This window comes from Streptomyces sp. NPDC020807 (assembly GCF_040641575.1).
Taxonomy (GTDB): Bacteria; Actinomycetota; Actinomycetes; order Streptomycetales; family Streptomycetaceae; genus Streptomyces.
Genome location: NZ_JBFADU010000013.1, coordinates 111055 through 168725, shown reverse-complemented (window position 1 = coordinate 168725; position 57671 = coordinate 111055). Strand labels below are relative to the sequence as shown.

Here is a 57671-nt window from a genome sequence, read left to right as displayed (position 1 = left end):
GTTCGCGCTCCAGGAGCGTGTGCAGCTCGGTGGTGCCGGTGACGAGCCGGGAGCCGGTGGCGCCGGCGCCCCAGCGCCGCGCCGCCTCGGCCGCCGCCCCGGTGACCTCCGGGCGGCGGGTGAGGCCGAGGTAGTCGTTGCTCGCCAGGTCGAGGAGGTCCGAGTCGGCGGGCCGGGGCCGCAGCACCCGGACGAGTCCGGCCTCCGCCCGGCGGCGCGCCTCCGCGTCGGTCCAGTCGAAAGCGGTCCGGCGCGGGCCCTCGGCCCGGGCGTCGTCGGCCTGTGACATGCGGCGATCCTTTTGTAGGCAGCGCACAGACCCTAACCGGAGGACGCCGGGGCCGGGATGTGGTCATCCACACACCTCGTTCCGGACCGTTTGTTCGGTTCCTCCTTGGCCAGGGGGCGGGCGGTAGGCAAGGATCAGCCCTTATGGACCTGCTGAACACGCTGGTGGAGAAGGGGCTTCGGCGCGAGCTGCCGACCCGTGAAGAAGCGCTCGCCGTCCTGGCGACCTCCGACGACGAACTGCTCGATGTGGTGGCGGCCGCCGGGAAGGTGCGCCGCCAGTGGTTCGGGCGGCGCGTGAAGCTGAACTACCTGGTGAACCTGAAGTCGGGGCTGTGCCCCGAGGACTGCTCGTACTGCTCGCAGCGGCTCGGTTCCAAGGCCGAGATCCTGAAGTACACGTGGCTGAAGCCGGACGAGGCCTCCCAGGCCGCCGCGGCGGGCGTCGCCGGCGGCGCCAAGCGGGTCTGCCTGGTCGCGAGCGGTCGCGGTCCGACGGACCGGGACGTCGAGCGCGTCGGCAGGACCATCGAGGCGATCAAGGAGCAGAACGAGGGCGTCGAGGTGTGTGCCTGCCTCGGTCTGCTCTCGGACGGCCAGGCGGAGCGGCTCAAGGAGGCCGGCGCCGACGCGTACAACCACAACCTCAACACGTCCGAGGCGACGTACGGGGGCATCACCAAGACCCACACCTACGCGGACCGCGTCGACACCGTGCAGAAGGCGCACGCCGCCGGCCTGTCGGCCTGCTCCGGTCTGATCGCGGGCATGGGCGAGAGCGACGAGGACCTCGTCGACGTCGTGTACGCGCTCCGCGAGCTCGACTCGGACTCGGTGCCGGTCAACTTCCTCATCCCGTTCGAGGGCACGCCGCTCGCCAAGGAGTGGAACCTCACCCCGCAGCGCTGCCTGCGGATCCTCGCGATGGTGCGGTTCGTCTGCCCCGACGTCGAGGTCCGGATCGCGGGCGGGCGCGAGGTGCACCTGCGCTCGATGCAGCCGCTGGCCCTGCACATCGCCAACTCGATCTTCCTCGGCGACTACCTGACGAGCGAGGGCCAGGCCGGTCAGGCCGACCTGGACATGATCGCGGACGCCGGCTTCGAGGTGGAGGGCGCGGGCACGACGACGCTCCCGAAGCACCGGGCGGACGCGCTCGCGGCGGCGGGCGGCGGCTGCGGCTCCTCCGCGTCGGCGGGCGGCTGCGGCTCGGAGGCCTCGGCGGGCTGCGGCTCGCACGCGGAGGAGGGCGGCGGCGGCTGCGGCCCGTGCGGCGGTCACGCGGAGACGGCCCCCACGGCGGCCGCCACGGCTCCGGGCCGGAGCGCCGACGAGGCCCGTACGGACCTGGTGGCGGTACGCCGCCGGGGCGCGGGCACGGACCTGGCGCCGAATGCGTAACGACGAACTCCTCGCCCTGGACCGGGCACACGTCTGGCACCCGTACGGCCCCATGCCGGGCCGTACGGACCCGCTGGTCGTCGCGTCCGCGTCCGGGGTGCGCCTCCGGCTGGCCGAACCGGCCGAGGGGCGGGACGAGTTGATCGACGGCATGTCCTCCTGGTGGTCGGCCGTCCACGGCTACAACCACCCCGTCCTCAACGAGGCCGTGCGCGGGCAGCTCGACCGGATGAGCCACGTCATGTTCGGCGGGCTCACCCACGAGCCGGCCGTCCGGCTGGCGGCGCGGCTCGTCGAGATCACCCCGGAGCCGCTGCGGCACGTCTTCCTCAGCGACTCCGGGTCGGTCTCCGTCGAGGTCGCGGCCAAGATGTGCCTCCAGTACTGGCGCTCGGTGGGCCGCCCCGGCAAGCAGCGGCTGCTGACCTGGCGCGGCGGCTACCACGGCGACACCTGGCAGCCGATGTCCGTGTGCGACCCCGATGGCGGGATGCACGAGCTGTGGCAGGGCGTGCTCCAGGCGCAGGTGTTCGTGGACACGCCGCCGGTCGCGTACGAGGAGTCGTACGCGGAGCTCCTGCGCGCCGAGATCGGGCGTCACGCGCACGAGCTGGCCGCGGTGGTCGTGGAGCCGGTGGTGCAGGGCGCGGGCGGGATGCGGTTCCACGACCCGGGGTACCTGCGGGTGCTGCGGGAGGCGTGCGACGCGCACGACGTGCTGCTCGTCTTCGACGAGATCGCGACCGGCTTCGGCCGTACGGGCACGCTCTTCGCCGCCGACCAGGCGGGGGTCTCGCCCGACGTGATGTGCCTGGGCAAGGCGCTGACCGGCGGTTACCTGTCGATGGCGGCGACGCTCTGCACGAGCCGGGTGGCCGACGGGATCTCGCGGGGCGAGGTGCCGGTCCTGGCGCACGGCCCGACGTTCATGGGCAACCCGCTGGCCTCGGCGGTGGCGTGCGCCTCGATCGACCTGCTGCTGTCCCAGGACTGGCAGGTCGAGGTCAAGCGCATCGAGGCGGGGCTGCGGAGCGGGCTCGCCCCGGCCGCGGACCTCCCCGGCGTGCGCGAGGTGCGGGTGCGGGGAGCGATCGGCGTCGTCCAGCTCGACCACGACGTCGACATGGCGGCGGCGACGCGGGCGGCGGTCCGGGAGGGCGTGTGGCTGCGCCCGTTCCGCGACCTGATCTACACGATGCCGCCGTACGTCACGGACAACGAGGACCTCGCCCGGATCTCCGCCGCCGTGTGCGCGGCGGCGGCCGCGGGCTGACCCGCGAACGGGAACGAAGGACCGAGGGAAGGACCGAGGGAACAGTGGGAATCGTCGTCGTCAGCGGTACGGGGACCGAGATCGGCAAGACGGTCGTGACCGCGGCGGTGGCCGCCGTCGCCACGGCCGCCGGGCGGAGGGTCGCGGTCCTGAAGCCCGCGCAGACGGGCGTCGGCCCGGACGACACGGGCGACGCCGACGAGGTCGTCCGCCTCTCGGGCGCGGTGTCCGCCGTCGAACTGGGCCGGTTCCCGGAGCCGCTGGCCCCGGGCACGGCCGCCCGCCGCGCGGGCCTCGCGCCCGTCGGCCCGCGGCAGGTCGCCGAGGCGGCCCGCGAGCTGGCGGGCACGCACGACCTGGTCCTCGTGGAGGGCGCGGGCGGGCTGCTCGTCCGTTTCGACGAGGAGGGCGGGACCCTCGCCGACGCGGCGGCCCTGCTCGGCGCCCCGGTCCTGGTCGTCGCCACGGCCGGCCTCGGCACGCTCAACTCGGCCACCCTGACGGCCGAGGCCCTGCGCTCGCGCGGGATCGAGCAGCTGGGCGTGGTCGTCGGCAGCTGGCCGGACGACCCTGACCTGGCCTCCCGCTGCAACCTGACGGACCTCCCGGAGTCGGCGGACGCCCCGCTCCTGGGCGCGGTCCCGGAGGGCTCGGGCTCCCTCGCCCCGACGGCCTTCCGCGCGGCGGCGGCCGGGTGGCTGGCCCCGGCGCTGGGCGGCACGTGGGACGCGGGGGAGTTCGTCGAGCGGTTCGGCGAGCCGTCCGGGAAGACCCCGACCCCACGGGTCCTGTCCGGCGGATCAGGGTCGGACACCCCCTGGGCTGCGGGCATGCGCGCGCGTGTTCAGGAGATCGTCTTCGACTGTGCCGATCCCTCCGGCCTCGTCCGGTTCTGGGCGGGGCTGCTCGGGGGTGATCCCGTGGACCGCTCCGCCGACTGGTCGTACGTCGACCCCCCGGAGTTCGTGCGGCTCGCCTTCCAGCGCGTGCCGGAGGGCAAGGCCGTGAAGAACCGGCTGCACCTCGACGTGGAGGTGGCCGACCCCGGGCTCGCCGCCGACGCGGTGCTCGGGTCGGGGGCGGTACGGGTCGGGGGCCTCGTCACGGACGAGCAGGGCTCCTTCCAGGTCATGCGGGATCCCGAGGGCAACGAGTTCTGCTTCGTGACCGGGTGACGCGCCGGGGCCGACGCCTCGGGCCGCCGACGCCCCGGGCCGCGGGCGTCACCGGTCGCAGGCGTCACCGGTCGCAGGCGTCACCGGTCGCAGGCGTCACCGGTCACGGGCGTCACCGGTCACGGGCGTCTCGGGATGCGAAACTCCGTCGCCGCCGCCCCTCCCCCGTGGTGGGATCCCGACCATGATCGACCTACAGATTCGTCCCGCCCGGACCGACGAGGCCGAGGCCGTCCTGGCCTTCTGGAAGGAGTCCGCCGAGGGCACCTCCATCTCCGACGACGTGCACGGGGTGACCCGGCTCGTCGAGCGCGACCCGGAGGCCCTCATCCTCGCCGTGGCCGACGGGCTGATCGTCGGCTCCGTGATCGCCGGATGGGACGGCTGGCGCGCCTCCCTCTACCGGCTCGCCGTCCTCCCCTCCCACCGTCGCCAGGGCATCTCCACGGCCCTCCTCCGCGCCGCGGAGGAACGGTTCGTCGCGCTCGGCGGCCGACGCGCGGACGCGATGGTCCTCGAACGGAACGAGACCGGTCGGCGCCTGTGGACGGCGGCCGGGTACGGGCGCGAGGACCACTGGCGCCGGTGGACGAAGCCGCTCGGCGCCTGATCGGCGGCGGGGCGACCCGTCCCGCGTTTTGCCTGTCCTTTACTATGGTCGTCGTACAAGAACCCGACGACCGAAAGGTGTGAGCGTCCGCCCATGGGCGAGCCTCCCAGTAGCACTGCCTCCGATCACCGTCATCGAGCGTGCCGACATCGAGCGATCCTTCCCCCGCTGGCTGATCATGGGACGGAGGTGAACCGATGACCGAAGTGCTCCTGCTCCTGATCGCCCTGCTGCTGTCGCTCGCGTGCGGCGCCTTCGTCGCGGCCGAGTTCTCGCTCACCACCGTCGAGCGCGGCGAGCTCGAGGCCGCCGCCGCGCGCGGCGAGCGCGGAGCGGCCGGCGCGCTCAAGGCCGTCCGGTCGCTGACCTTCCAGCTCTCCGGCGCCCAGCTCGGCATCACCGTCACCAACCTGGTGGTCGGCATGCTCGCCGAGCCCTCGATCGCCAAGCTGATCCAGGGCCCCATGGAGGCCCTCGGCCTCTCCCCCTCCGTGGCCTCCTCGGTCGCCCTCGTCCTCGGCACCGCCCTGTCGACCGTCGTCCTGATGGTCGTCGGCGAGCTGGTCCCGAAGAACTGGGCGATCTCCTCGCCCCTCGCGGTCGCGAAGGTCGTGGCGAACCCGCAGCGGGTGTTCACGGCCGCCTTCAAGCCCCTGATCAGCCACCTCAACAACACCGCGAACCGGATCCTGCGCCGTCTCGGCATGGAGCCGGCGGAGGAGCTCGCCTCCGCGCGCTCCCCGCAGGAGCTCGTGGCGCTCGCCCGGCACTCCGCCAAGGAGGGCGCGCTCGAAGCCGACACGGCCGAGCTGTTCGTCCGTACGCTCAACCTGGCCGAGCTCACCGCGGAGAACGTGATGACGCCCCGCGTCCAGGTCACCGCGCTCGACGTGCAGGCGACCGCCGAGGACGTGGCGAACGCGACCCGCGCGACCGGTCTCTCCCGCTTCCCCGTCTACCGGGGCAGCCTCGACGCGGTCGTCGGCATCGCCCACATCAAGGACGTCCTCGCCATACCGGCCGAGGAGCGGACGCGCCGCCGCATCGGCGACATGGTCCGCGAGCCTCTGCTCGTCCCCGAGACCCTCACCGTGGACCGGCTCCTCGACCGGCTGTCCGGGAAGCAGACCATGGCGGTCGTCATCGACGAGTACGGCGGTACGGCCGGCGTCGTGACCCTGGAGGACATCGTCGAGGAGGTCGTCGGCGAGGTCCGCGACGAGCACGACCCGCACGAGACGCCGGACCTGGCGCGGGCCGGCGAGGACGCGGACGGGCGCGAGCTCTGGTCCGCCGACGGCGCCGCCCGTACGGACCAGGTCGGGGCGATCGGCCTGCGCGTGCCGGACGGCCCGTACGAGACGCTCGCGGGCGTCGTCGCCACCGAGCTCGGCCGGATCCCGGCCGTCGGTGACAGCGTGGAGCTCGCCGGCTGGCGCCTCGACGTCGTCGACGCCTCGGGCCGCCGCGCGGCGCGCGTCCTGATGCACGCCCCGATCCGGGACGCGGAGGACGAGGACGCGGAGGAGCACGGTCACGGACACCGCCACGGACGCGGTCACCGGGACGACAAGTCCCTCAGGAGCGGGAACGACAAGTCCCCCGGGACGGGGAACGAGAAGACGCGCGAAGCGGCGCACGAGAACGGGGAGGCCGGCCGATGATCGCCATCCAGCTGCTGATCGGTTTCCTGACCCTCGTCGTCAACGCCTTCTTCGTCGGCGCCGAGTTCGCCCTGATCTCCGTCCGCCGCAGTCAGGTCGAGCCCCTGGCAGAGGCCGGTGACCGCAAGGCGCGCAGCGTCATCTGGGGTCTCGAGCACGTCTCCGCGCTGCTCGCCGCCGCCCAGCTCGGCATCACGCTCTGCACCCTGATCCTCGGCATCGTCGCCGAGCCGGCCATCGCGCACCTCCTGGAGCCGGTCTTCGACGCCCTGGGCGTGCCGCACGGCCTGGTGCACCCGATCTCGTTCGTGATCGCGCTCTCCGTGGCGACGTACCTGCACATGCTGCTCGGCGAGATGGTCCCGAAGAACATCGCGCTCGCGGAGCCGACCCGTACGGCGCTGCTCCTCGGCCCGCCGCTGGTGACGCTCGCGCGGGCGCTGCGGCCGGTGATCTTCGCGATCAACGCCTTCGCCAACGCCCTGCTGCGGCTGCTGCGGGTGGAGGTCAAGGACGAGGTCGCGGCCACGTTCTCGGACGACGAGCTGGCCCGTATGGTCACCGACGCGGGCGACGCCGGCCTCCTGGACGACCGCGCCGCCGAGCGGCTGCACGACGCGCTCGAACTGGGCCGCCGCCCGGTCCGTGACGTCGTGATGCCGGCGGAGAAGGTGGTGTACGCGCAGGTCGAGACGACTCCTGAGGAGCTGGAGGCGCTGTCGGCGTCGACGGGCTTCTCGCGCTTCCCGGTCCTCGACGCGGAGCGCCGGATCCTGGGCTACCTGCACGTCAAGGACGCCCTGGACGTCACCCCGCGCGACCTGCCGTTCCCGGTGTCGGCGATGCGGCCGATCGCCCGGGTGCGGGCGGCGACGCCGCTCGACGACGTGCTGACGGCGATGCGCCGCAGCCGTACGCACCTGGCGGCGGTCCTCGACGAGGACGGCAAGCCGGCCGGTCTCGTGACGATGGAGGACGTGCTCCGCGAGCTGGTGGGGCGCCCGGCGGCACCGTAACCGGACGGGAAGTACGCGGGGCCGAGGGCCCGGGGACCGCTCCCCGGGCCCTCGTGGCGTTCAGCGCGCCCGCCACCACGTGGTGCTGTCGGCCGGGAGGAGTACGGCTCCGGTGGCGTCGGTGGCGGGGGGTTCGGCGGACCACAGGACGGGGTCGCCGAGGCCGGTGGCGTCGAGCGGGACCGGGCGGTCCGAGGTGTTGACCGCGCAGACCAGGCCGCCGGCGTCGCTGTCGCGGCGGAAGGCCAGGACGCCGGGGACGGGCTCCAGCCACTCCACGGCCCGGCCCGCGCCGAGGGCGGGGTGGTCCCGGCGCAAGCGCAGGGCGCTGCGGTAGAGCTCCAGGACGGAGCGCGGGTCGCCGGACTGGGCCTCGACGCTGAGCTCGGCCCACCGGTCCGGCTGGGGCAGCCAGGTGGGGGCGGAGTCCGCGGGCCCGAAGCCGTACGGGGCCTCGGTGCCGGACCACGGGATCGGCACCCGGCAGCCGTCCCGCAGGCCGTTGCCGCCGTCGGGGCGCCGGAACGAGGGGTCCTGGCGGACCTCGTCGGGGAGGTCGTCGACCTCGGGGAGGCCGAGCTCCTCGCCCTGGTAGAGGTAGGCGGAGCCGGGCAGGGCGAGCATGAGGAGCGCGGCGGCCCTGGCGCGGCGCGTGCCGCGGGCCGGGTCCCCCTCGGCGTACCGGCTGGCGTGCCGGACGACGTCGTGGTTGGAGAGGGTCCAGGTGGTGGGGGCGTCGACGGCCAGCATGGAGTCGAGCGAGAGGGTGATCAGCTCGCGGAGCTCCGCCGCCTCCCAGGCGGCGTTCAGGAACTTGAAGTTGAAGGCCTGGTGGAGCTCGCCGGGCCGGACGTACCGGGCGGTGCGCTCCAGGGTGTCGGTCCAGGCCTCCGCGACGGCGATGCGCTGGTCGGAGTACTCCTCCAGGACCGTGCGCCAGTCGCGGTAGATCTCGTGGACGCCGTCCTGGTCGAAGTACGGGACCCGCTTCTCGGCGAGCAGGGCGAGCTGCTCGTGGTGGCCGACGTCGGGGAGCCCGGCGGCCTTCACCAGGCCGTGGGCGACGTCGACCCGGAAGCCGTCGACGCCGAGGTCGAGCCAGAAGCGGAGGATGGTGCGGAACTCGTCCCGTACCGCCGGGGAGTCCCAGTCGAAGTCGGGCTGCTGCGGGGCGAACAGGTGCAGGTACCACTCGCCGGGCGTGCCGTCGGGTTCGGTGGTCCGCGTCCAGGCGGGGCCGCCGAAGAGCGAGATCCAGTCGTTGGGCGGCAGTTCGCCGTTCGGGCCCCGTCCGGGGCGGAAGTGGAAGCGGTCGCGCAGCGGCGATCCGGCGCCCTCGCGGAGAGCCTGACGGAACCAGGGGTGGTCGTCCGAGCAGTGGTTGGGGACGAGGTCGACGACGACCCGGAGCCCGTGGGCGTGGGCGTCGACGATGAGCGCCTCCGCGTCCGCGACGCTGCCGTACACCGGGTCGACGGCCCGGTAGTCGCTCACGTCGTAACCCCCGTCGGCCTGCGGCGAGGTGTAGAACGGCGAGATCCAGAGCGCGTCGACGCCCAACTCCCGCAGGTAGCCGAGGCGGCTGCGGATGCCCGGGAGGTCGCCGCGGCCGTCGCCGTCGCTGTCGGCGAAGCTGCGTGGATAGACCTGGTAGATGACGGCGTCGTGCCACCAGCCCTGGTACGTCCTGCTCCGGGCCGGAGCCGGTGCGGCGGGTGCGGTCATGGGGAGCTCCTCGGCAGGGTCTGGTCGGTGGGGACGGCGGGTCCCGATGGTCGCAGCGCGCGTGACCGGCATGCAAGAGGTTGCTGAAATTTTCAGAGATCTCTTGTGGCCGGTATCGATCAGCTGTTTCACTGGCGCCTCCCAGGGAGTTGACGATCACTCCGGCATGCAGCCGGCCGATCCGAGGAGTGCCGTGACGACGCAGACAGCAGTCACCGAACCCGGAGTCAGAGCCGACGAGAGAGGCTTCGCCCTTCTGTCGCCGGACGGCGTCGCGTACCGCGTCGACATCGTCGGCTCGCTGCTCGACCCCGAGAACCCGGCCCTGGCCGACCACTGCGAGGGCCGCCGGACCGTGGCCTTCCTCGGCCCCACCGTCGACCGGCTCTACGGCGAGCGCATACGCCGCTACCTCGACGCCCGCCTCGCTCCCGGCAGTTGGTCGGTGGTGCGGATCGGCGGCGGCGAGCACCACAAGACGATGGACGCGGTCGAGACGATCTGCGCCGAGGCCAAGGCGGCCGGGCTCGACCGGCGCGGGGTGATGCTCGCCTTCGGCGGCGGGGTCACCTGCGACCTGGTGGGCTTCGCCGCGGCGATCTACAGCCGGGGCGTCCGCTACATCAAGGTCAACACCACGCTCGTCGGCCAGGTCGACGTCGGCGTCGGCGTGAAGACCGGCGTGAACGCCCTCGGCACCAAGAACATGCTCGGCGCCTACCACCCGGCCCACGCCTCGCTCAACGACCCGGCCTTCCTGACTACCCTGCCGGACCGTCAGATCCGCTGCGGCATGGGCGAGATCGCCAAGATGGCGGTCATCCGGGACGAGCGGCTCTTCCGCGTCCTGGAGGCGTGCCCCGAGGTGTTCCGCCGGCCGGTGGACGAGCCCGCCTGGCTGGCCGGCGCCTCCGGCGGGCGCGGGGTGGAGGACTACGTGCTCCGCACCTCCATGGCGCTGATGATGGAGGAGCTCTGCCCCAACCTCCGCGAGCACGACCTGGCCCGGCTCGTCGACTTCGGGCACACCTTCGGGCCCGTGATCGAGACCGCGAGCGAGTACCGGGTCGCGCACGGCGAGTCCGTCGCCATCGACATGGCGATCTCCAGCGAACTCGCCCGTGTCATGGGCCTGATCAGCGCGGAGGACTGCGAGCGGATCGTCCGTCTGATCGCCGCGCTCGACCTGCCCGTGTACGACCCCGGCACCTGCACGCCCGAGCTGATGGAACGGGCGCTGCGGGCCTCCTGGGAGCGGCGCGGCAGGCGACTGCACCTCGTGGTGCCGGACGGGATCGGCACGGCGGTCTTCGTCGACGACCTGGAGGACGTCCCGGCCGCCGCCCTGGAGGAGGCGCTCGACGCCCTGGCCGTCCGCCCCGCGCCCGCCGAGCCCGTCGCCCGCTGAGCCCGTCGACCGCCGAGCCCGTCGACCGCCGCGAGCGCGCGCCCCGCCGAGCACGCGCGCCCCGTACGCCGAGGGCAGCCGCCCGTACGCCGAGGGCGCCCGCCCGTACGCCCCCACCCACTTCTGGAGCCACATCGATGATCCCGTCCGAACCGACCCGCGGAGTCACCCGCGCCCGGGTCTCCAACCTGCACGAAGGGCTGCTCCGCGCGGTCACCTCGGACCACGACGGGATCGGCACCATCCACGTCCACCGCGCCTTCGACCGGATGCGCGCCCCGGCCGGAGTCGCCTTCATCGACCTGGTCGTGCTGCCGCCGGGCACCTCCATAGGCACGCACCGCCACGGCAACGACGAGGAGACCTACGTCGTCCTGGCCGGCCGCGGCCGGATGACCGTGGACGACGAGGAGTTCGCGGTCGGCCCCGGCGACGTCGTGGTCAACCGCCCCTTCGGCCGCCACGGCCTCGCCAACGACTCGGAGGCCGACCTCCACCTCCTCGTCTTCGAGCTGGCCCCGATCGGCGGCGCCCGATGACCGGCCCCCGCCAGCTCGACCTGCTGGCCCGCGAGTCGGCCCACCTCGCCCCCGGCGCCTCGGAGGAGTCCGCGCTCGGCCGCCGGGTCTTCGTCGAGGGCCGGGGCGCCGTCCTCACCGACCTCGACGGCGACCAGTACATCGACTTCGCCGCCGGCACCCTCACGCAGTCGCTCGGCCACTGCCACCCCGAGGTCGTCGCCGCCCTCACCGAGCAGGCCTCGAAGCTGTGGAACGTCCACGACTTCGCGACCGAGGGCCGGGCGGAACTCTGCGAGCTGCTCGCCCGGCTGCTGCCGGAGGAGCTCGACACGTACGCCTTCTTCTCCACCGGCGCCGAGGTCGTCGAGGCGGCCCTGCGCGCCGTCCAGGCCGTCGCCGAACCCGGCCGCAACCGGGTCGGCGCCCTCCGCCACGGCTTCCACGGCAAGACCCAGGGCGCCCGGATGCTCGTCCACTGGGACATCGGCAACCAGGCCTTCGCGGGCAACAGCGTCCTCGGCTACTCCCCGTACTGCTACCGCTGCCCGCTCGACCTGGAGTACCCCTCCTGCGGGGTGCGCTGCGCGACGCTCGTCCGCCGGCACATCGCGGAGAAGCCGAACGTCTCGGCGCTGGTCTTCGAGCCGGTGCTCGGCGCCGCCGGCGTCATCGTGCCGCCGCCCGGCTACTGGGAGCAGATCTCCGACGCCTGCCGCGAGAACGGCGTCCTCCTCGTCGCCGACGAGGTCCTCACCGGCGGAGGGCGCACCGGCTCCTTCCTCGCGAGCGAGCAGCTCGGCATCGAACCGGACCTCGTCACCCTCTCCAAGGGCACGGCCTCCGGCTTCCCGTTCGCCGCGCTCGCGGGCCGCTCCTCGGTGCTGCGCCACCCGGCGGCGGGCAACGCCGGGTCGACGGCGTCCACGTACGCGAACAACCCGCTCGGCATCGCCGCCGCACGGGCCACCCTGGAGGTCGTCGCCCGCGACAAGCTCGTCGACCAGGTCCGCGAACTCGGCGCCGTCATGGACGAGCGCCTGGCCGAACTCAAGGCCCGGTTCGACGTCCTCGGGGACGTACGGGGTCTCGGGCTCCTGCACGGCCTGGAGTTCGTCCGCGACCGGGAGAGTCGCGCGCCCGCGCCCGACATCGCCCGCGAGGTGTACCTCGCGGCCCTCGACCTCGGCCTGCGGACCGCGATCGGCGGGCACGTCATCCGGCTCGCGCCGCCGTTCACCATCGACCGGGCCCTCCTCGACGAGGGCGTCACCCTCCTCGGCAAGGCCCTCGAGCGCGTGACGGAGGCGAGCCGGTGATCGTCGCCGAGAACCTCGTCAAGGAGTTCAAGGTCCACGAGCGCAAGCCCGGCCTGCTCGGCAGCCTCGGCACGCTCCTCAGCCGCGAGCACCGCATCGTCCGCGCGGTCTCCGGCGTCTCCTTCGAGATCCCGAAGGGCGTGAAGGCCGCCTACATCGGTGCCAACGGCGCCGGGAAGTCCACCACGGTCAAGATGCTCACCGGTGTCATGCACCCGACCTCGGGCCGCGCCCTGGTCGACGGCGTGGAGCCGTACAAGGAGCGCCGCCGCACCGCCGCCGCCATGGGCGTCGTCTTCGGCCAGCGCAGCCAGCTCTGGTGGGACCTGCCGGTGATCGACTCGTTCCGGATCCTGCGCCGGATCTACGAGATCCCGGACGCGGTCTACGAACGGAACCTGGCGCTCTACCGCGACCGGCTCGACATCGACGCCCTCGGCAACACCCCCGTGCGGCAGCTGAGCCTCGGCCAGCGCATGCGGGCCGAGGTCGCCGCGAGCCTCCTGCACGACCCCGCGGTGGTCTTCCTCGACGAACCGACCGTCGGCCTGGACCTGGTCCTCAAGGAGGCCGTGCGCGAGCTGGTCAACCACGTGAACGCGGAGCTGGGCACCACCGTCATGCTCACCAGCCACGACATCGGCGACATCACCGCCATCTGCGACCAGGTCCTGGTCGTCAGCCACGGCGAGGTCGTCCACCAGGGCGGCATGCACGAGCTGCTGCGGACCGCCGACACCCGGGCGGTCGTCTTCGAGTACCACGGCGGGCCGTCCGCCGAGCGGGCGGTCGAGCTCGTCGAGCGCGAGCTGCCCGGGGTGTCCGCCCGGCCGGCGGACGGCGGGCGGATCCGCGTCGACTACCCGTCCGACCGCTGGTCGGCCCGGCAGGTGATGGGCTTCCTGCTCGACCACTTCGACCTGGCCGACTGCGTCGCCCCGGAACCCGACCTGGAGACCGTCCTGCGCCGGATCTACACCGCGCGGGTCGGCTCCCAGGGGTCGCCGCAGGCGCAGGAGACGCAGGAGACGCAGAGGACGCAGGAGACGCAGGAGACGCAGCCGGTCCCGGACGTCACCGAGGAGGTCCGCGCGTGAGCGCCGTCTCCCTCCGGCGCTACGGCCCCTTCGCCACGAGCAGCCTGCAGAGCCTCCTCCAGTACCGCTCGACCTTCGTCGTCAGCGCCGTCACCGCGACGACCGCCGTCGGCGTGCAGGTCTTCCTGTGGCGCGCGGTGTACGCCGGCCGGACGGGCTCCCCGCCCGGCGGGTACGACCTCGCCCAGCTCACCACGTACGTGCTCCTCGCCCAGGTGATGGGGCTGCTCCAGGCCAACCGGGTCGACGAGGCGGTCTCCGAGGAGGTGCGACGCGGCGACATCGCCGTCTCGCTGCTGCGTCCCGTCAGCTACCCGCTGACCCGGTTCGCGGCGGCGCTGCCGGTCTCCGCGACCAACACCGCCCTCGTCGCGGTCCCGGTGGTGCTGCTGTACGCGCCGTTCGTCCCGCTCACCACGCCGACCTGGCCGGACGCCCTGATGTTCGTCGTTGCCACCGCGTTCTCGCTGGTCATCGGCTTCGGGGTGAACCTGCTCGTCGGTCTCGCCGCCTTCGTCACCACGAACATCTGGGGCATCCGGGTCGTCAAGGACGGCGTCGTCGCCTTCCTCGGCGGCCAGGTCGTGCCGCTGGCCCTCATGCCCGCCCCACTGGCCGCCGTCGCGCACGCCCTGCCGTTCCAGGGCATGGTCGACGGACCGCTGCGGCTGCTGCTCGGCGACTACGACGGGTACGGCGAGGCCGCGGGCATCCTCGCCGGGCAGGCCGTCTGGGCGGCCGTGACGACCGTCCTCGCCGCGCTCGCCTGGCGGTCCGCCGTCCGCAGGGTGGAGGTGCTCGGCGGATGAGCGCCCTCACCACCCTCGCCCGCTACTCCCGGCTGACCTGGCAGCTCAGCGGCGTCAGCCTGCGCCGCCTCACCGAGTACCGGATGGACTTCCTGATCGGCGCCGGCGGGCTGCTCCTCCGGGTCGGCTGCCAGCTCGCGGTGATCGGCATGGTCTTCGCGCAGGTCCCCGTGATCGCGGGCTGGAACTACCACCAGGTGCTGTTCCTGGTCGGCTTCTCGCAGCTGCCGCGCGGCCTGGACCGGATGTTCACCGACCAGCTGTGGCTGGTGGCCCAACGGCTCATCCAGTCAGGCGAGTTCTACCGGTACATGATCCGGCCGGTCCACCCGCTGTACGCCGTGCTCTCCGAGCGCTTCCTCTACCCGGACGGGTTCGGCGAGGTCGTCACGGGCATCGGCATCATCGCGTACGCCGTGTACGCCATGGACGACGGGCCGGGCCTCGCCGGACTGCTGCTCCTGCCGGTCCTGGCGCTCTGCGGGGCGCTGATCCTCGCCTCGATCAAGACGGCGTTCGCCGCCCTCGCCTTCTGGACCACCAACAGCTTCCCGGCCCTCTGCTCGGCCTACCAGCTCGGCGACTTCTCCGGCTACCCCGTCGGCCTGTACCACCCGTCCCTCCGGTGGCTGCTGACCTGGCTGCTGCCCTACGCCTTCACCGCGTACGTCCCGGTGTCCTACCTGCTGTTCGGGGAGACGGAGCTGCTGCTCTGGCTCCCGGTGGTGACCGTCGCCGTCGCGACGCTCGCCCTGCTGGTCTGGAACCGGGGCGTCGACCGCTACGAGATGACCGGGAGCTGAACCTTGGACACCCTGCTGCTCGGCGGCCTTCCGCCGGCCACGGTCGAACTCCTGCGCACCGCGCCCTGGATGGAGGAGAGCGCCCGCCGCGCGGGACGCTTCGACCTCGTCGACGAGGCCGTCCTCGGATCCGTCCGCCTGCTGGTCGTCGCCCCGGCCGGGGACGGCACCGGGGACGGCACCGGAGACGTCGCCGCGCCCGGTGCCGCCGGCCGGTGGTTCGTCCCCGTCGTGGACGACGAGGACACGGCGGCCGACCGCACCGAGACCTACGACCGTCTCGTCGTCCAGGCCATGCGCGACGGCCTGCGGCTTCCCACCCGGCGCGGCAACGTCGTCGAGTTCCGCGGCGAGCCCGCCGAGTACCGGGGGCAGCTGCCCTTCGAGCCCGGCTGGTCCTCCAACGCCCTCTCCCTGGTCGACCTCGCGGGCGCCCCGCACGCCCACAAGAGCTACCGGCGGATCGGCGTCGGCACCCGCGAGCCCGAGCTCCTGCGGCTGATGGCCGACAGCGGCCGGACCCAGCGGCCCGTGGGCACGTACACCTACGTCGACACGGCCACCGGCACCCGCGAACCCCTCGGCGTGCTCTACCGCTACGCCGAGGGCGACGGCCTGAACGTCCCGCTGCGCGACGGCATCCGCGCGATGTGGCCGCTCCTCGCCGCCGGGGCCGACCCGCGCGAGGCCGTCGCCGCCTCGCAGCGCGCGCTCGTCGCGCCGCTGCGCGAGGCCGGCGCGTTCCTCCGCGGCTTCCACCACGACCTCGCCGAACGGCTCGGCCCGCACCCCGAGTTCCCGGCCGGACGCTTCCGCGACTGGACCGCGGAGAAGCTCGCGGCGCTGCGCCCGCAGCTCCTCGCCGACGCCCGCTTCCCCGTGGCCGTCCGCGAGGCGGCCGTCGCCGGACTCGAACGCGAGCTGGAGCGGGCCGCGTCCCTCCCGGCGCGGCCGTGGCCCGCCGGCCCCTGCCACGGCGACCTGCACCTCTCCCACCTGCTGCGGAGCATCCGGCCGGACGGCGGCTGGGAGCTGTGCGTCATCGACCTGTCGACCCCGCACCCGGACCCGGAGGACCCCGCCACGGCCCAGTCGCCCTGGCAGGACCTCGCCGCCATGCAGCGCGGCCTGGAGATCTTCACCGCCGACGAGTTCTCCGACCACGCCGCCGACGTCCTCGGCAAGGACTCCGAGGACACCTGCCGCACGGCCCTGCTCACGGCCGCGGGCGGTCGTCCCGACACCCCCGGCTGGACGGAGCGCGACCTCGCCGAGCTCGCCAGGCTCCAGGCCGCGGCCAACCTCTGGGCCGCGCGGACGGGCGAACTCCTCATCACCGAGGGCCGGGACCTGACCGGCCACCCGGCCTGGCGCGTCTTCCGGCTGCGCCGCCTGATCCACGAACTCGACTACGCGTACGCCCACGACCGCGGCTACCACGCGGCGATCAACCTGCGGCACGCCGTCGAGGCCTCCGGCCCGCGCGGCGCCGGGGCGGAGGACTGACACCCGTGCACATCATCGAGACCTACTTCGAGTGCGGCGGCTTCGACCACCGCTACCTCCAGGGCGGCATATCCGTCTACCTCTGGAACCTCTCCACGGCCCTCGCCGAGCAGGGCCACCGCGTCTCCGTCGTCACCCCCGCCCACGGCCGTCTCGACGACCTGCGCCGCCACTACCCGCTGGAGGAGGTCGCGTACCGGGACACGTACGAGCTGCCGCTCGTCCTCGACCCGCGGGTCTGGGGCGACCGCCACCCCGCCGAGGTACGGATCCCGCTGACCACCACCGCGCACCTGCTGCGCCTGGACGGCGTGGACCTCTACTTCCTCTCCAACGAGCTGCTCGACCAGCTGCCGGACCGGTTCTACCCGCCGTACTCCAGCAAGGGCCAGGACCTCGTCTTCTTCAAGCCGCTCGCCTTCCAGGTCGACAGCGTCCGCTTCGTACGCCACCGCTTCGCCGACGAGAAGGCCGTGGTCCACGCCCACGAGCCGTACTACCACTACCTGCTGCCCGCGGCCTTCCGGGACGACCCGACGAAGGCGGTCGTCGGCACCGTGCAGAGCAACATGCCGATCACCAAGAAGGTCTACCGGCCCAAGGTGGAGCGGCTCCTCGACTTCCTCGGAGCCGGGCACGTCCTCCCGCCGGCCCCGCCGGCCGGGGACACCGACGGCGCGCCCGCCCCGCACGAGGCGGTGATGAGCGGATACCAGCAACTCACCCACCTCCACTACGAGTACGGCCCCGACCACATCGGCGTCTACGACCTGGTCGCCGACCACGCCGACCTGGTCGACTTCCTCTCCCCCGGGCACCGGGACTTCTACACCGCCTTCGCCGACACGCCCTTCGAGCAGCTCTTCGCGACCCTGCCCGTCCACGACACGGTCCGCCGCAACGCCCACAAGAGCTTCGTCGGCGGCTGCGCCGTCGGCGACGCGTGGACCACCGGCGGACCGCCGGACGTCGACCGGGCCGCCGTCCTCGGCGGCCTCGGCCTCGACCCCGCCCTCCCCACGTTCTTCCACAACGCGCGGTACGCGGTGAACCACAAGGGCCAGGTCGAGCTGTTCCGGGCCGTCGACCGGGTCCTCGGCGAGGGCCTCGACGCCAACTTCGTCCTCCGCTGCATCAGCGACGAGGGCATCCCCGACCCGTACGTCCACGACGTCGTCGCCCGCCACAAGGACCGGGTCCACCTGGAGTGGCGGCGCGTCGACGAGCGGCGGCTGCTCGCGTACGCGGCCTCGTCGGACTTCTGCGTCTTCCCGTCCAAGTTCGAGATGGACACCTTCCTCATCGCCCAGGGCGAGGCCATGGCCGCCGGCGCGGTGCCGATCGCCACCGCCCAGCTCGGCATGGCGCACTTCGGCCACGTCGCCGACCCCGTGGACGGCCCCGAGGCCGACCGGGCCACCGGCTTCGCCGTCAACCGGTCCTTCGCCGAGGACGACCCGCTGCTCGTCGACGCGCTCGCCCGCCGCTTCCACCAGGCCACCGCCCTGCTCCGCGACCGGCCGGAGGAGTACCGCCGGCTGCGCGCCAACGCCGTCGCGAACGCCCGCCAGTTCACCTGGGAGCGCGTCGCGCGACTCCACGTCGAGGCGTTCACCCCGCTCTGGGAGGGGCGGCAGGCCGCTCCGCTCGGCACGGAACTCGCCCTCAGGTACGGCTGGTTCGACCTGCTGACCGAGGAGGCGTACGAGAACGAGCGCGAGGCCGTCGCCGAGGCGGCGCTCCGCCTGGGCGACGCCGAGGCCTACGCCCGCTGCCACCCGCTCTCCCCGCGGGCGGCCCGCGCGCTCTTCGAAGCGGCCTGGAACCGGGCCGACTTCGCCCGCTGCGAGCGGACCGCGGACAGCGATCCCGCCCTGCGCGCCCGCCTGGACGGCCGCTGCGCGGTCCGGGACGGGCGTGTCGTCTACCGGCTGCCGCACGCGGAACGCGTGGAGCTCGTCCACCTCGCGCCGGGCGCCGCGACAGGCCGGCGCGAGGTCCTCGTACACCAACTCACCAAGAACGGAGACGAGTTCACCGGCGAAGTGCCCGATGGCGGCGAAGGCCGGCTGCACCTGCTCGTCACCCTGGACAACGGCCGCTCGACCTGGGACCTGGTGAACCATGGCTGACGGGGTACGCGCGGTCCTGCTCGCCGGCGGCGAGGGCCGCCGCATGGGCAGGCTCGGCCACGGGCGGCTCAAGCCGCTGGTCCCGTTCGGCGGCGCCTGCCGCCTGGTGGACTTCTCGCTCGCCAACGCCGCCGACTCCGGCCTCGACGAGGTGCTGCTGCTCTCCCAGTACGAGGAGCGGCGGCTGATGGACGACCTCCACCGCACCTGGTGGCGACCCGGGTTCCGGGTCCACTTCGGGCCCCACGACCGGGCCTACCGCGAGGGCGGCGCCCGCGCGCTTCCCGAGCCCACCGGTGTGCCGGAGCGCGGCACGGCCGACGCCCTCATCCGCAAGGCCCCGTACGTCTTCGGCGGCGGCGCCTCCGAGGTCCTGGTCCTGCACGCCGACCACGTCTACCGGTTCGACTACGGGCCGCTGATCGAGCGGCACCGCCGTTCGGGGGCGGCGCTGACCGTCGCGTACCAGCGGATCGAGCGCCGGTACGTGCACCTCTTCGGCATGGTCGAGTTCGACGGCGCGGGGCAGCTCACCCGGTTCGTCGAGAAGCCCGCCGAGCCGACGAGCGACCTGGTGTTCGCCGCGTTCTGCGTCTTCGACGCGGCCGTGCTCCACCGCTACCTGGAACTCCTCGACGGCACCGACTGGCAGCACGACATCAGCCGGGACGTCATCCCCGCGATGCTCGCGGGCGGCGAGCGGATCCTCGGTCACGAGGTCGCGGGCCACTGGGAGGACATCGGCACCGTCGACCGCTACCACCGGGCCCACCTCGCCATGCTCGACGACCGCGCGACCCTGCCGCTGGGCCGGCTGCCCCGCACGCTCGCGCCGGGCACGGAACGCCGCCTGGTGGTGGCGGCGCCCGGCGTCGAGCGGAGCGTCGTCCCCGCCGACCTGGACCTGGAGGGCCGGATCGAGCGGTGCGTCGCCTTCCCCGGCGTACGGATCGGGCGCGGCGCGCGGGTCAGCCGGAGCGTGCTGCTGCCCGGCGCGGTCGTCCCGCCGGGGGCGGAGATCGACTCGGCGATCGTCCTGGAGGACGGCTTCGTCCAGCAGGTGGACGCCCCGTCCGCGTACGGCGGCGTCCCCGTCCACATCCCAGAGCCCGCGCACGGCGCGGCCACCGCACACGCCCGGGGAGAGGCCCGTGTCTGAGTCCTCCGAGTACGGCGAATCCTCCGGATTCTCCGGCTCCGCCTTCACCGTCGCCGACCTCGGCGGCACCACGCTGCGGATCGCCCGCTACGGGGCCGGCACCGGCGCCCTCACCGACGTCCGGCGCACCCCCACGGACGGCATGGCCCGCCACCCCGGCGCCTCCGTCCCCGAGCTCCAGGACAGGATCGTCCGGCAGTTCTCGGACCTCGCGGCCGAGGCGGTCGAGCGGCACGGCAGCAGCGCGCTCGCCGTCGCCTTCGCGGGCCCCGTCACCGCCGACGGCAGGGTCGTCACCGCCCCCACCGTGTGGGGCGGCCGGGGCGAGCAACTGCCGCTGCGCCTGCTCCTGGAGGAGCGGCTCGGCCTGCCGGTGGTCGTGGTCAACGACATCACCGCAGCCGTCTGGCGGTACGTCGGTGCCGGGCCCGGGGGCGACGGGGACCAGCCGTTCTGTCTGATCACCGTCAGCTCCGGGATCGGCAGCAAGGTCTACCGGGGCGGCGAGGTGCTGCTCGACCCGGAGGGCCACGGCGGCGAACTCGGCCACTGGACCTGCGACCCGGGTCCCCGGGCCCCGCTGTGCGACTGCGGCGGACGGGGTCACCTCGGGGGGATCGCCTCGGGGCGTGGCGCCCTGGCCGCCGCCCGCCGCGCGGCCCTCGCCGAGCCGGACCGGTACGCCCGCTCGTACCTCGGCCTCACCGCCCCCGACCCCGAGCGGCTCGACAACCGGATGCTGGCCGCCGCCGTGCGGGCGGGCGACGCGTTCGCGACCGAGGTCCTGCGCGGCGGCCTGGCCCACCTCGCCTCCGCGATCACCTCCGTGTTCACGTCGATCGGCGTGCGCCGGTACGTCCTGATGGGCGGGTTCGCGCTGGCCGTCGGCGCCCGCTACGCCGAACTGCTCACCGAGGAACTCGTGCGCCTCGGCTGCTTCGGCCTCACCGCCGACGAGATCCGGGCGATGGTCGTCCTCGGCGAACCCGACGACGACCACGGCCTGATCGGCGCGGGACGGCTGCTCGCCCTGCGCGGCGCCGTCCCGAAGGCGGTGTCGGCCCGATGACCCGCACGCTCGTCGTCGGCAGCGGCTTCGTCGGCCGCGCGGTCGCCGCGCACCTGGCGGCGGAAGGCGGTGAGCCCGTCCTCGCCTCCCGCCGGCCGCCCGGGACCGCGACCGGAGGGGTGCCGTGGGTACGGCTCGACGCGGCCGACGCCGGGTCCTGCGCGTCGGTCGTCGCGGACGTCCGCCCCGACCGGCTGGTCCTGGTGCACGGCCCCTCCGACGTGACCTGGTGCGAGGCGGACCCCGCGCGGGCCGCCGCCCTGCACACGGCCGCGGCGGCCCGCCTCACGGCCGCCGCTCCCGGGCGGCGCACGGTGCTGATCTCCACCGACAACGTCTTCGACGGGAGCTCGCCGGTCAACGGCGAGTCCGCGCCCACGGCCCCGGCCAACGCCTACGGCCGGGCCAAGCTCGCCGCCGAGCGGATCGTCCGGGAGTCGGCGGACGGGACGGTGCTCCGGGTCAGCCTGATCTACGGCTGGGAGCCGCCGGAGACCACCAAGTGGCTCAACTTCTTCTCCGCCTGCGCCCATCGGCTGCGCGCGGGCGAGCCGGTGGAGGTCCCCGGCGACCAGTGGACGACCCCGGTCCTCGTCGAGGACGTCGCGGCCGTCACGGCGGCCGTGCTCGCTCCCGGGGCACCCCCGCTGCTGCACCTCGGCGGCCCCGACCGGATCTCTCGCGCGGACTGGGCCGAGGCCCTCGCCGACGCGCTCGGCGCGCCCCGGTCGCTGGTCGTCCGGGTCCCGAAGGCCGCCGGCCGCTACGCCAGCCGCCCCACCAACACCTGCCTCACGAGCGAGCTCCTCGACGACTTCCTCGCCGCCCGCGGCCTGCGGGTGCGCGGGGTCGCGGAGGGCCTGCGCGTGCTGCTGAAGGAGGCGGAGTGATCCGTACCGTCCGGTCCCGAGAGGTCTACCGCAACCCCTGGATGACCGTCCGCGAGGACGACATCGTGCACGCCGACGGCACCCCGGGCCTCTATGGCGTCGTCGACAAGCCCGACTACGCCCTGGCGATCCCCCGCCAGGACGGCCGGGTGCACCTCGTGGAGCAGTACCGCTACCCCGTCGGCGGCCGGTACTGGGAGTTCCCGCAGGGCTCCTGGCCCGAGGACCACGAGCCGGCGGACCCGCTCGGGCTCGCGCGCGCGGAGCTGCGCGAGGAGACCGGGCTGCGGGCCGGCCGGATGACCTATCTGGGCCGTGTCCACGTGGCGTACGGCTACGCCAGTCAGGGCTGTCACGTCTTCCTCGCCGAGGAGCTGGTCCAGGGGCGGCCCGAACGGGAGGCGACCGAGGCGGACATGCGCCAGCGGTGGGCCGACCCCGGGGAGTGGCGCGACCTCGTCAGGGCCGGGCGGATCACCGACGCGGCCACGCTCGCCGCCCACGCCCTGCTCGACCTGTACGACCGGTCAGACCGGTACGACCGGTCCGACGCGCACGGCCTGTCCGACCGGTCCGACGCGCACGACCTGTCCGTCCCGCACGACCTGTCCGTCCCGCATGACCGGCCCGACCCGCACGACCCGCACGACCCGCACGACCCGCACGACCCGCACGACTCCGAAGGAAAGACGCGCCTGTGACCAGCCAGCAGACCGCACAGAACCCGTCCGGGCGGACGTCCGCCCGGTTCTCCGTCGTCGCGACGGACCTCGACGGGACCCTCCTCCGCCGCGACCTGAGCGTCTCGGACCGGACGCGGGCGGCCCTGGCGCGGGTCCGGGACGCCGGTGCCCTGCACCTGGTGATCACCGGCCGGCCCGCGGCCGGCTGCCGCGCCCTGCTCCTGGAGCGGCTGGAGTACTCGGGCCTCGCGGTCTGCGGACAGGGCGCGCAGCTGTACGACGTGGGCGCCGACCGGCTGCTGACGTCCGCCACCCTGGACCGCCCCGCCGTCCGGGCCCTGGTCGACCGGATCGCCGAGCGGGTGGGTCCGCTGGAGCTCGCCGTGGTGACCTCGGGCCTGGACGGGGAGTTCCGGGTCACGCCGGGCTTCGACGACGACCCGTGGTGCGGCTGGCGGGTCGTCGGCCATCCGGACGAACTCTGGACGCATCCGGTGGACAAGGTGCTGCTCCGGCACCGGCATCTCGGCGACGACCTGCTCGCCGCGGCCGCCGAGGAGGTCTGCGGGGACGCGGTCGCGGTCACCCACTCGGGGGAGAACATGGTCGAGCTCCTCCCGGCCGGGGTCAGCAAGGCGACCGGTCTCGCGGCGGCGGCCCGGCTGCTCGGCTTCACCGCCGAACGGACCGTCGCGTTCGGCGACATGCCCAACGACATCCCGCTGCTCTCCTGGGCGGGCCACGGCGTCGCCATGGGCAACGCGCACGCCGAACTCCTGCGCAGGGCCGACGAGATCGCTCCGACGAACGAGGAGGACGGCGTGGCGGCGGTCCTGGAGCGCCTCTTCCCCGTCTGACGCCCCCTTGTTCCCGCCCGGCGGCGGGCCGTCCACCGTTGAAAAGATTTTCTGCAAAACCCTGCAAGATCTTGTGGCCTGCTCGTGCCGCCTGCTTGACTCACCTCCCGGCGGCGCGAGTTGACACCCCATCGCCCCGGCGCAACGACGGAGAGGAACCCCGATGACCACCGAGATTGACGTCCTCGTCCTGGGCGGAGCCGGCGTGGACACCATCGTCCACGTCCCGCAGCTGCCGCTCCCGTACGCCGACTGCTACATGGTCCCGGCCATCGAACGACGGGCCGCGCAGAGCGGTGACTTCGTGGCGCTCGCGGTGAGCGCCCTCGGCCTGCGCACCCACCACATCGACGTGCTCGGCGACGACCACGAGGGCGAACTCGTCCGGGCCCTGCACCGGGAGTGGGACATCCCGCTCACCGAGGTCCCGGCTCCGGCCGGCACCAAGCGGGCGGTCAACCTCGTCGACCCCCAGGGGCGGCGGCTCTCGCTGTACGACGACAGCCGCAAGCGCGACGAGGACCGGCTGCCCGACGAGCTCGTCCGGGCCCTCGCGGCGAAGAGCCGCCACGCCCACGTCTCGATCACCCACCCGTGCGCCGAGGCCATCCCCGCGCTGCGCGAGTCCGGCGTGACCATCTCGACCGACCTGCACAACTGGGACGGCGTCGGCTCCTTCCAGGAGCCCTTCGCCTACCAGGCCGACGTCGTCTTCGTGTCGACCACCGCCCTGGCGAAGCCCGAGGAGACCCTGCGGCAGATCGCCGAGCGGGGCCGCGCCCAGGTCGTCGTGGGCACGGCGGGCGCCGACGGCTGCTACCTGCTGGCCGACGGTACGGTCACCCACGTCCCCGCCGTGCCCCCGACCGCACCGGTGGTCGACTCCAACGGCGCGGGCGACGCCTTCGCCGCCGGGTTCCTGCTCGGCTGGCTGTCCGGCGAGACGCCGCTGCGCAGCGCCCTGTACGGCTCCATCGCCGGCGCCTTCGCCTGTACGGTCCCCGCGACCCGCACCGACTGCGTCGACCGCGCGGGACTCCTGGCGCGCGCGGCGGAGCTGGAGGCGGAGCTCGGGGCGGCGGCCGCGTCGGCCGGGCCCGCATGACGGTCGGGCGGGCCGGCGTGACGGCCGGACGGACCGCCGCCGGCCGCGACGCCGCGCGCCCCTCCGGCCACGACGTCGTCGTCCTCGGCGGAGGAGTGGCGGGCTGCGTCCTGGCCTCCCGCCTGAGCGAGGACCCGGGCCGGTCCGTCTGCCTGGTGGAGGCGGGCCCCGACTACGGGCCCGACCGGTCGGGCTGGCCGGTCGCGGTCCGCGACGCCCGCGCCCTGACCCGCGCGGACGTGTGGGAGCACGGCGTCCCGGTCCACCGCTACCGTGCCCGCGTCCTCGGCGGCTCCTCCTGCGTCAACGGCTGCTGGAACACCTGGCCCTCCGCCCCCGACCTGGCCGCCTGGCGGGCGGCGGGCGGCCCGGGCTGGCGGGAGGCGGAGCTGGACCGGCACCGGGAGGCGGCGGTCGCGCGCATGCGGCTCCGCCGGGTGCCGGACCACGAGGTCTCGGCCTGGGGCCGGGGCTTCGTCACCGCCGCCGCCGAACTCGGCTGGACGGAGGTCGACATGGGCCGCACCGGCGGCCCCGGCCACGGCACCCCGCTCGTCAACGCGCTCGACGGGCTCCGCTGGAACGCCGCCTTCGCCTACCTCGACCCGGAGACCCGGGCCCGCCCGAACCTCACGGTCCTCGCGGACGCCACCGTGGACCGGCTGGCCGTCGGCGACGACGGCCGGATCCGCTCGGCGGAGCTCGTACGGCACGGCCGCCGCCACTCCCTGGCGGCCGACACCTACGTGCTGGCCTCCGGCACGTTCGGTTCGCCCGCCGTCCTGCTCCGCAGCGGCATCGGCCCGGCGGCCCACCTCCGGCGGCTCGGGATCCGCCCGCGGATCGACCTGCCGGGCGTCGGCGAGAACCTCGTCGACCAGCCGGCCGTCTTCGTCCCGATGACGCCGCGGCCGGGCCTCGACGCGGCGCTCGCCGCGAGCGAGGCGGTCGGCGACCTGTACGTCAACAGGACGCTGGTCCGGGCCGCGAGCTCGTCCTGCGACGACGGCTCCTGGGACCTGCACCTCGTGCCCTCGGCGGGCCCGCCGCTCTTCGGCGAGCTGCCGCCGGGCCGGTACGAGGCCGGGTTCTCGGTCCTGGCCATGAAGCCGGCCTCGCGGGGACACGTACGCCTGCGGTCCGCCGACCCGACGGACGCCCCGGACATCGACCCCGGGTTCCTCACCGATCCCGGGGGCCGCGACGCGGCCGTGCTCCGCGACGGCCTCGGACTCGTCGGGCGGCTGGCCGCGTCGCCCGCCCTGAAGGCCCTGGCCGACCCCGTACCGGGCCGGTCCGCGCGGGACCTCGCGGCGCGCGGGACCCGGGAGCTGCGGGACGCACTGGGCACGTACTGGCATCCCGTGGGCACCTGCGCCATGGGCCCGCCGGACGCCCCGGACGCGGTGGTCGACGGGGAGGGCCGGGTGCGGGGCACCGCGAACCTCCGGGTCGCGGACGCCTCGATCCTGCCGACGGTCCCCGCCTCGAACTCCCAGCTGCCGGTCATCGCGGTCGCCGAACTCCTCGCGACCACCTTCCAGGACTGAGCCCCTCCCACACGGACGGAACGACACACAGCCATGAGATCCAGCACCGCACCGGGCACCCTGCAGTCGGCCCGCTTCTACATCACCTTCCGTTGCAACTCGCTCTGCGGGTACTGCAACGTCTGGCAGGACGACAAGTTCAAGGGGTACGACGAACTCACCCTGGAGCAGGGGCGGAAGATCCTCGACCAGCTGCACGCGCTCGGTGTGCGGTACGTCGACTTCACCGGCGGCGAACCGGTTCTGCACCCGCACATCAACGGGATCGTCCAGTACGCCAAGTCCCTCGGCATGGCCACGGAGATCACCAGCAACGGCATCCGCTTCGCGAAGCACATCGACGCGATCGTGCCCTACGTCGACACGATGAACGTCTCCCTCGACACCCTGAAGCCGGAGCGCTACCGCCAGATCCGCGGTGTCCCGACCCTGGACCGCGCCCTGGAGGTCATCCGGCGCATCGGCGCCACCGGCTCCGGCAACCTCAAGCTGATCTGCGTGGTCACCCGGGAGAACGTGGACGAGGTGCCCGACCTGCTGCGCTTCGCGCAGGAGAACCGGGTCTCCATCTACTTCTCGACGATGTTCGAGTACTTCGACGAGCAGGACACCGTCCGGGACATGAACCGGACGGCCCGCAAGCTGAAGATCGTCCAGACGAACGGCAAGCCGGCGGACGGCGGTCCGGGCTCCGGCTCCTCCTGCGGCACCGGCGCCCCCGCGGCTCCCGTCGCTCTCGCGGCACCCGCCCCGGCCGGCCCGACCTCGTCCGAGATAGCGGAGGACCTCCTCCGCCTCCTCTACCAGCCCTTCGCCGTGATCAACCTGCACTTCCGCAAGTACGTGGAGGAGCTGGACCCCACCTCCCCCACCGACTGCTACGCCAACAAGCGGATCCTCACCATCGGCCCCGACGGCCGCCTGGTCCTGCCCTGCTACCACGCCTTCGACAACTCGGTGCTGTGGGACCGGGACCTCGCCGAGCTCGTCCAGGACGAGGAGTTCGTCCGCGTCAGGGACGAGGAGGTCGGCCACCGCTCCGAGTGCCGGAGCTGCACGGTCTTCCCGTACATCGGGCTGTCCTTCAGCTACCGCTTCGACCGGTACTTCCTCTACCAGGCGCTGTCCGAGGAGATCATCAAGTTCAAGGACCGCTTCGCCAACCCGGTCCACCCCCGGCTCACCCCGGACCTGGACGCCCTCCACGCCCGCTACGCCGACCTGGAGCGCTTCCTCGACACCGCGCTCCCGGTCTCGCGCCCGCCCGTCTCCGAGGACCACCTCTACCGCTTCGACGTCACCCGGGACGGCGGCGTGACGACCGAGCTGGCGGCCGGCGAGATCGGCCTCGCCGAGCTGCTCTCCGACCACGCCCACGAGTACTGCTGGGACGTCCAGCGCTCCCCGCACCCGTGGATCCGCCTTGTCTACCGCGACCTGATGCCGCTCCTGCGGGAGCTCACGGAGAAGGGCCTCGTCGCCGAGGCCGACCACGACGCCACCGTCGGCAGCCTCTACGAACTCCAGCTGGCCTGGTGGCAGGCGTACATGGGCCGCTACTTCCGGGGCGGCGAGGCCCTGGACACCTCCGGCGCCGACGAGGTCGTCGCCCGCTTCCTCCACCGGACCGCCGACCTGCTCCCCGCGGACGCCCCGCAGTCCGCCCGCGTCCGCGAGATCCTCCTCCACGCCGGCTGCGTCCTCGGCCTCCCGCCGGAGACCCTCGCGTCCCTCGCCGTGCGGGAGGACTTCCCGGAGGCGAACCTGTCGGCGAAGTACCTCCTGCTCGTCGCCCCCGACGGGACCCTCGCCGACTACGCCGCCCTCCTCCCGCCGGAGGCCGCGGCCCCGCTCCTCGCCCCGGACCGGCGGGCCGAGCCCTCGTCCGACGAGGAGATCGCCCGGCTCCTCGCCGACGAGGACGCCCTCGACCAGGCCACCGCCGAGCGTCTGGCCACCGCGCTCCGCGCCACCACCGCCGACCGGCGCGCCGAACTGGCGGCCCGTCTGCTGGCCCACGAGCTGCGCGACCCGGCCCGGATCCGGGCCCGGGGCGAGGCGATCCGCGGCCGCGCGGGCGTCCGGGCGGCGGCGGCCGGCTGACCGGTCAGAGCGCCGTCGCGGCGAGCCAGTCGTCCAGGAGGTCGCGGTCGCCGCGGTGCGTGAAGCGCGCGTCGTCGGAGGCGTACCGGCGGTGCAGGAGCAGCAGGAGCTCCCCGGCGTCGGCCTCGACCTCGGCGGTCGGCTCGGCGCCGCCGCTCCCCCGGCTCCAGGTGAAGCCGCCGCCGCCGAGCGTGAGGGTCCAGGCGCCGCCGTCCCGGGCGACCAGGCGCAGGACGGCGCCGTCGCGGTCGAGGTGGGCGACGGGTTCGGCGATCCACGGAATGTAGGGCGCGTCGCCGAGGAAGTGGTCGACGGCGTCCGCGGCCGTGGCGGGGTCGAGGGGGCTCGCCGTGCCGGTGAGGGCGAGCTCGGCGTCGGCCAGGTGCACGACGGCCTCGACGAGGGCGTGGCGCGGGTAGTAGCGGACGTGGGCGTCGGCTCCCGGCACCCAGACCGGGGCGTCGGGGTCGGCGGCGCGGGCGGTGGCGGCGAACCGCTCGGCGCCGTCGGCGAGCCAGTCGGCGTGCGCGGCGGGGTCGTCCGGCAGGTCGAGGGGGACGTCGTGGGTACGGACCCGGGCGGTGGCCCCGGTCCGTACGAGGTGACCGGCCCAGCGGTGGACGGTGCCGAGGTGGCGGGTGAGGTCGGCGAGGGTCCAGCCGGGGCAGGTGGGGACCGGGGTGGCGGGGTCGGCGCCGCGGACGGTCTCGGCGAAGCGCCGGGCGTGGTGCGCGGCGGCCTCGCAGGTGGCGGCGTGGGTGTCCTCGGTGAGGCCGAAGCCCTCGGAGACCCCGAGGAGCTCCTCGCGCAGGGCGCCCTCGGGGCGGCGCAGGGCGGCTTCCCGGATCAGGCCGTCGAGGGCCCGCCGGTCGGCGGCGTCGAGTCCGCGCAGGGTGTACGCGGTGCTCTCCAGCCAGCGGCCCGCCGTGCCGGGGTCGAGGGTGTCGTCGTCGGAGGTCTCGACCGTCGCCACCAGCTCGGCCAGCGCCTCGGCCAGCGTGCTCAGGAGCGCGTCGCTCATCGGGTTTCCCCTCCCGGGTTCTCCAGGGCGGCGGCCGCGTACCGCTCGCATACCGCGCGGTATGATCGCACCGCCATGGAGATCAATGCTTCGTACAACAGTTTCGTCGCCGTCGGCGACAGCTTCACCGAGGGTATGTCGGACCTCGGGCCCGACGGCTCGTACCGGGGCTGGGCGGACGTCCTCGCGGGCCGGCTCGCGGCCCGCGCGCCGGGCTTCCGGTACGCGAACCTCGCGGTGCGCGGGAAGCTCATCGGGCAGATCGTCGACGAGCAAGTCGACCTGGCCGCGGGGATGAAGGCCGATGTGGTGACCCTCGTCGGCGGCCTCAACGACACCCTCCGGCCGAAGGTCGACATGGTGCGGGTGCGGGACCTCCTCACCGAGGCAGTGGAACGCCTCACACCCTCCTGCGGACAGCTCGTCCTGATGCGCAGCCCCGGCCGGAACGGACCGGTCCTGGAACGCTTCCGGCCGCGCATGGAGGAGCTGTACGCGCACATCGACGACCTCTCCGCCCGGCACGGCGCGCTGGTGGTCGACCTGTACGAGGGCGGGACCGGCGTCCTCGGCGACCCGCGCCTGTGGGACGTGGACCGGCTCCACCTGACCGCCGACGGCCACCGCCGGGTGGCCGAGGCGGTGTGGCGGACGCTCGGCCTGGAGCCCGGGACCGACTGGCGGGCGCCGCTGCCCCCGTCCGTACGCCCCGGCTGGGCGACCCGGCGCGTCGAGGACGCGCGCTTCGCGAGGGAGCACCTCGGCCCGTGGATCGGCCGCCGCCTGACGGGCCGCTCCTCCGGGGACGGGCGCGCCCCGAAGCGCCCCGAGCTGCTGCCGTACGAGGCTCCGGCCGAGCCCTGAGGGGCCCGGGGCGTGACCTGCGTCTCGTAGCAAGCTCCACACCGGACGGTGGCGCTGGCCTGCAGAAATCGCCAGTAAACTCTGTCCACGTGACTGCTGTGACTGCGAAGCCCCGCATCCCCAACGTTCTGGCCGGCCGCTACGCCTCCGCGGAGCTCGCCGTCCTCTGGTCCCCCGAGCAGAAGGTGAAGCTGGAGCGTCAGCTGTGGCTCGCCGTGCTCCGTGCGCAGAAGGACCTCGGGATCGACGTCCCCGAGGCCGCCCTCGCCGACTACGAGCGCGTGCTCGACCAGGTCGACCTCGCGTCGATCGCCGAGCGCGAGAAGGTCACCCGCCACGACGTGAAGGCGCGGATCGAGGAGTTCAACGCCCTCGCCGGCCACGAGCACGTCCACAAGGGCATGACCTCGCGCGACCTCACCGAGAACGTCGAGCAGCTCCAGATCCGCCTGTCCCTTGAGCTCGTGCGCGACCGCACGGTCGCCGTCCTCGCCCGCCTCGGCAAGCTCTCCGCCGAGTACGCGGAGCTGGTCATGGCCGGCCGTTCGCACAACGTCGCCGCCCAGGCCACCACCCTCGGCAAGCGCTTCGCGACCGGCGCCGACGAGCTGCTCGTGGCGTACGCCCGCCTGGAGGAGCTCCTCGGCCGCTACCCGCTGCGCGGGATCAAGGGCCCGGTCGGCACCGCCCAGGACATGCTGGACCTGCTCGGTGGCGACGCCGCCAAGCTGGCCGACCTGGAGCAGCGGATCGCCGCCCACCTCGGCTTCGCGCACGCCTTCACCTCGGTCGGCCAGGTCTACCCGCGCTCGCTCGACTACGACGTGGTGACCTCGCTGGTGCAGCTGGCCGCCGCGCCGTCCTCGATCGCCAAGACGATCCGCCTGATGGCGGGCCACGAGCTGGTCACGGAGGGCTTCAAGCCCGGCCAGGTCGGCTCCTCGGCGATGCCGCACAAGATGAACACCCGCTCCTGCGAGCGCGTGAACGGCCTCATGGTCATCCTGCGCGGCTACGCGTCGATGACCGGCGAGCTCGCCGGCGACCAGTGGAACGAGGGCGACGTGTCCTGCTCCGTGGTCCGCCGCGTGGCCCTGCCGGACGCCTTCTTCGCGCTCGACGGTCTCCTGGAGACCTTCCTGACCGTGCTCGACGAGTTCGGCGCCTTCCCGGCCGTCGTCGCCCGCGAGCTCGACCGCTACCTCCCCTTCCTCGCCACCACCAAGGTCCTCATGGGCGCGGTGCGCGCGGGCGTCGGCCGCGAGGTCGCCCACGAGGCCATCAAGGAGAACGCGGTGGCCTCCGCCCTCGCCATGCGCGAGCAGGGCGCGGAGCGCAACGAGCTCCTCGACAAGCTGGCCGCCGACGAGCGGATCCCGCTGGACCGCGCGCAGCTCGACGAGCTGATGGCGGACAAGCTGTCCTTCACGGGCGCCGCCGCCGACCAGGTCGCGGCCGTGGTCTCCCGCATCGAGGAGATCCTCAAGCAGCACCCGGAGGCCGCCGCCTACGCGCCCGGCGCGATCCTCTGACCGGTACCCCCCGGTTCACCAGGGCGGAGCTGGAGGCCGCTCGCGACCGCGTCGTTCCCGACGTGGCCGCGGGCGGCCTCTCGGTCCTCTTCTGCGGGATCAACCCGGGTCTCATGACGGCGGCGACGGGCCACCACTTCGCCCGCCCCGGCAACCGCTTCTGGCCGGTGCTCCACCTCTCCGGCTTCACCCCGAGGCAGCTGCGCCCCGACGAGCAGGAGGAACTCCTCTCGTACGGACTCGGGATCACCAACGTGGTCGCCCGTGCGACGGCCAGGGCCGACGAGCTGACCCGCGAGGAGTACCTGGCGGGCGGACGTCTCCTGACCGGGAAGGTCGAGCGCCTCGCGCCCCGGTGGCTCGCGGTCGTCGGCGTCACCGCCTACCGGACGGCCTTCGGCGAGCCGAAGGCGGCGATCGGGCCTCAGGAGCGCATGATCGGTTCCACCCGGGTCTGGGCCCTGCCCAACCCGAGCGGCCTGAACGCCCGCTGGACGGCGGCGACGATGGCCGAGGAGTACGCCAGGCTCCGGGAGGCCGCGCAGGAGCCGCCGCCCGGTTCGTGAGTCGTGAAGGGAGCTGCCGCGTGGACTGGGGTGACTACCGGCCGTACGTGCCGGTCGAGGACGGTCCGATGGAGGACATGGACCCGAAGGCCGCGCGGCGCGAGTTCGACCACCGGATGGCGACGAAGGACGAGCGGCTCGCGGTGCTCGCCGCGCTCGTCGAGGCGAACGGTCTGCGGCTGGGCACGGACGACGAGGCGCTCGACGCGCTGGAGGCCTGGTACCGGGCGGAGGTCGAACCGGACCCGGACCACGTCGACACGGCCGCCCACCTCTTCTTCGACTCCGAGGGCGGGAAGCGGCCACGTCCGGTGTGGATCGCCGTCGCTTACGACCTGGGGCTCCAGCTCGGCGAGACGATCATCGCGCGCGCTCCCGGGCTCTCCTGGACCTTCTACAGCTCACGCAAGGGCTCTCGGGACGTGTCCCACCAGCATGCGGTGATCATGGGCTTCACCAACGTCCGCAACAAGCGGTACAACGCCGACCCGTTCCGCTTCGCGGTCGGGGTCGGAGGCAGTCACCTCAGCGGCAGTGACAAGCACGGCGACTTCCGTCAGTACGTCGACTTCGCCGTGTCCTGCGCCTGAGGCGGATCGGCCGTGGTCACGAGGGCGAGGAGACGCGGCGGCGCCTCCTCGCCCCACCGGGCGAGCCCGAGACCGATCCACCGCGCGCCGTCCCACCACAGCAGCGGCTCAGGACAGTGCCCGGCGACGGTGAGCCAGGACTCGGGCACGGATAACGCCTCTCCCGCGACCGTCCGCTCCACGACGGGCCACAGGTCCAGCTCCCTGGGCGGGCCCCAGCGGGCGGTGAGGAGGGCGACGAGACCGTCCCGCTCCGCTTCGCACTGCTCCGCGTCGATTCCGGAGGGTTCACCTCCGGTTGTCGGGAGTTCGGCCAGGAGCACCCCCGCGCCCGCCCCGACGAAGCGCGCGCGGAGTTCGTCGACCGTCGCCAGCTGCCGTGTCGTCGTCATGGGGCCAGTAAAGCGCCCGGCACTGACAGTTGGCGCGGCGTCAGACGCGCGGACCGGCGCCCGCCCCGCACCGCCCGGGGGCGAGGCTCGCCGCGCCCCGGACCATTGAGTACCATCCGCTGAGATGCTCACGAGCTGGGAGGACACACGGTGGGGCGGCTGACCGGCGGGGATCCGTCTCTGCTGCGGCGGATCAACTCCGCGGTGGTACTCCATGCCCTGCGGGGCGCCGACGCGCCCACGCTCACGGACCTGACCCGGATCACGGGGCTCTCCCGGCCGACGGTCGAGGGCGTCGTCGAGGGGCTCATGGAAGGCGGTCTCGTCGTCGAGGCCGCGCCCGAGGAGGGCGAGGCCCGTCGCCAGGGCCGCCCGGCGCGGAGGTTCCGCTTCCGCGCGGAGGCCGGCCATCTGCTCGGCATCGAGATCGGCCCCCACCGCGTCGCCGCCCTGCTCTCCGGCCTCGACGGCCGGATCATCGGCGCCGGGTCGCGCGAGGTGTCGGAGTCGGCCCCCGAGGACGAGCGCCTGGACAAGGTGCGCTCGGTGGTCGCGGACGTCCTGCGCAGGGCCGGGGTCGCCCGGTCGAACCTGCGGGCCGTCGGCGTCGGCACGCCCGGCATCGTGGAGGCAGACGGGACCGTGCGGCTCGGCACGGCGCTGCCCGGCTGGACGGGCCTCGCGCTCGGCGAGCGGCTGCGCCGCTCCTTCCGCTGCCCGGTGATCGTCGAGAACGACGCCAACGCGGCGGCGGTCGCAGAGCACTGGAAGGGCGCCGCGACCGACTCCGACGACATCGTCTTCGTCCTCGCCGGGCTGAGCCCGGGCGCCGGTTCGCTGATCGGCGGCCGCCTGCACCGCGGCTTCGGCGGCGCGGCCGGCGAGATCGGCGCCCTGCACCTGCTCGGTCGCGGAGTGACTCCGGAGCACCTGCTGTCGACGACGGACGAGCCGCTGCACCCGCTGGACGAGCAGGCGGTCGCCGAGGTGTTCGCGCTCGCCCGCAAGGGGGACGCGCGCGCGGAGGCGGCGGTCGAGCGGTTCATCCAGCGGCTGGTGCACGACGTGGCGGCGCTCGTGCTCGCGATCGACCCCGAGCTGGTCGTCGTCGGCGGCTGGGCCGCCGGGCTCGACGGCGTCCTCCCGCCGCTCCGCGAGGAGCTGGCGCGGTTCTGCCTGCGCCCGCCGCGCGTGGTGCTGTCCCTGCTCGGCGAGGCGGCGGTGGGCACGGGCGCCCTGCGGCTCGCGCTCGACCACGTCGAGGAGCAGCTCTTCGCCGTCGACGGAACGGTGACGGCCCGCCGCTGAACCGCCTCGGTGGGCGGTCCCGCGACGGGCCGTGGAGTCGTTCCGGGCCCTGGAGCCGTCCGGGCCCTGGAGTCGTTCCGGGCCGCGGAGTCGTCCGGCGTCGTTACGAGGCCATCACCAGGTCGACCGAGTCGCCGAAGGTGAGGCGGCAGGTGTCGGCGCGGTAGGTGGCGACCGAGACGGCGGCGGTGCGCCCGCCGGAGAGGTAGCGGGTCGTCACGACGAGCACGGGGGCGCCGGGAAGCCGGTCGAGCTCCTTGGCGTCGTCGGCGCGGGCCGAGCCGAGCTCGACGGAGCGGTCCTGGCCGTCGAGGGCCAGGCGCTGGAGCTCGCGCAGCACCACGCGCGCCCGGCCGGGTCCCGCGGGCGCCTCGACGGCGCCGATGTCGGGCACCGAGGCGGCGGGCACGTACAGGAGTTCGGCCGCGACCGGCTGTCCCTGGGTGACGCGCAGGCGGCGGACGACGTGCACCCGCTCGTCGGCCGCGGTCTCCAGGACGCGCGCGACGGCGGCCGGGGCCACGTCGGCGGCGCAGTCCAGGGACTGCCAGGTGTCGTCGCCGACGCCGGGCCAGGTCTGCTGGGCGGTGGAGACGTCCACGCCGACGCGCGGCGGGGCCACGGTCGTGCCGACGCCGCGGCGGCGCTGGAGCCGGCCTTCCAGCTCCAGCTGCTCCAGGGCCTGCCGGAGGGTCGCGCGGGCGACGCCGAAGCGTGCCGCGAGCTCCCGCTCGTTGGGCAGGATCTCTCCGACGGCGAAGTCCGAGTCGAGCGCTTCGCCGATCACTGTCTTGAGGTGCTGGTACTTCGGTTCCGGCACCGTTTCCAGCTGCGTGGTCCCCACCCTGATCCTCCGAAAATTCGCCGTGTCCCGCGGCGTTTTCCGCGCCCTTATTTATTAAAGGTTCCTGCACTAACGATGCGACCATATGGCGAGCCACGGACTTGGTCAAGACCAATCCTCCGTCAATCGACCCCGAATGTGGCCCTCTGACCTAGATCGTTCACAGGACGTTCGCACCCCCGTGAGGTGGCGGACCGCGGAGGCCGCCAGGTCAGAGGGTCGCGGCGAGGGCGCGGAGCTTGTCGGGGTTGCGGATGACGTAGACGGTCTGGACGCGTCCCTCCCGCGCCTCGATCTGGAGGACCACGTCGGGCTCGCCGTCGACGAGGGCGACGAGGGCGGGGCCGCCGTTGAGCTCCTCGAACCGGTAGGTGTACGCCTCGTCCGCGCCCTGCGCGACGCCCCGGAGGAAGCGGCCGACCTTGTCGGCGGTCTCGATGACCCGCAGGGGCGCCTTGGACTTCCCGCCGCTGTCGCCGACGAGGCGGACGTCGGGGGCGAGCAGGGCGAGGAGCTCGCCGAGGTCCCCGCCGGCCGCGGCGGAGAGGAAGCGCTCGGTGAGGTCGCGGCGCTCGACCGGGTCGACGTCGTAGCGCGGCCTGCCCGCGTCGACGTGGCGGCGGGCCCGACCGGCGAGCTGGCGCACGGCGGCCTCGGAGCGGTCGAGGGCGGCGGCGATCTCCCCGAAGGGGAAGCCGAAGGCCTCGCGGAGCACGAAGACGGCCCGCTCCAGGGGCGAGAGGGATTCGAGGACGACGAGGACGGCGAGCGAGATGGAGTCGGCGAGCAGGGCGCGCTCGGCGGTGTCGGGGGCGGTCGCGCCGAAGTCGGTGACGACGGGCTCGGGCAGCCACGGCCCGACGTAGGACTCGCGGCGCGCCTGCGCCTGGCGGAGCCGGTCGACGGCGAGGCGGGTGGCGATCCGGACGAGGTAGGCGCGCGGCTCGCGGACGGCGGCGCGGTCGTCGGCCGCCCAGCGCAGCCAGGCCTCCTGGACGACGTCCTCGGCGTCGGCGGCGCGGCCGAGCATGCGGTAGGCGACGCCGAGGAGCGTCGGGCGGTGCTCCTCGAAGACGTCGGTGAGGGCGGGGGCGGGGCGGGCGGTCCGGGCCAGGGCCTCGGTCGGTATCTCGGCGGGCACCTCGTCATCCCAGTCCACCCGGCGCGGGTTGTCCAGCGGAGCCGTCCCCCGCGCGCGTGGGGCTTGAACTCCCTCCTACTCATCGGTAATTCTTGCTGACGAGCCGTCTACGGAGGCTCGTTCCGCAGACGTTCACGACAGGGAGCCGTCATGCCCGCACGGATCGCGTTCTCGTTCCCGACCCCGGCGGGTTCCCGCACGGTGTCCCTCGCGTACGAACGCAGGGGCGCGGGCGAGCCGCTGCTGCTGCTCCACGGCATCGGCCACCACTGGCAGGCCTGGGAGCCGGTGCTCGACGTCCTCGCCGTCGAACGGGACGTGGTCGCGGTCGACCTGCCCGGCTTCGGCGCCTCCGACGCGCTCCCCGCCGACTGCCCGTACGAGCTCACCGCCGTCGGCGCGGTGCTCGGCGCCTTCTGCGAGGCCCTCGGCATCGGGCGCCCGCACGTCGCGGGCAACTCGCTCGGCGGCCTGCTCGCCCTCGAACTCGGCCGGGAGAAGCGCGTGCGGTCGGTGACCGCCCTCTCCCCCGCCGGATTCTGGTCGGAGGGCGAGCGGCGGTACGCCTTCGGGACGCTGCGCGCGATGCGGGGCGCGGCCCTCGCGCTGCCCGTCCCGGCGATCGAGCGGCTGTCCCGTACCGCCGCCGGGCGGACCGTGCTCACCAGTACCATCTACGCGCGCCCGGGCCGGCGCTCACCCGAGGCCGTCGTCGCCGAGACGCTCGCGCTGCGCGGGGCCACCGGCTTCCACCAGACCCTCGCCGCGGGCCGGGGCACCGCCTTCCGCGACGACGTGCCCGACCTGCCGGTCACGATCGCCTGGGGCACCAGGGACCGCCTCCTCCTGCGCCGCCAGGGCGTCCGCGCCAAGAACGCCCTGCCCGGTGCCCGGCTCGTCCGTCTGCCCGGCGCGGGGCACGTTCCCATGAGCGACGATCCCGCGCTCGTGGCCCGGGTGATCCTCGACGGAAGCCGCGCGGAGGACGGGAGCCGCTGAACGCGCGCGCGTGAAGAGGCCGGTGCCGAGGGCGGCCCCCGCCCCGACGAGGAGGCTGCCGACCGCCTGCGGCACGCCGAAGGAGGCACCGGCCACCAGGGCGGCGCTCAGCGCGGCGGCCACCGGGATCGCGCCCGTGTAGAGGGTGGCGCGCTCCGCGCCGATCCGCTGGACCCCCATGTAGAAGAGGACGAACCCGACGACCGTGGCGAGGACCGCCTGCCAGACCAGGGCGCCGGTCTCCACGGCCGTCGGCATCCGGACGAACGCGGCCCCGTCCACGACCAGCCCGACGAGTGCCGCCTCGGCGGCGCCGATCCCGCAGACGGCCGCGGTCAGCGCCTTCGGTCCCAGCACGCGCAGCACGGGTACGGCGAGCACGGTGAAACCGACCTCGCCCGCGAGGGCCGCCACCGACCAGCCGATCCCCGCCAGGTCGGTGCGGCCCCAGCCCTGGACGGTGAGGGCCCCGGCGGCGACGAGCAGCGCCCCGTACAGCACGGCCGGGGCGGGCCTGCGCCCCTCGCTCAGCGGGACGAGGACCGCCACGACCACCGGGGCGCAGCCGACGAGCACGCCCGGCACGGCCGGCTCGGCGGTCCGCTCGGCGGCGAGGACCGCCAGGTTGAACCCGATCATGCCGACGGCGGCGACCGCCCCGAGCCGCACCCAGTGCCGGGCCGTCAGCCCGCGCAGCGGGGCGAGTCCGCCGCGGCCGAGCAGCGGGAGCATGAGGAGGCAGGCGGCGGCGTACCGCAGCGCCTGCCCGCCGGCGTACGGGTAGGCGCCGAGCAGGCTGTTCGCGGTGAAGGAGGCCCCGACGAGGGCGTAGGCGAGGGTCACGAGCAGGACCCCGCGCAGCGAGTTCGCGTTCATGCCTCCGACGGTAGGAAGCGAAGCGGTCCCGTTTGAGGGCCACTTCGGTCCCGCTATCGGGGGCCACCCGCGCGTCGCCTCAGTCCACCGGCTCCCCGCGCGTCCCCCGCGCGGCGCGGAAGGTACGGCGGTACGCGTCCGGGGGCACGCCCACGGTGCGGTTGAAGTGGCGGCGCAGCGTGGTGGCCGTGCCCATGCCGGTGGCGGCCGCGATGGCTTCGACGCTCTCGTCCGTGGCCTCGAGCAGTTCCTGGGCGCGTCGGATCCGCTGGGTCAGCAGCCACTGGAGCGGGGTGGTTCCGGTCGCGGCGCGGAAGTGGCGGGCGAGGTGGCGCGAGCTCATCCGGGCGCGGCGCGCCAGATCCTCCACGGTCAGCGGCCCGCCGAGCCGGGCGATGGCCCAGGGGAGCAGGTCGGTGAGCGGGTGGTCGTCCCGGGCCGGGATCGGGGCGGTGACGAACTGCGCCTGGCCGCCGGCGCGCTGCGGGGGCACGACGAGGCGGCGGGCGACCGTGTTCGCGATCACGGAGCCGTGGTCCTGGCGCACGAGGTGCAGGCACAGGTCCATCGCCGCGGCCTTGCCGGCGGAGGTGAGCACGCTGCCCTCGTCCACGTAGAGGACGTCCGGGTCGACGTCGACCAGCGGGTGGCGTTCGGCCAGCGCCCGGGTGTGCGCCCAGTGCGTGGTCGCCCGGCGGCCGTCGAGCAGTCCGGCGGCGGCGAGGACGAACGCACCGGTGCACAGCGAGGCCACGCGCGCGCCCGCCCGGTGGGCCGCGCGCACGGCGTCGACGAGGTCGGCCGGCGGGTCCACGTCGACGTCGGCCCAACCGGGGACGATCACCGTCTCCGCCTCGGGGAGCCGGTCGAGTCCCCTCTCGGGCTCCAGGAGGAACCTGTCGAAGCGGACCGGGCCCGCCCCGTGGACGGAGACCTCGTACCAGGGGTCGGCGATGTGGGTGAGGTCGGCGCCGAAGACCTCGTACGCCACGGACAGTTCGAAGTGGAGCATGCCGTCAGCGACGGCCAGGGCGACGGTGCTCATGGCGGACGACTGTACCCATGTCCGAAAGTGCGCGCAGCACGTCGTTTCCGACACTCACGGTGGGCGTACGCCGGCCCGCAGGATGTACACAGTTCAACTAGCGAGCGAAACGGCGGGAGAGTTCGATGGAGACGGGTCAGAAGGTCACGGTGTTCGGCGCCTACGGTCACACCGGCCGCTTCGTGGTGGCGGAACTGCTGGAGCGCGGGTTCGCGCCGGTCCTGTCCGGGCGCGACGCGGAGAAGCTGGCGGCTCTCGCCGACACCTTCCCGGACCACCCGGGACTCGACGTCCGGCCCGCCTCCGCCGACGATCCCGAGGCCCTGGACCGCGCCCTCGCGGGGGTCGACGCCGTCGTCAACTGTGCGGGGCCCTTCGCCTCCACCGCCTCCGGCCTGATCGAGGCGGCGCTGCGGGCCCGTGTCCCGTACGTCGACGTGGCCGCCGAGATCGAGGCGAACGCCGACACGTTCGCGCACTACTCCGCGCGCGCGGCGGAGGCGGGATCCCTGATCGTCCCCGCGATGGCCTTCTTCGGCGGGCTCGGCGACCTCCTCGCCACCGCGGCCATGGGCGACTGGACGTCGGCGGACGAGGCGCACGTCGCCTACGCCCTGAGCAGCTGGCACCCCACCGCCGGGACCCGCGGCGCGGGCGCCGTGTCCCGCGAACGCAGGCAGGGCCGGCGCGTCGTCTTCAGCGGCGGGCGCCTCCGGCACCGCGACGACGCTCCGCCGACGCTGACCTGGTCCTTCCCCGAACCGGTGGGCGACCGGTCCGTGATCGGCGAGTTCACCATGGCCGACGTCGTCACCCTCCCCAGCCACCTGGCCGTTCCCGAGGTGCGGACGTACATGACGACCGGGGCGGCGAAGGACGTGGTGGCCCCCGACTCCCCCGCCCCGACCGCCGTCGACGAGCGGGGCCGGTCCGCGCAGACCTTCCTCGTGGACGTCGTCGTGCGCTCGGGCGGTCAGGAGCGGCGCGCCACGGCGAGCGGCCGCGACATCTACGCCGTGACCGCGCCGCTCGCGGTCGAGGCGGTCCACCGTGTCCTCACCGGCCGGACCGAGGCGGTCGGAGTGGCCTCGGCCGGCGCGGCCTTCGACGCGGCCGACTTCCTCCACGCGCTCGCCGGGCACCTCTCCGTCGACCTGGGCCGGTAGCGGACCGCGCCCCCGACGGCATACTCGTCGGCAGTGGACCACGCGCGACAGGCATGGCCAGGGGAATCGTGAGGCGTACGTGGCATCGGCTCGGACCAGAAGACCGCCGGAAGCCCGTGACAGCACACCGGAAGCGGTGACTCCAAGGACCGGTCCGCACGGCCTGCCCGCCTGGGAGCTGTTGCTGCCGGCCGCCGGCGCCCCGGCGCGGCGGCGGGGGCCGGCGCTTCAGGAGGCGCTGCGGGAGGCCGTGCGGTCGGGGCGGCTGACCGCCGGGACGCGGCTGCCGTCGAGCCGGGAGCTCGCGGCCGACCTCGGCGTGTCGCGGGGGCTCGTGACGGAGACGTACGAGCAGCTCACCGCCGAGGGGTACCTGCGCAGCGACCGGGGCTCGGGGACCTGGGTGAGCGGCGCGGCACGGTCGGCCGCGCGCGGGGCGCGCGACCACGCGCCCCGGGCGGCGGGCTTCCTGGTGGACTTCTCGCCGGGGACCCCGGACCTGTCGCTGTTCCCGCGCGCTGCCTGGGGCGCGGCCCAGCGGTCCGTCCTGGCCCGCCTGCCCCACCCGTCCCTCGGCTACCCGGACCCGCGCGGCCTTCCCGAACTGCGCGAAGCGCTGGCGGGGATGCTGGCGCGGCGGCGGGGCGTGGTCGCCGATCCCGAGCGGCTCGTGGTGTGTTCGGGCGTCGCGCAGGCGGTGACCATGCTCGGGTTCGTCCTGCGCGACCGGGGCGTGCGCACCGTCGGCGTGGAGGACCCGGGCAGCCCCGAGCACGGGCGGCTCTTCGCCTCGGCGGGGGTGGAGACCCGCTGGCTGCCCCTGGACGAGGAGGGGCTCCTTCCGGGGCCGCTCGCCGCGTCCGGGGTGGGGGCGGTCGTCGTGACGCCCTCGCACCAGTTCCCCTCGGGCATCAGCTGGTCGGCGGAGCGGCGCTCGGCGCTGCTCGAATGGGCCCGGGAGACGGACGGTTACGTCCTGGAGGACGACTACGACGGCGACTTCCGCTACGACAGGGCTCCCGTCGGCGCGCTCCAGGGGCTCGACCCGGAGCGCGTCGCGTACGCGGGCACGGTCAGCAAGTCCCTCGCGCCGGGCCTGCGGCTCGGCTGGATGCTGGTCCCCGACACGCTCCTCGCCGAGCTCGTGGAGCGCAAGCGCACGATGGACCTCGGCAATCCCGTACTCGATCAGGCCGTGCTCGCGGAGCTCGTGACGCGCGGCGGGTACGACCGGCAGCTGAGGCGCTGCCAGCGCGCTTACCGGGAGCGGCGGGACGCGCTGCTGGCCGCCCTCGACGCGTACCTGCCGGGCACGCGCGTGACCGGGATCGCGGCGGGACTGCACGTCATCGCGCGCGTACCGGCCGTTTTCGGGCCGCGGGAGCGGTTCCTGGCACGGGCGGCGGACGCCGGGGTCGCGCTGCGGACCCTGGAGGACTACGGCACGGAGCGCCCGGCCGACGGGGACATACGCCTGGTCGTGGGGTACGCGCATCTGGCGCCGTCGGCCCTCGCACGGGGCGTCCGGCTCCTGGCGGAGGCGGTCAGGGGCGGCTGAGGGGCGGCGCCACCGACGGTGTGGCGGACGCCGGCAGAAGCGGCGGACGCCGGCGGCGGGTCGGACGCCGGCAGCAGGACGGTCGAGAGGGCGGGTCGGTCGCAGGCGGCGGGGCGGTCGAGACGGGGGGTCGGTCGCAGGCTGTGGGAGGCGCGACGGCGGTTCTGTTCACGCGGGGTTCGCGCGGGCGCCGTCCCCGCGCGTTAGGCAGGGGGCGGCGGCGCGACGGACGCGCCCGGACACGCTCTCGGAGGCGTTCATGACCCACTCGGTGCCCGGTTCCCCGTACTCCCCCGGGCGTCGCGGCCTGCTGCGCGGCTCGCTCGCGGCCTCGGCGACGCTCGCCCTCGGCGGCACCGGGCTCAGCGCCCCGGCGTCCGCGTCCCCGGCGTCCGCCGCTCCGGCGTTCGCGCTCTCGGGACGGCCGCGGGCCGGGTGGGGCGTGCAGACCGGCGACGTCACCGCCTCCTCCGGGCTGCTGTGGGTACGGTCGGACCGGCCCGCGCGGATGCTCGTCGAGACCTCCGCGAGCGAGTCGTTCCGCCGGGTGCGCCGCCACCACGGGCCGCTGGTCGGCGCGGACACCGACTTCACCGGCACCACCGCGCTGCGCGGCCTCCCCGCCGGCGAGCAGATCCACTACCGGGTCACGCTCGCCGACCCGGACGACCCGCGCCGTACGGGGGAGCCGGTCACCGGCACCTTCCGCACGGCTCCCGAGCGGCGCCGGGACGGCGTCCGGTTCCTGTGGTCGGGGGACATCGCGGGCCAGGGCTGGGGCATCAACCCGGACATCGGCGGCTTCCGCGCGTACGAGGAGATGCGCCGCCTCGACCCGGACTTCTTCCTGTGCAGCGGCGACTCGGTGTACGCCGACGGGGTGATCCAGCCGAGCGTGACCCTGCCCGACGGGCGCATCTGGCGGAACGTCACGACGCCGGAGAAGTCGAAGGTGGCGGAGACCCTCGACGAGTACCGGGGCAACTTCCGCTACAACCTCCTCGACCACCACGTCAGGGCCTTCAACGCACAGGTCCCGACGGTCACGCAGTGGGACGACCACGAGGTGCGCAACAACTGGTACCCCGGGCAGATCCTGGACGACCCGCGCTACACGGAGAAGGACGTCGACGTCCTCGCCGCGCGCGCCCTGCGCGCCTTCGGCGAGTACACCCCCGTATCCACGCTCCATCCGGCCGGTCGCGGGCGCGGCCCGGAGGCCCGGATGCACCGCGTGGTGCGCTACGGGCCGCTCCTCGACGTGTTCGTGCTCGACATGCGCTCGTACCGGAACGCCAACTCCCCCGGCCGTCAGACCGACGACACGACCGGCATCCTCGGCGCGGAGCAGCTCGCGTGGCTGAAGCGGGAGCTGGCGGCGTCCACGGCCGTGTGGAAGGTCCTCGCCGCGGACATGCCGCTCGGTCTGGTCGTCCCTGACGGGTCGGCGGACTTCGAGGCGGTCGCGCAGGGCGACCCGGGCGCGCCGCTCGGCCGCGAGCTCCAGGTCGCGGAGCTCCTGCGGTTCGTGAAGCACCGGCGGATCACCGGCACTGTCTGGCTGACGGCCGACGTCCACTACACGTCGGCGCAGCACTACGCGCCGGAGCGCGCGGCCTTCCGGGACTTCGCCCCGTTCTGGGAGTTCGTCTCGGGTCCGCTGGCCGCCGGCGGCTTCCCGGCGAACGCGCTCGACGCGACCTTCGGCCCCGAGCGGGTCTTCGTCCGGGCGCCGCAGCGGGCGAACGTGTCGCCGATGGAGAGCCCGCAGTACTTCGGCGAGGTCGACATCGACGGGGACAGCGGGGAGATGACGGTGCGGCTCCGGGCGGAGGGCGGCTCGGTCCTGTTCACGAAGGTGCTGCGGCCCGGACTCGTCGGCCAGTAGCAGCGGGTGAGCGCGGGCCCGGGGCGGTCCGGACGGCGCGTCAGGGGTGCGGACGCGGTGCGGACGCGGTGCGGGCCGGACGGCTCGTCAGGGGCGGTGTCAGTGCCGGGCTCTAGGGTCTTCTCCATGACGCCATCCGTACAGGCGCTCGCTTACGCGCGCCGTTCCGCACTGGAGTCCACGGACTCCGGCCGGGTGCTGGGTCTGGAGACGGCGGGGGGCCTCACCCCTTGGGGGGCCGAGGCCCGTCCCCGCTTCTTCTCCGGCTTCCTGGCCGCCCCGCAGGCCGCCGCGCGCGGGCTGCTCGCGGTCGCCGACGTGGCCGCGGCCCGGTACGACCGGCGGACGGCCGCCGGCTCGCTCGACCCGGTGGTGACGGGGAGCGGGGACCGGCTGCGGTTCGAGTCCTTCTCGGGCTGCGGCGGGGTGTACGCGCGCCTGGACGTCCTCGACGAGGGACTCGGCGGTACGGAGACGGGACACGGCACGACCAACGTCGACGTCAACGACCCGCTCCGCGAGGCCCTCTCGCGGATGACCGGGGACGATCCCCTCCATCTGCGGGTCGGCCCCGACGAGCTGGCGGTGACCACGCTCGACGGCTCGGTCGTGGAGAAGCGGGTCCCGCTGCCCGACCGGTGGCTGCGGGGCTTCGCCGAGGCGCAGGTGGTCACGGCCCGGTTCGACCTGCGGGCGGAGCTGACCGGGGCGGAGGCCGTCCGCTTCCTGCGGACGCTGCCGCGCGGGCAGGGGCGCGGACCCCTGTGGGTCGTTCCGTCCGGCCGCGCACTGCGCCCGACGCCCCGGCCGGGGCCCGGAGCCGTCTGCCTCCCCGGCCCCGCGCGGCTCGCGGCACTGGAGCGGGTCCTGCGGCACGCGACGGGGCTGCGGGTGTACGGCCCGGTGCCGGACGGCACCCTGGCGACGGCGAGCGCGTGGGAGGTCGGCCTGCCCGGCATGCGGCTCACGATGACGCTGTCGCCCGACCCGGCGCGGGGCTTCTCCGGCGAGGGCGGGGTCCTGGAGGCCCTGGCCACCGAGGAGGCGGCGGGGGACGCCGAACTCCTCGCGCTGCTCCTCGCCTGGGAACCGCGCGTCGAACCGGCGGAGCTCGCCGAGCGGTCCGGCCTGCCGGTGCCGCGCGTGCGCGCCGCCCTGACACGGCTGGGCACGGCGGGCCGGGTGGGGTACGACCCGGCCGACGCGGCCTGGTTCCACCGCGAACTCCCCTACGCCGCCGACCGCGCCGAACGGCACAACCCCCGCCTGGTGAACGCCCGCCGGCTGGTCGCCGAGGGCGCCGTGGAACTGGCCGGGGACCTCGCCACGGTGGCCTCGGGCGAACGCCGCCACCGCGTGCGGGAGTCGGACGGGGTGCTCGCCTGCACCTGCCAGTGGTGGGCAGACCACCGGGGCCGCCGGGGCCCGTGCAAGCACGCGCTCGCGGTCCGGATGGCGCGACGGGGAGCGACGGGAGCGGGAGGGGCGGGGACGGCATGAACGACGACATGGGGACGGGGACGAACGTGACGGGCGCGAGCATGGCGGGGACGGACGGGGCGGGCGCGAGCATGGCGGGGACGGACGGGGCGGCGACGGGTGACGTCGCGGGGGCCGGAGTACGGGTGGAGTCCGGAGTACGGGCGGAGGCCGCGGGCGGTCCGGAGGACGGCGTCGAGGCGCTGCTCGCCGCCGTCCTCGAAGGCCGGACCGCCGAGGTGCCCGCGCTCCTCGGACCGCTGGACGCCACCGGTCGCAAGGCGGCGCTCACCCGGCTCAAGGCGCTGCGCGCCGAGGTGAAGGCGGGGAAGTGGACGACGCCGCCCCACCACCCGCACAAGATCTGCAGCGCGCTGTACGTGGCGGGGGCCGGGTGTCTGACGACACCGGCGGCCGCGGCGAGCTGGCTCGGCGCGCGCGACCTGCTGATGTGGGAGACCGACGGGCCGCATGCGCTCGCGGCGCTCGGCGAGGTCACCCCCGAGTGGGCGGCGGACCTGGCGGAGCGGCTCGCGGGAAGGCGGGTCGTGGCGGAGAACCGGTACGAGCTCGTCCACGGCCTCGTGGTCCGTTCCGGATACGCGGTCGCGCCCACCGACGGGTACGTCACCGGCTGGACCCGGCACCTGACCGACGACCGGCTCGCCGAGCGGCTGCGGGCCGACCCGCAGACGCCGGACCTGGTCGCGCACGCGCTCGGGATGGCGGAGCCGCCGGAGCGCCTGACCCGGAAGGCCGGCCGACGCCCGGAGCGGCACTGGCCCACGGTGCTGGTGGCGCTCGTCGCGGACGGGACCCTGGACCGGAAGCGGATCCTCGACGTGTGCGTGTCCCGGCTGCTGCGCGGCGGGCCGATCCGCAACCTGCGCGTCCCGCTGGAGATCGTCCGGCTGCTCGCGCCGGAGGCGGAGGAGGTGGGGGCGCGGATCCCCGAATGGGTCGGGATCGCGGCGGACACGCCCTCGATCGTCGCCGGTTACGCCCAGGAGCTCCTGACGGGACTCGCCGCGGCGGGGACGCTGCCGGTCGGGGCTCTCGCGGAGATGACGTCCGGGGTGCTGTTCCGTACGGAGAAGAAGCTCCTCCGGGCCCAGCTCGCCCTGGTCGGCACGGTGCTCGCGCGCGAGCCCGGCGCGGCGGACGCCCTGCTTCCGGCCGTGACGGAGGCCTTCGGCAACGAGGACACGGACGTGCAGGAACGGGCCCTCCAACTGGTGGCCCGTCATCTGTCCGCCGTGGACCCTGGGGTGCGGCGCGAGCTCGCCGAGGCCGCCGGGCTGCTCAGCGCGGCGCATCGGCAGACGGCTGAGCGGCTGTTCGGCTCCGCGCTGGAATCGGAGGCGTCGGGACCGTACGAGGAGATCTTGCCGCCCGTGCCGGAGCCCCAGCGGGTGGCGGCCCCGGCGGGGACCGTCGAGGAGGCCGTGGCGGAGGCGGCTGCGCGGGGGCTCGCAGAGGACCCGGTGGCGTTCGAGCGGGCGCTCGACGGTCTGGTGCGGTTCGCGCATCAGGACCGGGAAGCGGTGGCGGAGGCGGTGCGGGCGGCGTTCCCGTGGGAAAGGTGGCGGGACGAGCCGTACTACTTCGCCTACGAGCCCCGGGGCCTGGAGGCGGTGCTCGCCGGTCTGCTCGGCGTCCTCGACCCTGCCCGCGGCGACCTCGGCCGCAGGATGGGACCCGTGGAGGCCGACTGCCTCGGCGGGGCCCTGTCGGTGGTGACCGAGGCCCGGCTGTGGGAGGCATCCGAGCTGGTCGGCACCGGCGCGCTGCCGTGCCTGCTCGCCGCACCGACCCTTTCGACGGGGACGATCGACCCGTCGGTCCTGGTGGAGCGGCTGCGGGACTACCAAAACGCGGGTGTGGAGCCCGCTCCGAACGACTTCGCGCAGGCCCTGCTCAGGGTCGCGCGGACCGCGCCGTCGGCGGACTCCGCGGCCGACGATGCGGCGGCGCTCCGCACCTCGGCCGGAGGCCGGCTCGCCTCCTGGTTGCGGGCGGCGGCGCCGGTGGCGGCCCGGCACCGTGTCTCGGACAGGGACGAGGACCAGGCCCAGCGGTCGTACTGGCTGACGAGCCGGATCGGCGTGGAGTTCGGCGCGCGGCCCGAGCTGCGCGCGGAGTTCCCTCCGTCGTTCCGGTGGCTGTTCGGCGCCATGGACCCGACGCCGCGCCGCTGCCGTCACGGGAAGCACGCGGGGGCGCTGTGGTTCTCGGTGCTCCCCGCCGACCGCGAGGTGCTGGCGGCCTGTCTGCTTCCGTCGCTGGCGTACGGCGCGGTCGGAGACATGCGCGGTGTCACCGAGCCCCTGACGGCCCTGGCCGAGGCCGAGGGCCCGGTGGGTCCGGCCGTCCACCTGGCGCTGGCGCTCGGCCTGGGCTGCGTGGACGCCGACGACCGGCTGCGGGCGGTGGACGCCGTGCTCGTGCTCGCGGCACGCGGGGAGCTGGACGCGGCGCGGCTCGGCGGGGAGCTGGCGTGGCTGCTCGCGGAGGGTTCGGTCAAGGCGAACCGGTTGGCGGACGCGGCCAGGACGGCGGCGGTGACGGGGGCGTACGGGACGGTGTGGGCGGTCCTCGCGGCGACGCTGCCCGGGCTCCTCGGCGCCGCGACGCCGGTACGCGGTCTCGGCGAGGTCCTCGCGGTGGCGGCCGACTGCGTGGAGCGGTGCGGGGCCGGGGACGACGTCGACGGGCTCGCCGCGGTCGCCGCGCGGCGGGGTTCCTCGCAGCTCGTCACGCAGGCCAGGAGGCTCCTTGGCGCACTTCGACAGGGGGCCGGTCAAACTCCGACAGAAGTGGCCTGAATCGGTCGTTAAGCCGCCAGCCGGGCGCTTAACCCGTCAGTCACAAAGCGTTCGTGATCACGCAACACCGCTGGGTCACAGTGAGGGCATGACCGATGTCACGTCTTCGAAGAGCGTCCGCCGTCCGCACCACTGGCGGCACGACCTGATCGAGCTCGCCGCCCTGTTCACGGCCGTGGTGGTGGCCGACACGATCGCCAAGAGCATCGTCAAGGGGCCCGACGGCCCCTACCTCCTGGTGTTCTCGGCCGTCGCCCTGGTCGCCACCGCGACCTTCCACACCTGGTGGGCCCGGCGGCACAGCCATGCGCCGCCCGCCGTCGATACCGGCGGGCGGACGGCCCCCGCCCCCGTGACCGTGACCGTGACCGTGCCCGCCACCGGGACCGGGACCGCTCCCGACGAGCCGGGGGCGCCCAGCGGTGAGACCACGCTCTGGCGGATGCGGACCACCGTCCAGGACACCCCGGGCAGCCTCGCCGCGCTCTGCACGGTCCTCGCCCGCCTGGGCGTGGACATCCTCACCCTCCAGACCCATCCGCTCGCCCGGGGCACCGTCGACGAGTTCCTGCTCCGCGCCCCCGTCGAGCTCTCCGCCCAGGACCTCGCCCGGGAGACCGCGGCCGCCGGCGGCCGCGACACCTGGACCGAGCGGGCCGACGCCCACGACCTGGTGGACACCCCCACCCGTGTCCTCGGCCTGGCCACCCGCACGGCGCTCGACGCGGCCGAACTGCCGCTCGCGCTGCGCCAGCTCCTCGGCCGCTGCACCCTCCACTCCGTACCGGCCCTCTCCCTGACCGGCCGGCCGCTCGGCGAACAGGCCCCCGTCGAAGGGGTCCTGGAGGAGACCGTGATGCGGCTGCGCGACCCGCACGGCGGCACGCTCATCGTCGAGCGGCCGTACCTCCCCTTCACGCCGACCGAGTTCGCCCGGGCCCGCGCCCTCGTCGAGCTGGACGCCCGCCTCGGCCCGCGCCTCCCCCGCAGCCGGGACGTCCTCACCCTGCCCGAGGGCAACGAGATCACCGTCCGCCGCGCCGACCAGCGCGACCTGCCCGCCGCGCGGGCCATGCACGACCGCTGCTCGGCCCGCACCCTCGGCCTGCGCTACCACGGCCCGGTCGGCGACGCCGACCGGTACCTCGACCACCTGCTGAGCCCCCGCTTCGGCCGCACGCTCGCCGTCCAGACGGCCTCGGGCCGGCTCGTCGCCCTCGGCCACCTGCTGTGGGACGGCGACGAGACCGAGGTCGCCCTCATGGTCGAGGACGACTGGCAGCGGCGCGGCATCGGCTCCGAGCTCCTCCACCGGCTCGTGGCACTCGCGGAGGAGGCCGGCTGCGCGAGCGTGTACGCGGTCACGCAGGCGTCCAACACCGGGATGGTGGCCGCCATGCGCGCGCTCAGCCTGCCCCTCGACTACCAGATCGAGGAGGGCACCCTCGTGATCACCGCACGACTGACCGCAGCGCCGGCCCCGTCCCCGTCCCTGCCTCACGGAGAGGTGCGGCGGGCGGAGCGCTGAGCGCCTGCGTGAGGTCGCGCCACAGGTCCTCGACGTCCTCCAGGCCGACCGACATCCGCAGGAGCCGGTCGCTGACGCCCGCCGAGCGCCGGTCGCCCTCGGCCACGATGCGGTGGCTGATGGAGGCCGGGTGCTGGATGAGCGTGTCGACGCTGCCGAGGCTCACCGCCGGGGTGATCAGCCGCACTCCGGCGATCACCTCGTGCGGGTCCCCGAAGACCTCGAAGGCGATCATCGCACCGCCGATCCGCGGGTAGTGGACGCGGGCGACGCGGGGGTCGGTGGTGAGCCGCCTGACGAGCTCCGCCGCCGTGGCGGACGCCGCCCTCACCCGTACCGGAAGGGTGGAGAGGCCCCGCAGCAGCAGGTATCCGGCGAGCGGGTGCAGGACGCCGCCGGTGGCGAAACGAATCTGCCGGAGCGTACGGGCGAACTCCTCGTCACAGGCCACGACACCGCCCATGACGTCGCCGTGCCCGCCCAGGTACTTGGTCGCGCTGTGCAGCACGATCCGCGCGCCCTGCTCGACCGGCCTCTGGAGGACCGGCGTGGCGAAGGTGTTGTCGACGAGCAGCGGCACGGTGCCGCAGGAGTGGGCGAGGGCCCGGATGTCGGCCTCGGCGAGCGTCGGGTTCGCCGGCGACTCGACCATGACGAGGCCCGTGTCGGGGCGGATCGCGTCGGCGACGCCCGCCGGGTCGGTCCAGGTCACCTCGGTGCCGAGCAGCCCCGTGTCGAGCAGGTGGTCGCTGCACCCGTACAGCGGGCGGACCGCCACGACGTGCCGCAGGCCCTGGCTCGCGCGGGCGAGGAGGACGGCGGTCAGCGCCGCCATGCCGCTCGCGAAGGCCACGGCCGCTTCGGCGCCCTCCAGTCGGGCGAGGGCGTCCTCGAAGCGGGCCACGGTCGGGTTGTCGAGCCGGGAGTAGACCGGCGGGCCCTCGGGACGGGCGCCGGTGGTGGCGAACTCGTCGATGCGGGCCGCCTCGGCCCTGGCGTCGTACGAGGGGTAGGTGGTGGACAGGTCGAGCGGCGGGGCGTGCACTCCGAGACCGGCGAGGTCCTCGCGTCCGGCGTGCACGGCTTCGGTGGCGAGCGCCCTCGGGGTGGCCGAGAGGTCGCGGTCCATGGCGTCCATGGCGGCACTGTGAACGTCTACCGGAAGGTAGCGGCAAGATGCCGTGCTACGTTCGGCGAATGGCCGATTCTGTCGTACTGGACGCGGTCGATCTGCACATTCTTCGCCTCCTGCAGAACGACGCCCGGACCACCTACCGCGAGCTCGCCGCCGAGGTGGGCGTAGCCCCCTCGACCTGCCTCGACCGGGTCGCGCGGCTGCGCCGCACCGGTGTGATCCTGGGCCACCAGCTACGACTGGATCCGGCCAAACTCGGACGCGGCCTGGAGGCGCTCCTGCTGGTCCAGGTACGCCCCCACCGGCGGGAACTGATCGGTCCGTTCGTCGACCGGATCCGCGCCCTGCCCGAGTCCCGGGCCCTGTTCCATCTCACGGGACCCGACGACTACTTGGTGCACGTGGCCGTGGCCGACCCCGCTGACCTGCAGAGACTCGTCCTCGACGAGTTCACCTCGCGCCGCGAGGTGGCCCGCGTCGAGACCCGGCTGATCTTCCAGCAGTGGGAGTGCGGGCCGCTCCTTCCGCCCGCCCACGGCCCCTCCTTGTCAGCCGACTGAGACCGGACGAAGATGACGCGGCCCTTTCGAAGCGTCAGGATGGCCCCCATGCCAGAGACTTCCAGCAGCCTGCTGCCCCGCCAGCTCGCCGACGCCCACGTCGACGCACTCATCGCCCTCGACCCGATCACCGGTACGTACCTGGGAGTCAAGGAGAGCGCCGGCCTGCTGCCCGACTTCTCGCCGGCCGGCCTGAAGGCCGTGGCCGACCTCTCGCGGCGGACGCTCGCGGCCCTCGACGCGGCGGAGGCCGTGCCCGGCGCCGACAGCGACGCCGAGCGCCGCTGCGCCCGTCTGCTGCGCGAGCGCCTCACCGCCGAACTCGCCGTGCACGACGCCCACGAGAGCCTGCGCACGGTCAGCAACATGCGTTCGCCCGCCCACAGCGTGCGGATCGTCTTCACCATGATGCCGACCGAGACCGAGGAGGACTGGACGGCGGTCGCCGCCCGGCTGCGGGCCGTCCCCGACGCCCTGGAGGGGTACCGCTCCTCGCTCGCCCTCGGCCTGGAGCGCGGACTCCTCGGCGGGCCCCGCCCCACCGCGACCTTCGTCGGCCAGCTCACCGAGTGGGCGGGCGCGGACGGCGAAGGCCCCGGCTGGTTCGAGCAGTTCGCCGCCTCCGGCCCCGACACGCTGCCCGCGGAGCTCCGCGACGAGCTGGCCGTGGCGGCGAAGGGCGCCACCGCGGCCGTCGCGGAGCTGCGGGACTGGATGCGGGACGTGTACGCCCCCGCCGTCGCCGACGCCCCGGACACGGTGGGCCGCGAGCGCTACCAACGCTGGACGCGCTACTTCAACGGCACGGACCTGGACCTCGACCAGGCGTACGCGTACGGCTGGTCCGAGTACCACCGCCTCCTCGGCGAGATGCGCACCGAGGCCGAGCGGATCCTGCCCGGCGCCGGGCCCTGGGAGGCGCTCGCCCACCTCGACGAGCACGGCACGCACATCGAGGGCGTCGAGGAGATCCGCGTCTGGCTCCAGGAGCTCATGGACGAGGCCATCGAGGCGCTCGACGGCACCCACTTCGAACTGGCCGAGCGCGTACGGCGGGTGGAGTCCCGCATCGCCCCGCCCGGTGGCGCCGCGGCGCCGTACTACACGGGCCCGTCCGAGGACTTCAGCCGGCCCGGCCGCACCTGGCTGCCCGTGGACGGCACGACCCGCTTCCCCGTGTACGACCTGGTCTCCACCTGGTACCACGAGGGCGTGCCCGGCCACCACCTCCAGGTGGCGCAGTGGGTGCACGTCGCGGACCGGCTCTCCCGCTACCAGGCGACCATCGGCAAGGTGAGCGCCAACCTGGAGGGCTGGGCGCTGTACGCCGAGCGCCTCATGGACGAGCTGGGCTTCCTGCCCGACGCGGAACGGCGCCTCGGCTACCTCGACGGCCAGATGATGCGCGCGTGCCGGGTGATCGTCGACATCGGCATGCACCTGGGCCTGGAGATCCCCGCGGACTCGCCGTTCCACCCCGGCGAGCGGTGGACCCCGGAGCTCGCCCAGGAGTTCTTCCAGCTGCACAGCAGCCGTCCGGCGGCGTTCGTGGAGAGCGAGATGACCCGCTACCTCTCGATGCCGGGTCAGGCGATCGGCTACAAGCTGGGCGAGCGCGCCTGGCTGCTCGGCCGGGAGAACGCGCGGGCGGCGCACGGCGACGCGTTCGACGCGAAGGCCTGGCACATGGCGGCGCTGTCGCAGGGGCCGCTGGGTCTCGACGACCTGGTGGAAGAGATCTCGCGCCTCTGAGGGCACACGCGCCACACCGTTCCGCGTGACGAGAATCCCCGGCCTTTCCCTTGATCGGCCGGGGATTTCCCTGCATTCTCGACCGTATGACCACCGAATACACTCCGGACGCCACCGACTGGCGGATCCTCGAAGCGCTCCAGCGGGAGGGGCGCGCCAGCTTCGCCGAGCTCGCCCGCGCCGTCTCGATGTCGCCGTCCGCGGTGACCGAGCGGGTGCGCCGGCTGGAGGACGCCGGGGTGATCACCGGGTACACGGCGGTCGTCGACCAGGACCGCCTGGGGCTCCCCATCCTGGCGTTCGTCCGGCTGCGGTACCCGCACGGCAACTACAAGCCGTTCCACGACCTCCTCGACACCACGCCCGAGGTCCTGGAGGCGCACCACGTCACCGGCGACGACTGCTTCGTCCTCAAGGTCGCGGCCCGGTCGATGAAGCACCTGGAGCAGGTCTCCGGGAAGATCGCCACGCTCGGCTCGGTGACGACGAGCGTCGTCTACTCCTCGCCGCTGCCCCGGCGTTCGATCAGCCGCTGAGCCCCTCGCCGCCGGTACGGAGCCGTACCGCGGAGCCCTGCCGGGCCTTGACGACCTCCAGCTGGGCGGGGATGCGGCGGCGCAGGTCGCCGACGTGGCTGACGATGCCGACGCTGCGGTCGCGCTCGCGCAGCGAGTCCAGGACGTCGAGGACCTCGTCGAGCGTCTCCTCGTCGAGGCTGCCGAAGCCCTCGTCGATGAAGAGCGTGTCGAGCCTGACCCCGCCGGCCTCGTCGGTGACGACGTCGGCGAGGCCCAGGGCGAGCGCCAGGGAGGCGAAGAAGGTCTCGCCGCCCGAGAGCGTCGCGGTGTCGCGCTCGTTGCCCGTCCAGGCGTCGACGACGTGCAGGCCGAGACCGGCCCGCTTGCCGCCGGCGCGGGCGTCGGAGTGGACCAGCGTGTAGCGGCCGGAGGACATCAGCTGGAGGCGGGCGGTCGCGGCGGCGGCGACCTGTTCGAGGCGGGCGGCCAGCACGTACGACTCCAGGCGCATCCTGAGGTCGTTCTCGGCGGAGGTCCCGGCCGTGAGGGCGGCCAGCCGGGCCACCCGGTCGTACTCCTCGCGGAGCGGTCCGAGCCGGTGGACCTCGGTGGCGGCCTGGCGGGAGAGGCCCGCGAGTTCGCCGACCCGGTCCCGGGCGGCGGACAGTCCGGAGGCCGCCCGGCGCAGGGCCTCCGCGGCCGCGGCACGGGCCGCCTCCGCGGCCCGCGGGTCGGCGGGCGGGAGCGCGGCGGCCTCGGCGGCGCCGGGTTCGGCGAGCCGGTCCGCGACGGCCGCCGACTCGGCGCGCCAGGCGTCCACGCGCTCCTGGAACGCGCGCCGTTCGGCGACGGGGAGGAGGGCGGCGCGGGCCTCGTCGGGGGTGGTGAAACCCTCGCGGTAGGCGACGTCGGCGAGCCGGCCGTCGGCCTCCTTCAGCCGCTGGGCGGCGAGTTCGGCGGTGCGTACGGCTCCGGCGGCGTCGAGCAGGAGGGCGATGCGGCGCTCCAGGGAGGTGGCGTGCTCGGCCACGCTGCCGAACGTGCCGCGCCCGAGGGAGAGTTCCTCGTCGAGCCCGGCCTGCTCGGCCTCCAGGGCCTCGCGGCGCGAGGTGCGGGCGGCCACCCGGCGCTCGGCCTCGCGCTGCGCGCCGACCCGCCCCTCGTGCTCCCGCTCGGCCCGCGCGAGCGCCTCCCGGGCGCTGTGCGTCCGGGAGGCGAGGGCGTGGGCCTCGGCGTGCAGCCGGGTGAGCTCGTCGACCTCACGGGCGAGGTCGGCGACGGTGGGGTCGCCGTCCGGCCGGTGTCCGCTGGTGTCGTCGGCCCGGCTCGCGCTCAGGACCTCGGCCCTGGCGGCCGACCAGGCCTCGCGGGTGACGGCCAGCTCGCGTTCGGCGGCGGCGCGGGACTCGTCGGCGCGGCTGTAGGCCTCGTGCGCCGCCTCCTCCGTGGCGCGGTCGACGTGGTCGGCGGTGGTGCGGGCGGGGGCCGGGTGGGCGGTGGAGCCGCAGACCTGGCAGGCCTCCCCGTGCGTCAGCGTGGCGGCGAGCTCGGCCGCGATCCCCCGCAGGCGGCGGGACTTGACGTCCAGCCAGGCCTCGTGGGCGGTGTTCCGCCGCTCGCGGGCGGCAGCGAGCCGCCCCTCGGCGGCCGTGGTGTCGGCCGCCAGCGCGTCGCGGCGGCGGGCCGCCGCGAGGCGGCGCCGGGCGGGTTCCAGGCGGCCGGCGAGGTGCTCGGCGCGGGTGGCGGCGTCCGTCGCGGCCTCGACGCGCTCGGCGAGCGCGGTCCGCCGTGCCTCCCAGTCGGTGAGCCAGGCGGCCGCGTCCTGGAGGGCGTCCTCGTCGGCGCGGGCCTCCCGGGCCAGGACGGCCCGTTCCTCGGCGACGGCCACGGCGCGGCGCTCGGCGCGGCGGGCCGAGGTGAGGCCGCCGAGTTCGGCGCGCAGCCGGTATTCGAGGGCGGAGAGCTGTTCGGCCTCCGCGTCGGCGAGCTCGGCGGGGAGCAGCGCGAGGGCACGCGCGCGGGCCGCGCGGGCGGTGGCGTGCTCGCGCTCGGCGTCCTGGCGCAGGTCGAGCGCAGGTACGACGCGCTCGGCCTTGAGGGAGGTGTCGAGGGCGGCCTGGTGGCGGTCGCGCTCGGGGGCGGTGGCGGTGAGCCGTTCGCGGCGCCGGAGCGCGTCGGCGTACCGGGCCTGGCGGTCGGCGAGCGCCTTCTCCGCGTCGACCGCGCTCGCCGCGCCCGCCTCGCGCGCCTCGGCGGCCGCGTACCGCTCGGCGGCGATGTCGAGCGTCTCGGCCGCCTCGGTGCGGGCCACGGCGGCCCAGGTGAGGACGGTGTCGGCGACTCCGGGCTCGCCGGGGCGCCCCTCGGCGGGGGTACGGGCCGCGTCGAGGCCGCCGGCGGCCTGTGCCATGCGCTGGGCGAGGGCGAGCAGCCGCTCGTCCCCTTCCCGTACCTGCTGCTCGGCGGCGCGCCGGAGGTCGGCGAGGCGTTCCTCGACGGCGGCGAAGCGGCGGGTGTCGAAGAGCCGCCCGAGGAGTTTGCCCCGCTTCTCGGCGTCGGCGCGGAGGAAGGCGGCGAAGTCGCCCTGCGGGAGCAGGACGACCTGGCAGAACTGCTCGCGGCTCATGCCGACGAGCTGGGTGATCTCCTCGCCGATCTCCTGGTGGGAGCGGCTGAGACCGGTCCATTCGCCGGTCTCGGCGTCGTACTCGCGCAGCCAGGACTGGGCCTTCTCCGTGGTGAACCCGGTGCCGCGCTTCTTGGGCCGCTGCTGGGCGGGCCGCCGGGTGATCTCCAGTCGGCGTTCCCCCACGGTGAGGTCGAGGACGACCTCCGTGGACGTGCCGACCGGGGCGTGGTCGCTGCGCAGGGAGGTGCCGGGGTTCTGCCGCTCGCCGGGCACGCTCCCGTACAGCGCGAAGCAGACGGCGTCGAGGACGGAGGTCTTGCCCGCGCCGGTCGGCCCGTGGAGGAGGAAGAGGCCGGCGGAGGACAGGGCGTCGAAGTCGACGGTCTGCCCGGTGCCGAAGGGGCCGAACGCGGTGATCTCCAGGCGGTGCAGCCTCATCGGTCCCCCTCGCGTGCGGCCGTCTGGACGCGGACGTCCTCGAAGGCGCCCTGGAGCACGGCCCGTTCGGCCGCGTCGAGTCCCGTGCCGCCGCGGACGTGGGCCACGAAGTCCTCCGCGATCTGCTGGTCGCTGCGGTCCCGCAGCCGCTGGGCGTAGGAGGCGGCGGGGTCGCTCGGGGCGCGCTCGGGGTCGAAGACGAGGTGGAGCGCGTGCGGGAAGCGTTCGGCGAGCCGGGCCATGGGTTCCGTGGGGCGTACGGGGTCGGTGAGCGTGGCCTCGACCCAGGACTGCTCGTGGGGCGTGAGCGCGGGGTCGGCGAGGAGGTCGTCGAGTCGTCCCCGGAGGCGGGCGAGGGGGCGCGGGACGGGGCAGTCGAGGCGTACGGCCTCGGTGAGCGCGCCGTCGGGCGCCGCCGGGCCCAGGTCGACCAGCCACATCGTCTTGCGGTGGTCGGTCTCGGAGAAGGAGTACGCGAGGGGCGAGCCGGAGTAGCGGACGCGCGGGGTGAGGGTCTGGCTGCCGTGGAGGTGGCCGAGGGCGACGTAGTCGACGCCGTCGAAGACCCCGGCCGGCACGGCCGCGACGCCGCCGACGGTGATGTCCCGCTCGCTGTCGCTGGCCGAGCCGCCGGCGACGAAGGCGTGGGCGAGGACGACGGAGCGGGTGCCGTCGGGCCGGGTGGCGAGGTCGGCGCGGACGCGGTCCATGGCCGCGGTGAGGACGGCCTCGTGGCCGCCCTTCGTCGCGCCGAGCTGGTCGCGGACGAGGGCGGGTTCGAGGTACGGCAGCCCGTACAGGGCGACGTCGCCGTGGTCGTCGGCGAGGACGACGGGCGTCCCGATGCCGGCGGGGTC

The 57671-nt window shown here is 74.5% G+C and carries 47 protein-coding genes and 2 pseudogenes (2 of these 49 only partly in view); 38 read left to right on the top strand and 11 right to left on the bottom strand.

The window, feature by feature from the left end; genetic code table 11:
- Window positions 1-289: the beginning of an 8-amino-7-oxononanoate synthase gene (locus AB0G79_RS20600; RefSeq protein ID WP_360808361.1), read on the bottom strand. The gene continues 893 nt to the left of window position 1, outside the view; only the first 289 of its 1182 coding nucleotides appear in the window; its start codon is at window positions 287-289; its stop codon lies off the left edge, out of view.
- 143 nt (window positions 290-432) lie between these two features.
- Between AB0G79_RS20600 and bioB the strand changes: the two genes are divergently transcribed.
- From bioB to AB0G79_RS20565, 7 genes and pseudogenes are all read left to right on the top strand, one after another.
- Entirely contained in the window at window positions 433-1689 is a 1257-nt protein-coding gene (gene bioB / locus AB0G79_RS20595; RefSeq protein WP_360808359.1) for a biotin synthase BioB, read from the top strand.
- Complete coding sequence (locus AB0G79_RS20590; protein ID WP_360808357.1) at window positions 1682-2962, top strand: adenosylmethionine--8-amino-7-oxononanoate transaminase; 1281 nt, start codon at window positions 1682-1684, stop codon at window positions 2960-2962. Before bioB ends, AB0G79_RS20590 begins: the two co-directional genes overlap by 8 nt.
- Before the next feature lie 44 nt (window positions 2963-3006).
- A pseudogene (gene bioD / locus AB0G79_RS20585) lies at window positions 3007-3693 on the top strand (dethiobiotin synthase); the annotation flags it as partial.
- A gap of 99 nt (window positions 3694-3792) precedes the next feature.
- Window positions 3793-4137: a VOC family protein gene (locus tag AB0G79_RS20580; RefSeq protein WP_360808390.1), complete on the top strand. Its 345-nt coding sequence runs from the start codon at window positions 3793-3795 to the stop codon at window positions 4135-4137.
- Window positions 4138-4321: 184 nt separating this feature from the next.
- Entirely contained in the window at window positions 4322-4747 is a 426-nt protein-coding gene (locus AB0G79_RS20575) for a GNAT family N-acetyltransferase (protein ID WP_360808355.1), read from the top strand.
- A gap of 197 nt (window positions 4748-4944) precedes the next feature.
- Window positions 4945-6411, top strand: coding sequence for a hemolysin family protein (locus tag AB0G79_RS20570; RefSeq protein ID WP_360808353.1), 1467 nt, complete (start codon window positions 4945-4947; stop codon window positions 6409-6411).
- On the top strand, window positions 6408-7427 hold the full coding sequence (locus AB0G79_RS20565; RefSeq protein ID WP_360808351.1) for a hemolysin family protein: 1020 nt from the start codon (window positions 6408-6410) through the stop codon (window positions 7425-7427). Before AB0G79_RS20570 ends, AB0G79_RS20565 begins: the two co-directional genes overlap by 4 nt.
- A 60-nt stretch (window positions 7428-7487) precedes the next feature.
- Here the strand turns inward: AB0G79_RS20565 and AB0G79_RS20560 are convergent, their stop codons facing one another.
- On the bottom strand, window positions 7488-9152 hold the full coding sequence (locus AB0G79_RS20560; protein WP_360808349.1) for a glycoside hydrolase family 13 protein: 1665 nt from the start codon (window positions 9150-9152) through the stop codon (window positions 7488-7490).
- A 193-nt stretch (window positions 9153-9345) separates the two neighbouring features.
- Here AB0G79_RS20560 and AB0G79_RS20555 point away from each other — a divergent pair, with 193 nt between their 5' ends.
- From AB0G79_RS20555 to AB0G79_RS20480, 16 genes are all read left to right on the top strand, one after another.
- On the top strand, window positions 9346-10560 hold the full coding sequence (locus AB0G79_RS20555) for a sedoheptulose 7-phosphate cyclase (protein ID WP_360808346.1): 1215 nt from the start codon (window positions 9346-9348) through the stop codon (window positions 10558-10560).
- A 137-nt stretch (window positions 10561-10697) separates the two neighbouring features.
- Window positions 10698-11099 (top strand): cupin domain-containing protein, encoded by a 402-nt coding sequence (locus AB0G79_RS20550; RefSeq protein ID WP_360808344.1) that lies wholly within the window; start codon window positions 10698-10700, stop codon window positions 11097-11099.
- Window positions 11096-12397 (top strand): aspartate aminotransferase family protein, encoded by a 1302-nt coding sequence (locus AB0G79_RS20545; protein ID WP_360808342.1) that lies wholly within the window; start codon window positions 11096-11098, stop codon window positions 12395-12397. Before AB0G79_RS20550 ends, AB0G79_RS20545 begins: the two co-directional genes overlap by 4 nt.
- A complete protein-coding gene (locus AB0G79_RS20540; protein ID WP_360808340.1) occupies window positions 12394-13494 on the top strand; it encodes an ATP-binding cassette domain-containing protein in 1101 nt (366 codons plus the stop codon). Before AB0G79_RS20545 ends, AB0G79_RS20540 begins: the two co-directional genes overlap by 4 nt.
- Window positions 13491-14303, top strand: a complete 813-nt coding sequence (locus AB0G79_RS20535) for an ABC-2 family transporter protein (RefSeq protein WP_360808338.1) — start codon at window positions 13491-13493, stop codon at window positions 14301-14303. The genes AB0G79_RS20540 and AB0G79_RS20535 overlap by 4 nt, the downstream gene beginning before the upstream one ends.
- Window positions 14300-15106 carry an ABC-2 family transporter protein gene (locus tag AB0G79_RS20530; protein ID WP_360808337.1) on the top strand — a complete coding sequence of 269 codons (807 nt, stop codon included), beginning with the start codon at window positions 14300-14302 and terminating at the stop codon, window positions 15104-15106. Before AB0G79_RS20535 ends, AB0G79_RS20530 begins: the two co-directional genes overlap by 4 nt.
- A gap of 3 nt (window positions 15107-15109) precedes the next feature.
- Window positions 15110-16612 (top strand): hypothetical protein, encoded by a 1503-nt coding sequence (locus AB0G79_RS20525; RefSeq protein ID WP_360808335.1) that lies wholly within the window; start codon window positions 15110-15112, stop codon window positions 16610-16612.
- Between the two features lie 5 nt (window positions 16613-16617).
- Complete coding sequence (locus tag AB0G79_RS20520; protein WP_360808333.1) at window positions 16618-18744, top strand: glycogen/starch synthase; 2127 nt, start codon at window positions 16618-16620, stop codon at window positions 18742-18744.
- Window positions 18737-19903, top strand: coding sequence for a sugar phosphate nucleotidyltransferase (locus AB0G79_RS20515; protein WP_360808331.1), 1167 nt, complete (start codon window positions 18737-18739; stop codon window positions 19901-19903). Before AB0G79_RS20520 ends, AB0G79_RS20515 begins: the two co-directional genes overlap by 8 nt.
- Window positions 19896-20972 carry an ROK family protein gene (locus AB0G79_RS20510; RefSeq protein ID WP_360808329.1) on the top strand — a complete coding sequence of 359 codons (1077 nt, stop codon included), beginning with the start codon at window positions 19896-19898 and terminating at the stop codon, window positions 20970-20972. Before AB0G79_RS20515 ends, AB0G79_RS20510 begins: the two co-directional genes overlap by 8 nt.
- The gene (locus AB0G79_RS20505; protein ID WP_360808327.1) at window positions 20969-21862 is read left to right on the top strand and encodes a sugar nucleotide-binding protein; all 894 of its coding nucleotides are present in this window, start codon (window positions 20969-20971) and stop codon (window positions 21860-21862) included. Before AB0G79_RS20510 ends, AB0G79_RS20505 begins: the two co-directional genes overlap by 4 nt.
- Complete coding sequence (locus AB0G79_RS20500; protein WP_360808325.1) at window positions 21859-22563, top strand: NUDIX hydrolase; 705 nt, start codon at window positions 21859-21861, stop codon at window positions 22561-22563. Before AB0G79_RS20505 ends, AB0G79_RS20500 begins: the two co-directional genes overlap by 4 nt.
- Window positions 22560-23402 carry an HAD-IIB family hydrolase gene (locus AB0G79_RS20495; RefSeq protein ID WP_360808323.1) on the top strand — a complete coding sequence of 281 codons (843 nt, stop codon included), beginning with the start codon at window positions 22560-22562 and terminating at the stop codon, window positions 23400-23402. The genes AB0G79_RS20500 and AB0G79_RS20495 overlap by 4 nt, the downstream gene beginning before the upstream one ends.
- Window positions 23403-23565: 163 nt before the next feature.
- A complete protein-coding gene (locus AB0G79_RS20490) occupies window positions 23566-24507 on the top strand; it encodes an adenosine kinase (protein ID WP_360808321.1) in 942 nt (313 codons plus the stop codon).
- A 17-nt stretch (window positions 24508-24524) separates the two neighbouring features.
- Window positions 24525-26057 (top strand): GMC family oxidoreductase, encoded by a 1533-nt coding sequence (locus tag AB0G79_RS20485; RefSeq protein WP_360808319.1) that lies wholly within the window; start codon window positions 24525-24527, stop codon window positions 26055-26057.
- A gap of 33 nt (window positions 26058-26090) precedes the next feature.
- A complete protein-coding gene (locus AB0G79_RS20480) occupies window positions 26091-28160 on the top strand; it encodes a radical SAM protein (RefSeq protein WP_360808317.1) in 2070 nt (689 codons plus the stop codon).
- Between the two features lie 4 nt (window positions 28161-28164).
- Here AB0G79_RS20480 and AB0G79_RS20475 read toward each other — a convergent pair whose 3' ends face one another.
- A complete protein-coding gene (locus AB0G79_RS20475; RefSeq protein WP_360808315.1) occupies window positions 28165-29181 on the bottom strand; it encodes a maleylpyruvate isomerase N-terminal domain-containing protein in 1017 nt (338 codons plus the stop codon).
- Between the two features lie 75 nt (window positions 29182-29256).
- Here AB0G79_RS20475 and AB0G79_RS20470 point away from each other — a divergent pair, with 75 nt between their 5' ends.
- The 4 genes from AB0G79_RS20470 to AB0G79_RS20455 all read left to right on the top strand — a co-directional run bounded on the left by AB0G79_RS20470 (window position 29257) and on the right by AB0G79_RS20455 (window position 32733).
- Window positions 29257-30045 (top strand): SGNH/GDSL hydrolase family protein, encoded by a 789-nt coding sequence (locus AB0G79_RS20470; RefSeq protein ID WP_360808313.1) that lies wholly within the window; start codon window positions 29257-29259, stop codon window positions 30043-30045.
- Window positions 30046-30134: 89 nt separating this feature from the next.
- Window positions 30135-31577, top strand: coding sequence for an adenylosuccinate lyase (gene purB, locus AB0G79_RS20465; RefSeq protein WP_360808311.1), 1443 nt, complete (start codon window positions 30135-30137; stop codon window positions 31575-31577).
- Window positions 31578-31639: 62 nt separating this feature from the next.
- Entirely contained in the window at window positions 31640-32143 is a 504-nt protein-coding gene (gene mug / locus AB0G79_RS20460; protein ID WP_360808309.1) for a G/U mismatch-specific DNA glycosylase, read from the top strand.
- A 20-nt stretch (window positions 32144-32163) separates the two neighbouring features.
- Complete coding sequence (locus AB0G79_RS20455) at window positions 32164-32733, top strand: hypothetical protein (RefSeq protein WP_360808307.1); 570 nt, start codon at window positions 32164-32166, stop codon at window positions 32731-32733.
- Here AB0G79_RS20455 and AB0G79_RS20450 read toward each other — a convergent pair.
- Complete coding sequence (locus tag AB0G79_RS20450) at window positions 32700-33125, bottom strand: hypothetical protein (protein ID WP_360808305.1); 426 nt, start codon at window positions 33123-33125, stop codon at window positions 32700-32702. The two genes, AB0G79_RS20455 and AB0G79_RS20450, sit on opposite strands and share 34 nt — an antisense overlap.
- Before the next feature lie 150 nt (window positions 33126-33275).
- Between AB0G79_RS20450 and AB0G79_RS20445 the strand changes: the two genes are divergently transcribed.
- Window positions 33276-34433, top strand: coding sequence for an ROK family transcriptional regulator (locus AB0G79_RS20445; protein ID WP_360808303.1), 1158 nt, complete (start codon window positions 33276-33278; stop codon window positions 34431-34433).
- Between the two features lie 103 nt (window positions 34434-34536).
- Here AB0G79_RS20445 and AB0G79_RS20440 read toward each other — a convergent pair whose 3' ends face one another.
- Window positions 34537-35277: a GntR family transcriptional regulator gene (locus AB0G79_RS20440; protein WP_360808301.1), complete on the bottom strand. Its 741-nt coding sequence runs from the start codon at window positions 35275-35277 to the stop codon at window positions 34537-34539.
- A gap of 211 nt (window positions 35278-35488) precedes the next feature.
- Complete coding sequence (locus AB0G79_RS20435) at window positions 35489-36391, bottom strand: RNA polymerase sigma-70 factor (protein ID WP_360808388.1); 903 nt, start codon at window positions 36389-36391, stop codon at window positions 35489-35491.
- Between the two features lie 177 nt (window positions 36392-36568).
- On the opposite strand from AB0G79_RS20435, the gene AB0G79_RS20430 reads away from it, so the two are divergent.
- Window positions 36569-37417, top strand: coding sequence for an alpha/beta fold hydrolase (locus tag AB0G79_RS20430; protein ID WP_360808299.1), 849 nt, complete (start codon window positions 36569-36571; stop codon window positions 37415-37417).
- A 39-nt stretch (window positions 37418-37456) separates the two neighbouring features.
- Here the strand turns inward: AB0G79_RS20430 and AB0G79_RS20425 are convergent.
- Window positions 37457-38056, bottom strand: a pseudogene (locus AB0G79_RS20425) (EamA family transporter); the annotation flags it as partial.
- Between the two features lie 316 nt (window positions 38057-38372).
- Complete coding sequence (locus AB0G79_RS20420) at window positions 38373-39338, bottom strand: helix-turn-helix domain-containing protein (protein ID WP_360808297.1); 966 nt, start codon at window positions 39336-39338, stop codon at window positions 38373-38375.
- A 125-nt stretch (window positions 39339-39463) separates the two neighbouring features.
- On the opposite strand from AB0G79_RS20420, the gene AB0G79_RS20415 reads away from it, so the two are divergent.
- The 6 genes from AB0G79_RS20415 to AB0G79_RS20390 all read left to right on the top strand — a co-directional run bounded on the left by AB0G79_RS20415 (window position 39464) and on the right by AB0G79_RS20390 (window position 49782).
- Window positions 39464-40504, top strand: coding sequence for a saccharopine dehydrogenase NADP-binding domain-containing protein (locus AB0G79_RS20415; protein ID WP_360808295.1), 1041 nt, complete (start codon window positions 39464-39466; stop codon window positions 40502-40504).
- Window positions 40505-40682: 178 nt separating this feature from the next.
- The gene (locus AB0G79_RS20410; RefSeq protein ID WP_360808386.1) at window positions 40683-42062 is read left to right on the top strand and encodes a PLP-dependent aminotransferase family protein; all 1380 of its coding nucleotides are present in this window, start codon (window positions 40683-40685) and stop codon (window positions 42060-42062) included.
- A 259-nt stretch (window positions 42063-42321) separates the two neighbouring features.
- Window positions 42322-43950, top strand: a complete 1629-nt coding sequence (locus AB0G79_RS20405) for an alkaline phosphatase D family protein (protein ID WP_360808293.1) — start codon at window positions 42322-42324, stop codon at window positions 43948-43950.
- A gap of 126 nt (window positions 43951-44076) precedes the next feature.
- Window positions 44077-45450: an SWIM zinc finger family protein gene (locus AB0G79_RS20400; protein ID WP_360808291.1), complete on the top strand. Its 1374-nt coding sequence runs from the start codon at window positions 44077-44079 to the stop codon at window positions 45448-45450.
- Window positions 45447-48254, top strand: a complete 2808-nt coding sequence (locus AB0G79_RS20395) for a DUF6493 family protein (RefSeq protein ID WP_360808289.1) — start codon at window positions 45447-45449, stop codon at window positions 48252-48254. The genes AB0G79_RS20400 and AB0G79_RS20395 overlap by 4 nt, the downstream gene beginning before the upstream one ends.
- 88 nt (window positions 48255-48342) lie before the next feature.
- Window positions 48343-49782: a GNAT family N-acetyltransferase gene (locus AB0G79_RS20390; RefSeq protein WP_360808287.1), complete on the top strand. Its 1440-nt coding sequence runs from the start codon at window positions 48343-48345 to the stop codon at window positions 49780-49782.
- Here AB0G79_RS20390 and AB0G79_RS20385 read toward each other — a convergent pair.
- Complete coding sequence (locus tag AB0G79_RS20385; RefSeq protein ID WP_360808384.1) at window positions 49706-50911, bottom strand: PLP-dependent transferase; 1206 nt, start codon at window positions 50909-50911, stop codon at window positions 49706-49708. The two genes, AB0G79_RS20390 and AB0G79_RS20385, sit on opposite strands and share 77 nt — an antisense overlap.
- Before the next feature lie 68 nt (window positions 50912-50979).
- Here AB0G79_RS20385 and AB0G79_RS20380 point away from each other — a divergent pair, with 68 nt between their 5' ends.
- The 3 genes from AB0G79_RS20380 (at window position 50980) to AB0G79_RS20370 (ending at window position 53765) form a co-directional block, all read left to right on the top strand.
- The gene (locus tag AB0G79_RS20380) at window positions 50980-51477 is read left to right on the top strand and encodes an Lrp/AsnC family transcriptional regulator (protein ID WP_360808285.1); all 498 of its coding nucleotides are present in this window, start codon (window positions 50980-50982) and stop codon (window positions 51475-51477) included.
- A gap of 48 nt (window positions 51478-51525) precedes the next feature.
- Window positions 51526-53229, top strand: coding sequence for a DUF885 domain-containing protein (locus AB0G79_RS20375; RefSeq protein WP_360808283.1), 1704 nt, complete (start codon window positions 51526-51528; stop codon window positions 53227-53229).
- A gap of 86 nt (window positions 53230-53315) precedes the next feature.
- Window positions 53316-53765 carry an Lrp/AsnC family transcriptional regulator gene (locus AB0G79_RS20370; RefSeq protein WP_360808281.1) on the top strand — a complete coding sequence of 150 codons (450 nt, stop codon included), beginning with the start codon at window positions 53316-53318 and terminating at the stop codon, window positions 53763-53765.
- Here AB0G79_RS20370 and AB0G79_RS20365 read toward each other — a convergent pair.
- Window positions 53755-56814 (bottom strand): SMC family ATPase, encoded by a 3060-nt coding sequence (locus AB0G79_RS20365; protein ID WP_360808279.1) that lies wholly within the window; start codon window positions 56812-56814, stop codon window positions 53755-53757. The genes AB0G79_RS20370 and AB0G79_RS20365 overlap by 11 nt on opposite strands.
- A protein-coding gene (locus AB0G79_RS20360; RefSeq protein WP_360808277.1) for an exonuclease SbcCD subunit D crosses the window boundary here: on the bottom strand, window positions 56811-57671 show its 3' portion. 318 nt of this gene lie beyond the right edge of the window; only the last 861 of its 1179 coding nucleotides appear in the window; its start codon lies off the right edge, out of view; the stop codon is at window positions 56811-56813. The genes AB0G79_RS20365 and AB0G79_RS20360 overlap by 4 nt, the downstream gene beginning before the upstream one ends.

Excerpts from the sequence above, each read along its gene's own strand:
- AB0G79_RS20400 (WP_360808291.1), top strand. The coding sequence starts at position 44,077 with ATGACGCCATCCGTACAGGCGCTCGCTTACGCGCGCCGTTCCGCACTG.
- bioB (WP_360808359.1), top strand. The coding sequence starts at position 433 with ATGGACCTGCTGAACACGCTGGTGGAGAAGGGGCTTCGGCGCGAGCTG.
- AB0G79_RS20415 (WP_360808295.1), top strand. The coding sequence starts at position 39,464 with ATGGAGACGGGTCAGAAGGTCACGGTGTTCGGCGCCTACGGTCACACC.
- AB0G79_RS20515 (WP_360808331.1), top strand. The coding sequence starts at position 18,737 with ATGGCTGACGGGGTACGCGCGGTCCTGCTCGCCGGCGGCGAGGGCCGC.
- AB0G79_RS20575 (WP_360808355.1), top strand. The coding sequence starts at position 4,322 with ATGATCGACCTACAGATTCGTCCCGCCCGGACCGACGAGGCCGAGGCC.
- AB0G79_RS20370 (WP_360808281.1), top strand. The coding sequence starts at position 53,316 with ATGACCACCGAATACACTCCGGACGCCACCGACTGGCGGATCCTCGAA.
- AB0G79_RS20570 (WP_360808353.1), top strand. The coding sequence starts at position 4,945 with ATGACCGAAGTGCTCCTGCTCCTGATCGCCCTGCTGCTGTCGCTCGCG.
- AB0G79_RS20470 (WP_360808313.1), top strand. The coding sequence starts at position 29,257 with ATGGAGATCAATGCTTCGTACAACAGTTTCGTCGCCGTCGGCGACAGC.
- AB0G79_RS20590 (WP_360808357.1), top strand. The coding sequence starts at position 1,682 with ATGCGTAACGACGAACTCCTCGCCCTGGACCGGGCACACGTCTGGCAC.
- AB0G79_RS20380 (WP_360808285.1), top strand. The coding sequence starts at position 50,980 with ATGGCCGATTCTGTCGTACTGGACGCGGTCGATCTGCACATTCTTCGC.
- AB0G79_RS20565 (WP_360808351.1), top strand. The coding sequence starts at position 6,408 with ATGATCGCCATCCAGCTGCTGATCGGTTTCCTGACCCTCGTCGTCAAC.
- AB0G79_RS20390 (WP_360808287.1), top strand. The coding sequence starts at position 48,343 with ATGACCGATGTCACGTCTTCGAAGAGCGTCCGCCGTCCGCACCACTGG.
- AB0G79_RS20430 (WP_360808299.1), top strand. The coding sequence starts at position 36,569 with ATGCCCGCACGGATCGCGTTCTCGTTCCCGACCCCGGCGGGTTCCCGC.
- AB0G79_RS20420 (WP_360808297.1), bottom strand. The coding sequence starts at position 39,338 with ATGAGCACCGTCGCCCTGGCCGTCGCTGACGGCATGCTCCACTTCGAA.
- AB0G79_RS20365 (WP_360808279.1), bottom strand. The coding sequence starts at position 56,814 with ATGAGGCTGCACCGCCTGGAGATCACCGCGTTCGGCCCCTTCGGCACC.
- AB0G79_RS20550 (WP_360808344.1), top strand. The coding sequence starts at position 10,698 with ATGATCCCGTCCGAACCGACCCGCGGAGTCACCCGCGCCCGGGTCTCC.
- AB0G79_RS20395 (WP_360808289.1), top strand. The coding sequence starts at position 45,447 with ATGAACGACGACATGGGGACGGGGACGAACGTGACGGGCGCGAGCATG.
- AB0G79_RS20490 (WP_360808321.1), top strand. The coding sequence starts at position 23,566 with ATGACCACCGAGATTGACGTCCTCGTCCTGGGCGGAGCCGGCGTGGAC.
- AB0G79_RS20385 (WP_360808384.1), bottom strand. The coding sequence starts at position 50,911 with ATGGACCGCGACCTCTCGGCCACCCCGAGGGCGCTCGCCACCGAAGCC.
- AB0G79_RS20505 (WP_360808327.1), top strand. The coding sequence starts at position 20,969 with ATGACCCGCACGCTCGTCGTCGGCAGCGGCTTCGTCGGCCGCGCGGTC.
- AB0G79_RS20480 (WP_360808317.1), top strand. The coding sequence starts at position 26,091 with ATGAGATCCAGCACCGCACCGGGCACCCTGCAGTCGGCCCGCTTCTAC.
- AB0G79_RS20530 (WP_360808337.1), top strand. The coding sequence starts at position 14,300 with ATGAGCGCCCTCACCACCCTCGCCCGCTACTCCCGGCTGACCTGGCAG.
- AB0G79_RS20375 (WP_360808283.1), top strand. The coding sequence starts at position 51,526 with ATGCCAGAGACTTCCAGCAGCCTGCTGCCCCGCCAGCTCGCCGACGCC.
- AB0G79_RS20545 (WP_360808342.1), top strand. The coding sequence starts at position 11,096 with ATGACCGGCCCCCGCCAGCTCGACCTGCTGGCCCGCGAGTCGGCCCAC.
- AB0G79_RS20560 (WP_360808349.1), bottom strand. The coding sequence starts at position 9,152 with ATGACCGCACCCGCCGCACCGGCTCCGGCCCGGAGCAGGACGTACCAG.
- AB0G79_RS20405 (WP_360808293.1), top strand. The coding sequence starts at position 42,322 with ATGACCCACTCGGTGCCCGGTTCCCCGTACTCCCCCGGGCGTCGCGGC.
- AB0G79_RS20475 (WP_360808315.1), bottom strand. The coding sequence starts at position 29,181 with ATGAGCGACGCGCTCCTGAGCACGCTGGCCGAGGCGCTGGCCGAGCTG.
- AB0G79_RS20450 (WP_360808305.1), bottom strand. The coding sequence starts at position 33,125 with ATGACGACGACACGGCAGCTGGCGACGGTCGACGAACTCCGCGCGCGC.
- AB0G79_RS20580 (WP_360808390.1), top strand. The coding sequence starts at position 3,793 with ATGCGCGCGCGTGTTCAGGAGATCGTCTTCGACTGTGCCGATCCCTCC.